Genomic DNA, 56502 nt, shown 5'->3' with positions numbered 1-56502 from the left:
TCCAAAGAGCGGATGCAATTCGGGACCAATTGAAAGAACAAGGCATCTTATTGGAGGATACTCCTCAAGGCGTCCGATGGAGAAGAGGAGAGGTTGAGTGAGCAAGCAAGAAGATTGGAGTCTGTTGAACGGATTGGCGTTGGCGTATGTCGGCGATGCGGCGTATGAACTGGTCATCCGGAAACATTTATTGGAAAGCGGCCAGACCCGCCCCAACGAACTGCACCGCCGGGCCACGCAGTTTGTGTCGGCCAAAGCGCAAAACCGCTTGATCACGGCGATGATGGAAGAAAATGTGTTGACCGAAGAAGAACTCGCGATGTTCAAACGGGGCCGGAACGCCAAAAGCCATACGACGGCCAAAAACGCCGATGTGGCAACGTACCGCGCTTCTACAGGATTTGAAACGTTGATGGGGTATTTGTACATGCAAAACCACCATGACCGCTTCAATGAATTGACCCAATGGTGCATCAAGAAAGTGGAGGAGGACACCCATGTCTGAACGTAAACGAAACAACAAGCCGCCGCGCAACAAAAGACCGCAAAAAAGAAGACCCAAACAGCCAAGAGAAACACCGGAAACTCCTGCAGACGGCGATTTAATCGCAGGCCGCAATCCGGCAATTGAAACATTGAAGTCCGAACGGGACATCAACAAAGTGTTTATCCAAGACGGTTTGTCGGGAACGAAGATTGACGAAGTTGTTCAATTGACCAAAGACCGGCGCATCCAGCTGTCGTTTGTACCGAAAACCAAATTGGATCAATTGGTGGACGGTGCCAACCACCAGGGAGTGGTGGTTGCTGCTTCCGCGATGGATTATGCGACCATCGATGACCTGTTCCAAGCTGCGGAAGAACGCGGAGAAGCGCCGTTCTTCGTACTGTTGGACGGTGTGGAAGACCCGCACAACTTGGGCTCCATCCTCCGTACAGCCGATGCGACAGGCGTACACGGCATCATCATCCCGAAACGCCGGGCAGTCGGATTGACAGCAACAGTCGCCAAAGCATCGACCGGAGCGATTGAACACGTACCGGTCGCACGTGTGACGAACTTGGTGCAGACCATCCAGGAATTGAAAGACCTCGGCATGTGGTTCTTTGGGACGGATATGAAAGGGCAGGATTACCGGGAATGGAAAGCGGAAGGCTCCATTGGATTGGTGATCGGAAACGAAGGAAAAGGGCTGTCCCGATTGGTGAAAGAGCAGATGGACGGCATGGTCACCATCCCGATGACCGGACACGTCCAAAGCTTGAACGCGAGTGTCGCGGCAGCTTTGTTGATGTACGAAGGGTACCGCCAACGGAACCCATTGAACTAACCGAAATGAGAGGAAGTCAGGACAGGAAGGGGGAAGACGGCCTTGATGAAGAAAGAGATATTGTATGTGGACGGCTACAACATGATCGGCGCATGGCCGGAATTGGTGAAGCTGAAAAACCAAGACAAGCTGGCGGATGCCCGCGATCGACTGCTGCACGAATTGAGCAACTACGCCAAGTACGATGGAATCGAAGTCAAGGTTGTCTTTGACGCCCAGCTTGTTCCCGGCATCCAGCAGCAGTACGACCGGTACAATCTAACGGTCGTATTCACCAAAGAAGAGGAAACGGCGGACACGTACATCGAACGGGTGGTGGGCGAAGAAAACTTGCTGATCGCCAACGTGTATGTGGCCACCAGCGACCTGGCGGAACAATGGATGATTTTCCAAAAAGGCGCCAACCGCAAATCCGCCAATGAATTATACAAAGACGTCCAGCGCGCCAAAAAGAACATCGAACTGGATACACGCATGTACAACATGCAGGGATCCCGGCGCCGTTCCGCATTGAAGCCGGAAGACGTTGATCGCTTGAAACAACTGTATCAAGAGATGGTGAATCAGAAGGATTAATTGCCTGCATAAGACAAATGCCAAGAAGAAGGGGTAGGTGCACTATGGAAATCAGAACGTTGGCTTCCTCAGATTTTGAAGCATTTTTGGAATTAGAAGGCTATGCCTTTCATGCTGTAGTGGACGAAAGGCGTCGGGAAAAAGCTCAGAAAGTATGGGCGCACGCTGTGGGGCTGGGCGCATTCTCAGAAGAAGGTGCTCTCCAATCGGCGTTGTTGATCCGCCCGCACAAGGTCTTTTTGTACGGGAAAACCATCGGGATGGGCGGCATCGGCGACGTGGCCAGTTACCCGGAAGCCCGAGGCCAAGGGAATGTCCGGGCGCTGATGAAAGAATCGTTCCGCTACATGAAAGACCAACAGATGCTGGTGTCTTACCTGTCTCCTTTTTCCCAGTCGTTTTACCGGAAATTTGGCTACGAGTTGACATTTGAAGAGCGAACCTACAAAATCAGCCCGTCGGATTTTCAAGCATTGGATACAGGCGACCGCACCGTCCGCCGGGTTCGTTGGGAAGACGAAAAAGAGACGTTGAAGAGGTTGTACACACAGAAGTACCAGCAGCGTATCGGCCCTGTGAACCGGGAAGACTGGGCATGGGAAGAGAAAAAACGCTGGCATGACGACTTGCATGTAGCCTTGTGTGTGGACGAAAAAGGAAAAGCAGAAGGCTACGCCATTTATCGTTTCCAATCCCCCCGTCCGTATGTGTTCGTGATGAATGAACTGGTTGCTCTTTCGGGACAGGCGGAACGGGCTTTGTGGCAGTTTATCGCCTCCCACGGCCCGCAATTCGACCACTTTAAATACAAAACGGGAATCTCCAACCGGTTAACCCACTTGTTCCCGGAGATGGAAGTGGAACAAAAACTGGTGCCCGGCATGATGGCTCGGATTGTCGACATGGAGGCATTCTTGAATGCCTACCCGTTCAAATTTGCCGGAAAGCAGGCGTTCGAGTTGAGTGTGGTGGATGATGAGTCGGCTGAATGGAACAACGGAACGTACCGCTTGGAGATGAGCGAAACCAAGCGGACCATTTCAAAAACCGACAGTCAGACAACTACTCCCCGCCTGGAGGCCGATATCCAAACGTGGACCCAGCTGTTGATGGGGACGCGTACGGCCCAAGAGCTTCAGTTCCAAGGACGTCTGCGGACAGACACACAGACCGCGGAAGATTTCCAAGAGTTGCTGCACGACACCGCACCGGAATTGTATGATTTTTTCTGAATAAGGAAAGCTGCCAATAAAAGGCAGCTTTTTTTGTCTGGAGAGAGAAGCTGGCTGCGCTCGCCTTGCGGCTACACAGGTTTTATTCAAAAAGGGATGCATAATACAAAAGAATTGTGTATGATTAGAGGTGGAGAAATTATATAAAAAATATATAATTTCTATATACGGAAAGGAGTGAGACAAACAGACAACACGAAGAAGTACCCCATCTTTATATTACTGGAGGTGGCATAATTGGCAAAAGAAAGAGATGAATTCATTCAATTCTCGGATGAACAACTGGTGTATCTCATCCAACATCTCAATCAGGACCCATTTGAAGTGCTTCTAGAAAGGTATAGTCCGTTGATTGCAAAAATGGTCCGAGAATTTTCTGTACATGGATTTGACAGTGAAGATCTTTGGCAAGAATCCCGATTCGTATTTCATCGTATCGTACACAGTTACGAGAAGGATAAAGGAGTCACGCTGGGTGTGTTTTTCAAGTTGTCACTGCAAAATCACCTGCTGAGTTTGGTCCGAAAAAACCAGGCTGAGAAAAGAAAAAGCGAAAGACAGGCCGCATCTTTGGACAGTATGATGGAAAATGGGGATGCATATCCTTTTGAGTACCGTGTTGCAGAGAAAGACGCTCCATTAGACTACATAATTCTGGATGACCAGTTGAAAGGTTTTCCAGAGGCTTTGTCCGCTTTTGAAAGGGAAGTATTCCAGGCGCATATGGACAAGCAATCGTTCGAAGAGATTGCCCAGCGTTTGGGTGAAACGGAAGCCCGGGTCAAAAACGCTTGGGAGAGATGCAGACGAAAGATGCGGAAATACATTGATTGAACGCTATTTTTTTGAGTGCTGTTGGAAGCGTTTGTAATAGGAAATGCGATGTGATAGGGGCGGTAAAGCATCGAAAGCTCCTGTTTTTATATACGCATTAGTGAATTTGTGAGCATTTAGACCGCTGCATGATTCACCTGCCGCGCAAGACTCCTTTTTCGAGGAGTCTTTTTTTGTGCCTAAAAAATGAACATTCCCTTCCTGTTTCCAAATAAAATTGACAGAAAAAATTCGGAATGGTACATTTAGCGTGAACGAGACTGGAAAAGAAGTGAGGAAAGACATGGCAACGAAAAAAACAGCTCTTGCGTGCAGCGTATGCGGATCCCGTAACTACACCAAACCCGTCAGCGCACAGCCGCGCACAGAAAGACTAGAAGTCAAAAAGTTTTGTAAGTACTGCAACAAACACACCCTTCATCGTCAAACGAAATAACCGGAACACATGAATGAATGTGTTGTGAGGAGGATCGAAATGGGCAAAATTTCAACTTTTTTCAGTGAAGTAAAACAAGAAATGCAGGCGGTCGACTGGCCGAGCAAAAAGGACTTGCGCAAAAATACCTTTACGGTTGTCACAGTGGTGGCCATTTTTGCGGCATTTTTCCTTGGAGTGGACACAGCCATCACGTCCATCTTGAGTTTGTTGGGATAAGACAATCGACCAGGAATTCATTTTAAAACGATGGGTATCCGTGCTATAATGACGGAGAAATCAAACGACAGACGCTGAAACCTTCTGGATGCAACTAAAGAAGGTTTTTTTGTTAGTTTATAAAGGGTTGCGTTCTGCCTTCATACAGAATGAAAAAGCCAATTTAAGGGGAGACCAAACAACATGGAACAAATCGAAAGTCAAAAACAATGGTACGTATTGCACACGTACTCAGGGTATGAAAACAAAGTCAAACAAAACATCGAGTTGCGTGCAGCCAGCATGGGCATGGAAGAAAACATCTTCCGCGTCATCGTGCCTGAACAAGAAAAAACCGAAGTGAAAGACGGCAAAGAAAAAGTGAAGATGGAAAAAACATTCCCCGGATATGTCTTGGTGGAAATGATCATGTCGGATGAAGCATGGTACATCGTCCGGAACACTCCTGGAGTCACCGGATTTGTCGGCTCTCATGGCGCTGGAAGCAAACCGGCTCCCCTGTTGCCTGAAGAAGTGGATCACTTGCTCCGCAGCGAAGGCATCAACCCACGTCACCGCGACATGGATGTGGAACTCGGCGAACGCGTCACCATCAACGAAGGAGCCTTCAGCGGCATGGAAGGAACCATCACGGAGACGGAACCGGAAAAAGGGAAAGTCAAAGTTCTTGTGGAAATGTTCGGCCGTGAAACGACCGCGGAATTGGAATACGACCAAATCAGCAAGTTGGACTAAATTTAGCCTGCATACAAAAAATCGCCGTTCTTCCAAGAGAACGGCGATTTTTGCGAGCAGAGTCATTTTTCTAAACGGAAGGACTGCTTGGTCAGCTCCAACGGCCCTTCTTTTCCGTAGCGTTGCTCCGTCACGTTAACATGACCTTGTTTGTCCACCAGGATAACGGTGGTGGCAACTGTGCCGAATTCCCCTCCTGCGACAAATATGGAGGAGAACCGCTTGGCTTCTTCCACCGGCACACCTTTTGGAAAAGTGGAAAGGACAGGAGCCGGAGCGGTGTCTTGAAACAGCCGGATCAGCTCTTCTGGTTGGAGCGTGGAGTGATGGTCCAAGTAGTCCTGGACAAGCATTTCTCCCCGTTCTCTCCTATGGTATGAGACATCGTCCTCGGTATTGCTAACGCTGTGAAGCCCGGCCGGAAAATGTTCGCACGTTCCCGGGACGTTTGAATACAAGTACAGGTGATCCAAATCGCCGAAGAGCAGCCGGTATCCGTCGTAGTGCTTCCGTGTATCTTTCAACGTCAAAGCGTAATGCGCCGGGGAATCGGAGCGGGAAAGAAACTCGCGCACCAGCTCTCCTCTTGAGAGACTGTTGAGATCGGTCTGCCAGTCGGTGAAAGGGTGGTTCGTCAGTACAGCGAGCCGCCCTGAGCGGGAAATACCCAACCAGCCGCCCAACCTTTCCAAATCGCGTCCCGCCAGGATGTCAGGGGCGTCTTTCCAAAAATGAATCGGCAAGCTGGGACGGTCGTGGCGCTCATCCCGATTGGCGACCAGGACAAGAGGGTAGTCGGGGTGCGTTTTATATTGAAACACAATCAAGCACATCACAAAACTCCTTTCAGAAGTCGCTGAATGTTGGTTTAAGGCGGCGAAAAAATTCTCTTCATCCATTCTATCTTATGATTATGATAGTTAAAAAGGCTGTGAAACGCCAGTGGAGGAAACCGGAAGGAGTACATAAAAAAGCGAATAAACAAGTCCTTATAAAGAAAGGCGATGAGCGAATGGAACAATTATTATGGGCGGCAGTGGAAAGCATCAACCGCATCCTCGAGGGATTGACGCAGCTGCTGGAAGGCGTCATGCCGGGACGGGAAGTTCATTTTTGGACCATCGGACTGTTGGGAATGGGTTTCTTTTTGGTGGCTTATATTTTTATTAAGTTGTTTCGGAAACTGCCATTTGGAGATACTGTCCTTGCGCTGTTGGGAACGTTGGTGTTCGTCAGCGGCGCAGTGTTGGCCACCGGTCTGGACGATGTGGCAGCGGAGCAAGGGACAAGCATTTTAGCCATGGGAGCGGCTGGAATCACCGGCTTTTTCATCTTGTTCGCCCTCTACAGCATCTTGGCCTTTGTCTTTTACGCGGTGGCCAAAGCGGTCAAACGCTCCCTCCGCCGAAGAAAAGAAGCCAAAGGAATGGTTGAGTAAAAGAGTTGGAAACATAAATTGAAGAAAAAATAAAAAACACTTGCAATTTGTTGGGTAAGGTGTTATATTAACTCGGTACGTTTATAGGCGTATGAAACAAAGTGGGAGGGGAAATACTAGCCCCATTCAACCACTCACGGACTCATCAAGGAGGTATGTCTCGTGGCAAAGAAAGTAGTTAATGTCGTGAAACTGCAAATTCCTGCAGGCAAAGCAACTCCAGCTCCACCAGTTGGACCAGCTTTGGGTCAAGCTCAAATCAACATTATGGGATTCTGTAAAGAATTCAATGCTCGTACAGCTGACCAAGCGGGAATGATCATTCCGGTCGTTATTTCAGTATATGAAGACCGTTCCTTCACATTCATCACTAAAACTCCACCAGCTCCAGTTTTGTTGAAAAAAGCTGCAGGAGTAGAATCTGGTTCAGGCGAACCAAACAAGAACAAAGTAGCGACTGTTACTCGTGACCAAGTAAGAGAAATTGCTGAAACAAAAATGCAAGATCTTAACGCAGCAGACGTTGAAGCTGCAATGAGAATGGTCGAAGGTACAGCACGAAGCATGGGCTTCAACGTAACAGACTAATCGCACATGCTTCTGCACAGCTCCTGAAGTTTGCCGCTTAAGGAGCAGTGGGAGGTATAACCGTTAATACCACATAAGGAGGAAAACTAATATGGCAAAGAGAAGCAAAAAGTATTTGGACGCTTTAGCAAAAGTGGACAGACATAAAGAATATGATGCTGCTGAAGCAATTGCTCTCGTTAAAGAATTGGACTACTCCAACTTTGACGCGACAGTTGAAGTGGCTTACCGTTTGGGCGTTGACCCTAAAAAAGCGGACCAACAAATCCGTGGCGCAATGGTATTGCCGCATGGTACAGGTAAAACACAAACTGTTGTTGTGTTTGCCCGTGGTGAAAAAGCACGCGAAGCTGAAGAAGCTGGCGCAGACTTCGTTGGAGACACTGACTTGATCGAACGCGTTCAAGGCGGATGGTTCGACTTTGACGTTGTTGTTGCTACACCAGACATGATGGCTGAAGTCGGCCGTTTGGGACGCGTTTTGGGACCTAAAGGCTTGATGCCAAACCCTAAAACAGGTACAGTAACGATGGACGTGACAAAAGCTGTCAACGACATCAAAGCTGGACAAGTAACTTACCGTGTGGACAAAGCCGGTAACGTTCATGTTCCGATTGGTAAAGTATCATTTGACGAACAAAAATTGCGTGAAAACTGGGCAGCGTTGCACAACGTGTTGATGACTGCTAAACCAGCAAGCGCAAAAGGTGTTTACATGAAGAACGTTGCTGTTTCCAGCACGTTTGGACCAGGAGTTAAAGTAAGCCCCAGCACCGTTGTTGGATAATTAAAAAGAAAAGCGGAACAAGCCCGCTTCGGCCCCGCGAAAAATAGGAAATCATGCCCTGAATGAGCATACTGCGCAATGGGCTGATTTATCTTTTTTCGTGCGGGGTCGGGGCTTGGGACGCTAGACATCAGTAGTGAACGCTATCGATGTTTAGAAGAAATAAAAATTATTCTTGACCTGGTCGGATATGATTGTTATAATCGACCAGGTTAAGAATATCAATTACATTGATGCCGAAGACAGCAGGGGGCGCATGCCTTAATCAACCTGCCGAGGATGATGTGTGTATGTACACAACGATTCCCTCTATGTCTGCGGTGGCATGGAGGTTTTTCTTTTGCCCATAGATGGGGGAAGAGAGCTCCATTCAATCGATCAGGAGGTGAAACATCAATGAGTCAATCAGTTATCGAAAAGAAACAACAAATTGTTGAAGACCTTACGAAAAAATTCGAAGATGCTGCATCTGTTGTCGTCGTGGATTACCGCGGATTGACAGTGGACGAAGTAACGGATTTGCGTAAACAGTTGCGTGATGCTGGCGTTGAAATGCGCGTGTTGAAAAACACAATGTTGAGACGTGCGGCAGTGGCAGCTGGTTTGGAAGGTATGGACGACATCTTCAAAGGACCTACAGCTGTAGCGTTCAGTAACGAAGACGTTGTTGCTCCGGCTAAAATCATGGCTGACTTTGCTAAAGATGCAGAAGCATTGGAAATCAAAGGTGGCGTGATCGAAGGCAAAGTTGCATCCGCTGATGAAATCAACGCAGTTGCGAAATTGCCAAGCCGCGAAGGATTGCTTTCCATGCTATTGTCTGTATTGCAGGCGCCAGTCCGCAACACAGCATTGGCAGTCAAAGCTGTTGCCGATCAAAAAGACGGCGAAGCTGCTTAATGAACAACCGTTTCAGCTTGTCGGTTAAACAAGCCATATAAAAAACTACAAACATATAATGGAGGAAACAAAAAATGGCATTAGACATCGAAAAAATTGTCGCTGATTTGAAAGAATCTACAGTCATGGAATTGAATGACTTGGTTAAAGCGATCGAAGAAGAATTTGGCGTTACAGCTGCAGCTCCAGTTGCAGCAGCAGGTGCTGCAGGCGGCGCTGCTGAAGAAGAACAAACAGAATTCACAGTTGTCTTGAACGACGCTGGTTCTGCTAAAATCAAAGTTATCAAAGCTGTCCGCGAAGCTACAGGCCTTGGCTTGAAAGACGCAAAAGCTTTGGTTGACGGAGCTCCTTCAAACGTTAAAGAAAACGTATCTAAAGAAGAAGCTGAAGAATTGAAAGCTGCTATCGAAGAAGCTGGCGGTTCTGTAGAAGTTAAATAATTTCTACTTCTTGAAGAAGCCATCCGCTTCCCATTACGGGAAGTCGGGTGGCTTTTTTTGTGGTATGGGTTTATCTCGGAGAGCGGCTTTCGCATGAGGGGGAATTTCCGGTATACTGGTACAAAAGGGTGAACACCATTTGGAGGAGAGACGTATGCAGTATTACATCAAACAGCAATTGTTCTCGTGGAAGGACCGGTTCACGGTAAAAGACGCGAGAGGGAATGACCGCTATTTTGTTGAAGGGGAATTGTTTTCTTTTGCGAAAAAATTGAGAGTCTGGAATGCCGCTGATGAAGAAGTTTTGTACATCGAGCAGAAGTTATGGAATTGGCTTCCTACCTATCATTTGTACATAGACGGTATGGAAGTGGCGCAGGTGAAAAAAGAATTCACCTTCTTGCGTCCTCGGTACGCCATCAACGGGCCGGATTGGGATGTGGAAGGAAACGTATGGGAGCACAATTACACCATCCGGGAAAACGGAAGAGTCATTGCAGATATACGGAAAGAGTGGTTCACGTGGGGAGATTCATATGTTTTGAACATCCAGGATGAAGCGCACGCGGAGTTGGCGCTGGGTATCATCATCGTCATTGACTGTGTACTGGCTGCAAGCCAAAACGCTTCGTCTTAAATGACCTGTGTCTGCTGATTCTTTTTGAACGTTTATTGAAAACTGTTGTCAAAGCAGTCAAATCTTGATACAATATGCGAAGCAAAGTCCTTTAATGCAATCCCGTGAGGTTGCAAAGGGTAGAATCGAACAATTTGATCCCTACCTATAGGTCCTTTTGCGTAAAAAAACGAAAAGGGCATTTTTTATGCCCTGAGAGAGGGAGTATAAGGTATGGCAATCAATCAAAAGCCATTGATTTTGGATGTAGAAGACAAACCGTCTGTTGGGAGAGGGCTCTTGCTGAGTTTTCAGCACATCTTTGCGATGTTTGGAGCGACCATTCTTGTGCCGATAATTTTAGGCATGCCGGTGTCCGTGGCTTTGTTTGCAAGCGGAATGGGGACGCTGATTTATCAAGTGGCGACAAAAGCGAAAGTTCCGGTATACCTTGGCTCATCATTTGCTTATATCACGGCGATGGCTGTGGCGATGCAGCAGATGGGCGGAAACATCAGCGCGGCTCAAACAGGAGTCATGTTGGTCGGATTCGTCTATATCATCGCTGCCGCTTTGGTGAAAATGCTCGGAACCAAGTGGATTGACAAATTGCTTCCGCCGATTGTCATCGGTCCGATGATCATCGTCATTGGATTGGGGTTGGCTGGGTCAGCGGTGACGAATGCAGGGTTCGTTTCTGGAGGAGACACCAGAAACATCTTGGTTGCCTTGACGACTTTCTTGGTTACGGCGTTTGTCAACATCAAAGGAAAAGACTTCTTCAAAATCATCCCGTTCTTGGTCGGATTGACAGTCGGCTACGTTGTGGCGGCTCTCTTGGGATTGGTGGATTTCACACCGGTTTTGGAAGCGAACTGGTTGGAAGTACCGGAATTCTACCTGCCGTTTGAAACAGGCGTATTCAACAGTTATGACTTGTACTTCGGACCGGAAACGTTGGCGATTCTTCCTGTTGCGTTGGTCACCATCTCTGAGCACATCGGCGACCACACGGTTTTAGGAAAAATTGTCAATCGGGAATTTTTGAAAGAACCGGGACTGCACCGCACCTTGTTGGGAGACGGAATTGCATCTGCTGCATCTGCTTTCTTGGGCGGTCCTGCCAATACCACATACGGAGAGAACACTGGGGTCGTCGGCATGACCCGTATCGCGTCTGTATCGGTTATCCGTAACGCGGCGTTTATCGCCCTCGCTCTCAGCTTCTTCGGGAAATTCACTGCCTTGATTTCCACCATTCCTTCCGCAGTGCTTGGAGGGATGTCCATTCTATTGTACGGCGTCATCGCCAGTAACGGATTGAAAGTCTTGATTGAAGAACAGGTGGACTTCAACCGAGCGCGCAACTTGATCATTGCCAGCAGCATGCTGGTCTTGGGCTTGGGCGGCGCTGTCTTGGATTTGGGATTCGTCACTTTCTCTGGAACAGCATTGAGCGCACTGGCCGGCATTTTGTTGAATTTTATCCTTCCGCAAGAAGAGCCTTCCGTACCGCAGGAAGAGAAAGAACCAGTCAAGAAACAAGCCGCCCCAAGAATTTCCGGGCGGTTGAGCGAACAACATTAATCAATCAACCAAAAAACCTCGAACGAAAGAAAACTTTCGTTTGAGGTTTTTCTTCTTTATAAACAAAGATGAAAGGCATTTTTTGAACTAAAACAGTCTAATATTATGTCCTTGTCTACCCTATAAAAACATAATACTATGTATATAAGAAAAGTAAGCGCTTTAATAAAAGGAGATGCTTGGATGCTGTTCTATTCAGAAAGAATATATACTCCGGAAGGTTTCAGAACAGGATATTTGAAGGTGGAAGACGGAAAAATTGCCGGCATAGTCGAAGAGAGGGGATCTCAAGACGTCATCGATTACACAGATAAGATGATTGTACCGGGGTTCATCGATGTCCATATCCATGGGTGGGCAACTGGTTCGTTTATCCATCAAGGAGACAAACGGTCGCTGGAGAATATGTCAGAAGATTTGGTCCATATGGGAGTCACGTCTTATTTGGCCACAACCGGCACAGACAGTTTAGAAAAGTTGAAAAAGCAAGTATCGGAAGCCGACGCGTTCATCGAAGAATGGCAGCCTGAAAAAGGAGCTCAAGTGATAGGGGTTCATTTGGAAGGGCCGTTCATTAATGAAGAATACAAAGGAATGCAAAAAGCAGAATATTGCCTGCCGCCTTCGGTAGAAGTGGTGGACACACTATTGACAGAAGGGAAGGAGGGCATCGTCAAGTTGATGACTCTGGCTCCGGAATTGCCCGGAGCCAGAGAAGTGATTCACTACCTGCACCAAAAAGGCATTCAAGTGTCTGTCGGCCACAGCGCTGCTGAATTCGAAGACATCCAGCAGCTGAAGAAGTATGGACTGGGAGGCTTCACCCACACTTTCAGCGGCATGCGGGGGATGCACCACCGGAGGCTCGCTGTGGCCGGGGCGGCGATGTATTTTGATGATATGTACGCAGAATTCGGGAAGCAGACAGGACTCACCGTCAAACCGGAGGCATTTGCAATTGTTTATAAAATCAAAGGTCCAGATAAAGTGTTTCTGACCACCGACTGCACCGGTTTGGCACAAGCGGAAGAAGCTACTTATCACTATATTCGTCAAGCCACCTTTGAACCGGAAGGCAAAAACGAAGTAAAAGTGACGCATGACGATGGGCGGGTCGAACGGTTTGACAAGTCTGACTACGACAGCGTAAAAGACATTGAATTGGGCTTCCTCAGTTCGGTGCAGAACGTGGTCAAAAACATCGATGCTTCTGTGGGCGAAATCGTCAAAATGGCTTCAGAGAATCCTGCCAAATATATCGGCGTCTACGATCAAAAAGGATCGATCGAGCGTGGGAAAGACGCGGATTTTATTGTGGTGGATGGAGATTGGAAGTTGTATGACACGTATATCCAAGGAGTAAAACAACCGGTCAACCAGGAGAAGAACGTATAAAAGGAGAACATACAGGAGGGAATACATTATGTGGGAAAGATTCAAAGACCAAATACAAGTATTTGGGCGATCGCTGCTGTTGCCTATTGGAATTATGGCACCGGTAGGAATGTTGATGGGGCTCATGGGGGCCTTTACGCAATCATATATGATTGAGCAATTCCCGTTTTTAGGAAATGAAACACTGCAGCTCATTTTGAGAAGCACCCAACAAATCTCAAGCATCATCTTCAGCAACATCCCTGTCTTGTTTGCGATGGGTGTGGCTTACGGGATGGCCAAACACGAAAAAGGAATCGCCGTGTTTGCCTCCATCGTCAGTTATCTGACCTTGCTGATCACGATGAACGTGTACCTCAATGCCACCGGGAACTTAGCCGATTCTGAAATCATGGGAGAATTAGGCCAGGGCATGGTGCTGGGGATACAGACACTGAAAGTCGATGCGGCGGGAGGGATCATCTCGGGGCTTTTGGCTGCCAAGTTGACAGATCGTTTCTATCGTCTGCAGCTTCCGTTGGCCTTCGCGTTTTTCGGCGGGAAAAAATCCGTTTTGATTCTGTCGTTCTTGTGCACCATTCCCATTGGACTGGTGGTTCCGTTTATTTGGGGAGGTTTCACGCGGATGCTGATCGGAATTTCTCCGATAATGATGAACCCGACATTCGGTCCAGGAGTGTACCACTTCTTGAACCGGGCCTTGATTCCGTTTGGTCTTCACCACGTCTTGTCTTCAGTGGTTCGTTTCACTGAAGCGGGAGGGGTCTGGATGATTGACGGAGAATCGTATGTGGGAATCCTCAATGCCATGAACAAAGTGCTGTTCGAACTAGGACCGACTCACGAAGCGTGGGGAAGAGTCATGCCGCAAATCAGTCCTTACTTGGCGCCGGGGCAGATGCTCACCACGTTGTTCCGTATTCCGGCGATTGGGCTGGCGATGTACCACACTGCGTATAAAGACAACAAACAGATCGCAAAAGGAATCATTTTAACTGTTGTATTGACCGCGTTTTTAGGAAATATCACTGAGCCGATGGAATTCTCGTTCATGTTCATTTCTCCTGTTTTATATCTGATTTATATTGTGATGTGTGGACTGACGGTCATTCCGATGAGCTTCTTGGACATCCGTATGGGATACATCCGGGGAACAATCTTTGACTTCGGAATCTTCGGGTTGCTCTATGAAAACACGAACTGGTTCAACCTGGTCTTGCTGGGAATCGCCAACTTCGTCATCTTCTACTTCGCTTTCCGTTTCTTGATTGTGAAACTGGATGCGAAAACACCGGGACGTGAAGATGTGGACCGTGACGTGACGTTGTTGAATGAAAAACGGTATGGGGAAATTGCCGCATTGGTGATTGAATCGTTAGGTGGAAGAGAAAACATTGTGGATGTGGACAACTGTGTTTCTCGCTTACGTATTGATTTGAAAGACCAAAAGCTGGTCGATGGAGAGAAACTGAAAGGATCGGGAGCTTCAGGAATTTTCTTCCCTAAAAAGAACCACATTCATGTAGTGTTCGGGCCGCACGTGGAATTCGTCCGGAACGAAGTGGATGATTACTTGGTTGGAATTGGCAGGGAAAGTACGGTATAAGAAAGGGAAGAGAATATGAGAGCTTTTTATGACTCAAAAAGTAAAACAATTGATGACAGAGGCATACGGGAACTGCTGGAAGAAAAGACCAAATACAAAGCGTGGCTGAAAATTGAGGCTGCGCTGGCCAAGGCGCAGGCGGAACAAGGATTCATCCCTGAAGAAGCGGCGCAGCAAATTGAAGAATCCGCCAAGGTGGAAAACATCGACTTTGAAGAGATGGACCGGATTTACCGGGAGATCGGCCATGGTTTCGTCCCGTTTTTGAAAGTGCTGGTGAAAGCTTGTCCAGAAGACAGCGGGAAGTATGTCCACTACGGGATCACGACACAGAATGTCCAGCAGAGCGGGCAGTTGTATGTCATGAAACAAATCCATGCAAAATTCTTGAAGCTGTGCGGAGAGATTTTGAATAATTTATCTGAACTGGCAAAAGAACATGCACACACGGTGATGCCTGGAAGAACGCATGGCCGACACGCGACCCCGATTACCTATGGTTACAAGGTCTCAGCGTGGATCAGCGAATTTTTGGACAGTGTCGAACGCCTCAAAGAATCTGAAAAACGTGTCTTCCGCATTATGATGGGCGGAGCAGTCGGAACGTTCAGCACGATGCCGGAAGTCGGTCCTGAAGTACAAGAGCGTGTGGCCGAATTACTGGGAATGTACCCGATGGACGTTCCTTCCCGGAATATCAACACACACAAATTGGAGTACATGACGAATTTGTCGCTGCTTGCCAATGTGTGCCACAAGATGGCGGAGGAAGTTTACCAAACGAGTCTGGAAGAAATCGCGGAAGTATCGGAAGGTTTCAAAGAAGGAACCGTCGGAAGCAGCACCATGCCGCACAAAATCAACCCGAAATTGGCCAAAGGGATCATCGCGAACTCACAAAAACTGTACTCGCTGCCGGGAGTCGGTTCGTATTCTTCCGTCCGCCCGTACGAAGGGGACAGCAGTCAGTACATGTTGTTCGATGGGTTGTTGGAAGAATCGCTTCAGCTGATGACGGAAATCCTGTTGCGGTGTGAAGAATTGACGCGTACGCTGCATCCTCACAAAGACCGGATGCTGGAAAATGCGTTGCGGAATAAAGGCTTGGACAACAGTGAATATGTGATGATGGAAATGGCGAAAAAGCTAGGAAAAGATCAAGCGCACTCTTTGGTCTACGATATCGCGATCAAAACGGCTGCGTATGGAGAGGATTTCTATACAAACCTGAAAGCGAATGAGTTGATTGCAGAAAACTTTACGGACAAAGAGTTGAAAGAACTGATCGATCCTAGAAGCTATATCGGCTTGGCACCCGAGCTGGCGGAAAAAATGGCTTTAAAAGCGGCTGAAAAGGCCGAAACACTACTGTGAACATAGAAAAAGCCGCCCGGTGTGGCGGCTTTTTCGGTATTCATTCAAGAAGCTAAACGGTGAGGAGAAGGACAATGACAAAACTAATCATCAATGCCGACGATTTCGGTTATTCCAAAGGCATTAATTATGGAATCATGGAGTCACACCTGAATGGAGCGGTAACCTCTACAACGATGATGGCAAACATGCCCGGGTTGAAACATGCGCTGCGTTTGATGGACGAGCTGCCGGATTTGGGGATCGGCGTCCATCTGTCGCTTACGATGGGCAGGCCGGTGATCGATCGTGTCGACCAGCTGGTAGATGAAAAAGGGGTCTTCAAATCAAGAAAGTACTATCACACGCACACAGCGGATTTGGACCAGCTTTACGAGGAATGGAAAGCGCAGATCGAAAAGCTGCTTCGCTTGGGTGTACGGCTGACGCACATCGACTCCCATCACTATATGCATGCGCTCAAAGAACATTTGGCCGTCACGGAGCGCTTGAGCGAAGAGTACCACTTGCCGGTACGGACTTATCAAGATGCACGGAAGCGAGCGGAGCGACCATCCAACTTTCCGGCGGAAGATTTTTGGAACTTATTTAATTACCCGCCGATGAAAGACATGACTCATCCGTACAAAGCGGTGGAAGAGCAACTGATGTCCATACTGATCCAAGATGCCCAACACTACCGTCAGTACGGATTAGTGGAAGCCAGCTGTCATCCGGGATATATTGATACAGAAGTGTACTACCAATCATCTTTCCATCTGCCGCGGATGCGGGAAGTGAAAATACTGACAAGCGGCTCATTCAAGGAACTCTTGGATAGGTACGGATACGAGCTGTGCCACTATGGTCACATAAGCTGACCCTCCAGTCGGGCGGTTCCTCTGACGACACGTTGACAAACGGACAGAAAAACTCTACCTTATACAATAAGGGGAGTTTGACAGCGCTGTCAAAAAAGGAGAGACTTGTGGAGTGGTAGTGACAGAATTTGATTTGAGATTAGCCAATTATGTGCAGGACAAGGGACGGATCGATTTTGAGACCTGCGAATCCTTGTTTGGAAAAAGCAGGTCTTCAATGAAACGCAGCATTTATACGTTGAATGAATACCTGCCGGAATCTTTGCACTTCAGCATCAGCAATCATGAGATGAAAACGCATATGACTTACGCCGATTTCTCCAATCTGTGTGCACGCTTGACTCTGGAGGACTATTCCACTTCGGTAGACGAACGGTTGATGCTCGTCGTGTGCTATGCGTTTTTTCGGGGAATTGTCAACATGACCCAAGTCTATACGGAATTAAATTTAAGTGTGTCCACCAAAAAGAATGATCGGAAAGAACTGGGCAGTATGCTGGAAGGCAAAGGCGTCCGCATCGTCAACCGTCACCGTCGGGGAATCGAACTGTTGGGAAATGAACGTTTCCAACGGATGTATGTGGCCAGAAAATTGATTTCAGTCATCGAATTGAATGAACACGATGCATTCGTTCCTCGAAAAGCCAACACCCCTGTCCAGAAGCTGCTGTACGAAGTATTCGAAGAGCACCTCGCCGAGTATCATGAAGAAGTGAAGGCGGAGCTGGAGAAATTCTTTAGACAATCTGCCGCGTCGGTTGATTATGCATCAAAAAAGTTTCTCTATATCCATTATGCCATCAGCATAATGCGCATCAATAAAGGCCATCAGATAAAAACAGCCTTGAAAGACATGCCGGAAGTGCCTCGTTACAACCTGCTGCCTGTAAAAAAAGACAGCCAGTACTTAGATTACTTGATTGCTTCATTAAACTACAAAGAACCGATTGAATTTCCCACCAACGAGACTATAAAAGAGATGACCCACTGTTTAATCAAGTGGATTGAAGAAAACATGGATTTTCAGATTTTTACTTTAGAAAACTTCTTCAACGAAATGTATGCCTATTTGTACAAATGCCAGATAAAAAACAAACTGGACTACTTTTTTTACGACGATAAATTGGACAATACAAAGAAAGAATTTCCAGGGCTGTTTCGTGTCATTCAAAAAGGGACCGACCTCCTGGCCGACCGCTACGACTTCCGTTTGACGGAACACCAAGTTTCTGTCATCTGCTTGATGGCAGAAACCTATCTGATGCAGAACCGGCTGGTCAGAAAAAACAATCCGAAAATCCTCATCATCACCAATTCTTCTGTGGAAAAAGTTAAATTTTTCTTGGAAGCCTTAAGCCAGCACGTCGGATACGAAATGGTCTCCTATTTGACAATCAATGAGCTGTATAAGTTGAATCAATTGGACTTCGATGCGATTTTGACCTTCTCGAACAGAATCACCGTTTTATTGAATGAGCTCGGATGGGAAAGCATCAAATTGAACTTTTACCTCACGACGGAAGACATCAAAAAGTTATTGGATAATGGATTCACCAGTAATAGAAACAGAAAAGTGCTGGCGGAAGAAGTGGTGGATGAGCTGCTGGAAAAACACACCAAAGAAGAAATGATCCGGCATTTGAGAGAACGATTCCCTGATTTTGTGCTGTGAAAAAGAGAGGAACACAAGGATGTGTAATGGATGAAGAAACGAATCGAAGAAGATGCATTCGGAAAAGTAGCCGTACCGATGGACCGGATGTGGGGCGCGCAGACTCAAAGGAGCAAAGATAATTTTCCGATCGGGACGGAAAAAATGCCCGAAGAGTTGATCACTACCTATGCGTTAGTGAAAAAAGCGGCTGCAACGACCTATGCGGACTTGGGGGAACTGGATGCGCAAAAAGCAAAAGCCATCTGTGAAGCGTGTGATGAGATAATAGAAGGAGAATGGGAGGACGAATTCCCATTGCCAGTTTGGCAGACAGGCAGTGGAACGCAGACGAACATGAACCTCAATGAAGTGATTGCGCACATCGCCAACGCCAAAAAGGGTGCAGACTGGATTCACCCCAATGACGATGTCAACAAAGGGCAAAGCACAAACGACACCTTCCCGACGGCGATGCATCTTTCGGGTGCGCTCTTGATCCAGCGTCGGTTGTTGCCGATTTTGGAAGACGTACAGAAGACGTTGGAAACATTAGAAGAAGCACACGAATCAACGATCAAAATCGGACGAACGCATCTCCAGGATGCCACACCAATCACATTCGGGCAAGAAATCAGCGGATGGCGGGAAATGATGCGCCAAAACGCACAGATGATTCAAGATTCTTTGCGCTACCTTTTGCAACTGCCGATCGGCGGGACAGCGGTAGGGACGGGGTTGAACACCCATGCAGAGTTTGCTGAAAAAACCGTCAGCAGATTGGCGGGATGGACAAAGCTGGACTTCAAGGAAAGTTCGAATAAATTCCATGGCTTATCCAGCAAAGACGCGTTTGTCCACGTGCATGGCGCGTTGAAAGCTTTGGCGGCAAACGCATTGAAGATGGCCAACGATATCCGCTGGCTGGCGAGCGGTCCTCGAAGCGGGCTAGGAGAAATCAGCATTCCGATAAATGAACCCGGCAGTTCCATTATGCCGGGCAAAGTGAATCCCACTCAAGCGGAGGCGCTGAGCATGGTATGTGTGCAAGTGATGGGAAACGACACTGCCGTTGGAGTGGCCGCCTCCCAAGGGAACTTTGAATTGAATGTGTACATGCCGGTGATCATTCATGCCTTTTTACAGAGCATCCGATTGCTCAGTGACAGTTTGGACAGCTTCAATAAAAGATGTCTGGCGGGAATAGAAGCGGAAGAAGAAGCAATGTCCCGTTTGGTAGAGCAGTCTGTGATGCTGGTGACGGCCTTGTCTCCCCACATTGGATACGACAACGCCAGCCGTATCGCAAAAAAAGCGCATAGAGAACAACTCACCTTAAAAGAAGCAGCTGTTCGTTCGGGCCTGCTGACAGCTGAAGAATTTGACCGCTACACAGACCCCGGTAAGATGGTATAATGGAAGAAGAATCTTAAAGGGAAAGAGGGCATCAGCATGTCTGAACATTACTATACGAAAGATCCGAAAACGAAAAGCAATCCGGTGACGTGGGAAACCACGTTGGATGAGAAGACGTTTCGGTTTACGTCGGACAGCGGGGTCTTTTCAAAAGAACGCGTCGACTTTGGTTCGCGTTTAATGATTGAATCCGTCGATTTGAGCGATTATCCAGAAGGTGACCTGTTGGATGTTGGATGCGGATATGGACCGATCGGGTTGGCCCTTGCGGCAAAAGATAAAAACCGGACTGTGGAGATGGTGGACATCAATCAGCGGGCTCTCGATTTGGCGGCAGGGAATGCGGCATTGAACGGAATCACCAATGTCAAGATTCATCCATCGAACCTTTACGAATCCGTCGAAGGCTGCGAGTTTGCGGGGGTGTTTTCCAATCCGCCCATCCGTGCAGGGAAACAATTGGTGCATCAAATTCTGGAGGAGGCGAGCCGGTACCTGAAACCGGATGGGTATTTGACCATCGTCATCCAAAAGAAACAAGGGGCACCAAGCGCACGCAAGAAGATGGAAGAAGTGTTCGGGAATGTCGAACGCATTGCATTGGAAAAAGGGTACTGGATTCTTCAAAGTCAGAAACAAGCATAAAAGGACAGTGAATCAACTTTTTCTAAAAAAGTTCCAGAACGAGTTGACAAATAAGAATAGATGCTGTAAACTTTATAGACGCTATTAATGTATGAGGGGAACTGTGTCCGAAATATTGTCCGGGCGGAGTTCAAAGGAAAAGCAAAAGAAAAGTGGATGTTGGTCAAGATAAATTCACATTCTTTTGGTTTTTTTTTGGCCAAAAACCATCGGAAAGTTCATTTGTAACGAAACTTTAATGTTTTGTAACGTAATTGTAACAATCCGCCGGTCTCATGCATGAAAAATATTGAGGGGTGAATAGGTTGGCAGGCCACAATGTGAAATACGGCAAGCACCGTACACGTAGAAGTTATTCGCGTATCAATGAAGTATTGGAACTCCCTAATTTGATTGAGATCCAAACGGACTCATATCAATGGTTCCTTGATGAAGGAATGCGCGAGATGTTTAGAGATATTTCGCCGATTGAAGATTTTTCGGGGAATTTATCTCTTGAATTCACCGATTATCAGTTGCAGGAACCTAAGTATTCAGTCGATGAAGCACGCGCTCACGATGCAAACTACTCTGCACCAATGTATGTGAAGCTGCGTTTGATCAATAAAGAAACTGGAGAAGTCAAAGAACAAGATGTGTTCTTCGGTGACTTCCCATTGATGACCGAGCAAGGAACGTTCATCATCAATGGTGCGGAGCGTGTTATCGTCTCCCAGCTTGTTCGTTCACCTGGTGTGTATTTCAGTCCGAAGGTTGAAAAGAACGGCAGAAAAGGTTTCGGCGCAACCGTCATTCCAAACCGTGGAGCATGGTTGGAATATGAAACAGACACGAAAGGCATCTCCAATGTCCGTATCGACCGTACACGGAAGATTCCGTTGACGGTATTGATCCGTGCATTAGGATTCGAAACAGACAGCGACATACTGGAAATTTTCGGTGAAAACGACAGTCTGCGCTTGACGATTGAAAAAGACGTCCACAAAAATGCCAACGACTCCCGTACGGAAGAAGCGTTGAAAGACATTTATGAGCGTCTTCGTCCAGGAGAACCGAAGACAGCTGACAGCTCACGCAGCTTGTTGACGACACGTTTCTTCGATCCAAAACGTTACGACTTGGCTTATGTCGGACGTTACAAAATAAACAAAAAATTGAATTTGAAAACCCGCCTCTTCAATCAACGTTTGGCGGAAACGCTCGTTGACCCGGAAACCGGCGAAATCATCGCTGAAGAAGGAACGGAATTGGACCGCAGCATGATGGATAAAATTGGTCCGTACTTGGACAATGGGTTGAACAGTGTCACATTGTACCCGACTGAAGATGCGGTTGTTCCTGAACCGGTCACTCTTCAAATTGTCAAAGTCTATTCACCAAACGACCCTGAACGCGTTGTCCACGTTATCGGCAACGGCAATATTGCAGAAGACGTGAAGTACATTCGTCCGGCTGACATGTTGGCGGCTACGAGTTACTTCTTGAACTTGATGGAAGGCATCGGCAACGTAGACGATATCGACCACCTAGGAAACCGCCGGATCCGTTCGGTTGGAGAATTGTTGCAAAACCAATACCGTATCGGTCTTTCCCGTATGGAGCGTGTAGTGCGTGAACGGATGTCCATTCAAGACACATCCACAACCACTCCACAGCAATTGGTAAACATTCGCCCAGTTGTGGCAGCAATCAAAGAATTCTTTGGTTCTTCCCAGCTGTCCCAGTTCATGGACCAAACCAACCCGCTCGGTGAGTTGACGCACAAACGTCGTCTATCCGCATTGGGACCTGGTGGGTTGACGCGTGACCGTGCCGGATATGAAGTCCGAGACGTTCACTACTCCCACTATGGACGTATGTGTCCGATTGAAACACCGGAAGGTCCGAACATCGGATTGATCAACAGTTTGTCTTCTTATGCGAAAATCAACCGCTACGGCTTCATTGAAACACCATACGTGAAAGTGGACCGCGAAAACGGCCGCGTCACAGACGAAATCCACTATCTGACAGCAGATGAAGAGGATCAGTTCGTTGTGGCTCAGGCGAACGCCCCATTGGATGACAACGGCGCATTCGTGTCTGACACCGTATTGGCCCGTTTCAAAGACGAAAACTTGGAAGTCGCTGTCGACCGTGTCGACTACATGGACGTTTCACCAAAACAGGTTGTTTCTGCCGCTACGGCAAGCATCCCGTTCTTGGAAAACGATGACTCCAACCGTGCGTTGATGGGAGCGAACATGCAGCGTCAGGCGGTTCCATTGCTTCAGCCGGAAGCACCGCTTGTCGGAACAGGTATGGAATACCGAAACGCGCACGACTCAGGGGCTGCGGTAATTGCCAAACACGCAGGAACGGTTGAGTATGTTGATGCGAAACAAGTCCGTATCCGTCGCGAAGACGGCTCGTTGGACAAATACCAGATGGCGAAATTCAAACGTTCCAACGCTGGTACGTCTTACAACCAACGCCCGATTGTTAAAGTAGGCGACGTGGTCGAAGCAAGCGATGTCCTCGCAGACGGACCTTCCATGGAACAAGGCGAAATGGCTTTGGGACGCAACCCGCTTGTAGCCTTCACCACATTCGACGGTTACAACTTTGAGGATGCGGTCATCATGAGCGAACGCCTTGTCAAAGACGACGTCTACACGTCCATCCACATTGAAGAATACGAATCCGAAGCCCGCGATACAAAATTGGGGCCGGAAGAAATCACCCGTGAAATTCCAAACGTCGGAGACGACGCTTTGAAAGATTTGGACGAGCGCGGCATCATCCGCATCGGTGCGGAAGTACGCGACGGCGATATCTTGGTTGGAAAAGTCACTCCAAAAGGTGTTTCCGAATTGTCCGCAGAAGAGAAATTGCTGCACGCCATCTTTGGTGAAAAAGCACGTGAAGTCCGCGACACATCCTTGCGCGTTCCTCACGGAGGCGGCGGGATCGTCAGCGACGTGAAAATCTTTACCCGTGAAGCAGGCGACGAATTGTCACCTGGTGTCAACATGCTTGTCCGTGTGTTCATTGCACAAAAACGGAAAATCCAAGTCGGAGACAAGATGGCTGGTCGTCACGGAAACAAAGGTGTTGTTTCCTTGATTCTTCCAGAAGAAGACATGCCGTTCTTGCCGGACGGAACACCGGTTGACATCATGTTGAACCCGCTTGGGGTTCCTTCCCGTATGAACATCGGTCAGGTCATGGAGTTGCACATGGGTATGGCTGCTCGTAAACTCGGCATCCACATCGCCACTCCTGTATTTGATGGGGCGAACGAAGAAGACCTTTGGGAAACCATCAAAGAAGCAGGCATGGACGACGATGCGAAAACCGTATTGTACGATGGCCGTACAGGTGAAGCGTTCGACAACCGTGTGTCTGTAGGAGTCATGTACTTCTTGAAACTGGCGCACATGGTCGACGACAAATTGCACGCACGTTCCACTGGTCCGTACTCTCTGGTCACTCAGCAACCTCTTGGAGGGAAAGCGCAGTTCGGTGGTCAGCGGTTCGGAGAGATGGAGGTATGGGCACTTGAGGCATACGGTGCGTCCTATACTCTCCAAGAAATCTTGACGTACAAATCAGACGACGTGGTCGGACGTGTCAACACGTACGAAGCCATCGTCAAAGGCGAACGCATCCCATCACCGGGTGTGCCGGAGTCCTTCCGCGTATTGGTGAAAGAGTTGCAGTCACTCGGGCTTGACTTGAAAGTCTTGGATGCTGAAAACGAACCAATCGATTTGGAAGACAATAATGAAGACGACGATTTTGTCCAAGTCGACTCTTTAAGCAAGATGCAGGAAGAGCAAGACAAGAAACGGGCAGAAGAAGCCGAACGTCAAAAACAAGAACAAGAAGCAAAAGAAACAGCAGAAGCAGAAACTGAGTAACACGAATGAAACAATGAACGAACAAACGAACGGCGAGGCAGTCCAACCTGGATTGTCTCGGCCGTATCGCTTTGAGCAATAGGGCAGCTCAACAATACAAAGGGAGGTCGGCCCCTTGATAGATGTCAATAAATTTGAAAGTATCCAAATCGGATTAGCATCTCCTGATAAAATTCGTAGTTGGTCTTACGGAGAAGTCAAAAAGCCGGAAACGATCAACTACCGGACGTTGAAACCGGAACGCGACGGTTTGTTCTGTGAGCGGATTTTCGGTCCAACAAAAGACTGGGAATGTGCGTGCGGAAAATACAAACGAATCCACTACAAAGGCATCGTTTGTGACCGTTGTGGAGTAGAAGTCACTCGTTCCAAAGTACGCAGAGAGCGCATGGGCCACATCGAATTGGCAGCGCCGGTTACACACATCTGGTACTTCAAAGGAATTCCGAGCCGCATGGGTCTTGTGTTGGACATGAGCCCGCGGGCGTTGGAAGAGATCATTTACTTCGCTTCCTACGTGGTCATCGAACCAGGAAACACTCCTCTTGAGAAAAAACAATTGCTGACTGAACGGGAATACCGTGAACGACGCGCCCAATACGGAAAAGAATTCCGCGCAGAAATCGGAGCGGAAGCTGTACGGGCTTTGTTGGAAGATGTCAAAGTCGATGAAGAGATTGCCGAATTGCGTGAAATTTTGCAGTCCGCTACCGGACAAAAACGTACCCGTGCCATCCGCCGTTTGGACGTTATGGAAGCTTTCCATACATCCCAAAACGATCCGTCTTGGATGGTGATGGATGTCATTCCGGTCATTCCGCCTGAATTGCGTCCGATGGTCCAATTGGAAGGTGGACGTTTCGCGACAAGTGACTTGAACGACTTGTACCGTCGCGTCATCAACCGTAACAACCGATTGAAACGTTTGTTGGACTTGAACGCGCCGAACATCATCGTACAAAACGAAAAACGGATGCTCCAAGAAGCGGTAGACGCTTTGATCGACAACGGCCGTCGCGGTCGTCCGGTCACTGGACCAGGAAACCGTCCGTTGAAGTCTCTTTCCCACATGTTGAAAGGGAAACAAGGACGTTTCCGTCAGAACTTGCTCGGGAAACGTGTCGACTACTCTGGCCGTTCCGTAATCGTTGTTGGACCATCTTTGAAGATGTACCAATGTGGTCTTCCAAAAGATATGGCCATCGAATTGTTCAAACCATTCGTCATGAAAGAATTGGTTGAACGAGGCATCGCCACCAACATCAAAAACGCCAAACGTCAAATCGAACGTCAAGAATCTGAAATCTGGGGCGTGTTGGAAGAAGTCATCAGAGAACACCCAGTTCTCTTGAACCGGGCACCAACATTGCACCGTTTGGGTATCCAAGCGTTTGAACCGGTATTGGTTGAAGGAAAAGCCATCCGCTTGCACCCTCTTGTCTGTGAAGCGTATAACGCGGACTTTGACGGGGACCAAATGGCTGTCCACGTACCGTTGAGTGACGAAGCACAGGCAGAAGCGCGTATCTTGATGCTGGGTGCACAGAACATCTTGAACCCGAAAGACGGGAAACCAGTCGTTACTCCTTCTCAAGACATGGTCTTGGGTAACTACTACCTGACAATGGAAGAAGAAGGAAAAGTCGGAGAAGGATCGATCTTCACCAGTGTGAACGAAGCGTTGATCGCTTACCAAAACGGAAACGTTCATTTGCACACTCGTGTGGCCATCCGTGCAGCTGACTTGCCGGACAAACCATTCACTGAGTGGCAGCAGGACAAATACTTGATCACAACTGTCGGAAAATTGATTTTTAACGAAATCATGCCGAAAGAGTTCCCGTATTTGAACGAACCAACCCAAAGCAATTTGGAAAAACAAACACCGGATAAATATTTTGTCCCTTACGGCACAGACATTCCAGCTCACATCAAAGAGATGGAGTTGGTCAAACCGTTCAAGAAGAAAAACTTGGGGAACATCATCGCAGAAGTCTTCAAACGATTCAAAGTGACGGAAACGTCCAAAATGTTGGACCGCATGAAAGATTTGGGTTACAGATACTCCACTAAATCCGGTATCACCATCGGGATTGCGGATATCTCTGCGTTGGAAGATAAAGAAGAGATTCTTGAAAAAGCCCACAAACAAGTGGACCGCGTCAACAAACAGTTCCGCAGAGGGTTGATTACCGATGAAGAACGCTACGAAGCGGTCATCAACGTCTGGAACGGCGCGAAAGATGAAATCCAATTGCGTTTGATGCACAGCTTGGACGACCGAAACAACATCTTCATGATGAGTGACTCCGGAGCACGTGGTAACATCTCCAACTTTACCCAGCTTGCTGGTATGCGTGGATTGATGGCTGCTCCGAACGGTCAGATCATGGAATTGCCGATCACATCCAACTTCCGTGAAGGGTTGTCGGTATTGGAAATGTTTATCTCTACTCACGGTGCCCGTAAAGGGATGACGGATACAGCCTTGAAGACAGCCGACTCCGGGTACTTGACCCGTCGTTTGGTTGACGTGGCACAAGACGTCATCATCCGTGAAGAAGACTGTGGAACCAAACGTGGTTTGCTCGTTACGGCGATTCGTGAAGGCAACGAAGAAATCGAACCGTTGGAAGACCGGATCATCGGCCGTTACGCTCGTAAGAGAGTCGTGCATCCGGAAACCGGCGAAGTATTGGTTGCAGAAAACGAATTGATCACAGAAGACCTTGCACGCCAAATCATCAGCTTAGGCATTGAAGAAGTAACTATCCGTTCCGTCTTCAACTGCAATACGCGTCACGGTGTCTGCAAGAAATGTTATGGACGCAACTTGGCAACTGGCCGCGAAGTCGAAGTTGGGGAAGCGGTGGGAACCATCGCTGCTCAATCCATCGGTGAGCCAGGAACTCAGTTGACCATGCGTACGTTCCACACAGGTGGGGTTGCCGGAGACGACATCACTCAAGGTTTGCCGCGTGTTCAAGAGATTTTCGAAGCACGTCATCCAAAAGGACAAGCCGTCATTACGGAAGTTACCGGTGAAGTCGTGTCCATCGAAGAAAAACCTGCCGAACGCACCAAAGAAATCACCATCAAAGGAGCAACGGATACCCGTTCTTACACAGTAGGGGCCAACGCTCGTTTGAAAGTGAAAGAAGGAAGCTTCGTTTACCGCGGAGATGCGTTAATGGAAGGTTCTGTGGATCCGAAACACTTGTTGCAAGTCAGCGATGTCTTGAAACTGCAAAACTACTTGCTTCGCGAAGTGCAATACGCATACCGAAGCCAATGGGTTGAAATCGGGGACAAACACGTCGAAGTAATGGTCCGCCAAATGATGCGGAAAGTTCGTGTAATGGACCCAGGTGAAACCAACGTGTTGCCAGGTGCATTGATTGACATTCATGAATTCCATGACACAAACGAAGAAGTACTGAAAAAAGGCGGCTTGCCGGCAACTGCTCGTCCAGTCTTGCTCGGTATCACAAAAGCTGCTCTTGAAACAAGAAGTTTCTTGTCAGCTGCTTCGTTCCAAGAAACGACTCGTGTCTTGACAGATGCAGCATTGCGCGGCAAAAACGACCCGCTTATCGGGTTGAAAGAAAACGTCATTATCGGAAAAGCTATCCCTGCTGGTACTGGAATGAACAGATACCGCAAGATGGAACCGAAAGAAGTTGGCGTTGTCAGCGAAAATGTCTACAGCATCAGCGACGAACTCGAAGGAAACGAAGAGTAAGTCAATCAAAAACAGCGGAGGCGCAAAATGCCTCCGCTGTTTTTCTATTTTAAAAGAACCGACTCTAGAGCCACGGTCAAAAAACTTCCCAGGATAAGAAACGGACCGAAAGGGAGAGGGGTGGTGCGTGCAGCGGTGCGGCGGTGCCGCAAACTGAATGCCAAGCCGGAAAGAGATGCTAGAAAGATCACGAACAGTGTTGCTTGGTATCCGAGCAGCACTCCCAGCACACCGCACAGCTTTACATCTCCTCCGCCCAGCCCTTCCGGATGCAGGAGGTACAGAATATAAAGGAGAACAAAGACGCCGGCTCCGCTTGATAAGGAAGAAAAAAACAACGACCGGTTTGAATGAAACTGAAACAGCAGCACCGACAAGAAAAATCCCCGCATGATGGAGTTGGGAAGCAAAAAACTAGTGACATCTGACGCCGTCAAAACAATGCCGAACCCCCAAATCAAAAACAATGCGAGGCTGGTGTCGGGGTCCGTTGCAAAAGAAACAATTATGAAGCAGAAAGACAAGCCGCCTGAAAGTTCCAGGACAAAATATAAAGAAGGCAGAGAAATGCCGCATTGCCGGCAGCGGCCTTTTTGCCACAAGAATGAAAGAATGGGAAACAGCTCCGTTGCGTTTAACCGATGACCGCAAGCTTCGCAGTGGGAAGGCGGGAAGACGATGGATTCTCCGCGCGGCACTCGCATGCCGACAAGAATCAAAAATGACGCCAGGCAACTCCCGAAATAGAAAACCAAAACAAACAAAATCCAGTCCAATGAACAACACCACCATTCAAAAAAATATTCTCATTCATTAAGATGCGCAAAAAAGACAAAATCCCACGAAACTTGCAGAAGAAAATGGGCTTTAAATTTAAAAAAGATTTCAAAAAACACTTGATATTGACCTGCTATGTGATTTATACTCCATGTGGTCTTCATTTTTGGAGGCAGCCGCTCGTTACATGTGAATCCGTAATCGTTTTTTTTTGCAACAAGAAATGAAATAATTTATACTAAGCCTTGTTGACAGGACGTGGGGTTCATGATATTATGCTAAAGGTGCTTTTGTGTTCAGATTCCTGTGTTAACAGTCATGCTGACTGTAGCGCAAAGGCCATTAAACTCTACCTTTCAGTCGCTTTTATAGCGGCAAATAATTTTTTGCCAAATAAGAATCGCCTGGATGTGTGGACTTAGAAAAACAATGTCAAGGGAGGAGGAAACAACACATGCCAACAATTAACCAATTGGTTCGTAAACCTCGTAAAACTAAAAGTGGAAAATCTGAGTCTCCAGCTTTGAGCAAGATGTACAACACTCAACGCAGCAGAATGACTACTGTGTACTCTCCGCAAAAACGCGGTGTTTGTACTCGTGTAGGTACAATGACTCCTAAAAAACCTAACTCAGCTTTGCGTAAATATGCGCGTGTTCGTTTGTCCAACATGATCGAAGTGACAGCGTACATCCCAGGTGAAGGCCACAACTTGCAAGAACACAGCGTTGTCTTGCTTCGCGGTGGACGTGTAAAAGACTTGCCGGGTGTTCGTTACCACATCGTTCGTGGTGCTTTGGATACTGCTGGAGTTACTGACCGTAAACAAGGTCGTTCTAAATACGGAACTAAAAAACCTAAATAAACCATCTTCCTCAGTGAAGAGAATCCAATACATTATTTGAAAGGGGGACTTTAGATGCCACGTAAAGGTCCTGTCGCAAAACGCGACGTGCTGCCAGATCCAATTTACAACTCTAAATTGGTCACTCGTTTGATCAACCGCATCATGGTTGACGGTAAACGTGGAAAAGCAGCTACGATTTTATACACTGCACTAGATACAGTCAAAGAACAAACAGGAAACGACCCTATGGAAGTTTTCGAGCAAGCTATGAAAAACATCATGCCGGTTTTGGAAGTAAAAGCCCGCCGTGTTGGTGGTTCGAACTACCAAGTACCAGTTGAAGTTCGTCCTGACCGTCGTACAGCTCTTGCTCTTCGTTGGTTGGTAAGCTACGCGCGTCTTCGCGGAGAAGCTACCATGGAACAACGTCTTGCAAACGAAATTATGGATGCTGCCAACAACACAGGCGCAGCCGTAAGAAAACGGGAAGAAGTACACCGTATGGCAGAAGCCAACCGTGCCTTCGCACACTACCGTTGGTAAGATACATCTCCCAGTCAACAAATGCCGGATAGGCGTTTGTTGACTGGGAGATGGACAGAAAAAGAGAGGGGTAAACAGACCAGATGGCCAAAAGAGAATTTCCTCTAGAAAGAACACGTAATATCGGAATCATGGCGCACATCGATGCTGGTAAAACCACAACGACTGAGCGTATCCTTTATTACACAGGCCGTATCCATAAAATTGGCGAAACTCACGAGGGTGGCGCTCAAATGGACTGGATGGAGCAGGAACAAGAACGTGGAATCACGATCACTTCTGCTGCGACAACGGCATCTTGGAACGACCACCGTATAAACATCATCGATACACCTGGACACGTAGACTTCACAGTTGAAGTAGAACGTTCCCTGCGTGTATTGGATGGTGCTATAACTGTATTGGACGCCCAATCAGGGGTTGAGCCACAAACAGAAACAGTATGGCGTCAAGCGACGACTTACGGTGTTCCACGTATCGTATTCGTAAACAAAATGGACAAATTGGGTGCGGACTTCTTGTACTCCAGCGGTACATTGAAAAACCGTCTACAAGCAAACGCTCATCCAGTTCAATTGCCGATTGGTGCAGAAGATGACTTCTCCGGAATCATCGACTTGGTTACCATGAAAGCTTACCATTACGGAGACGACTTGGGCACAGACGTCCAAGAAATCGAAATTCCTGAAGATTACAAAGAGACAGCTGAAGAGTGGCACACCAACTTGGTGGAAGCTGTGGCTGAGCTCGACGAAGACTTGATGATGCAATACCTAGAAGGAGAAGAAATTACTGTAGAGCAGCTGAAAGCAGCTATCCGTAAAGGTACAGTAAACGTAGAATTCTTCCCAGTCTTCTGTGGTTCTGCCTTCAAGAACAAAGGTGTTCAATTGCTGCTTGACGCAGTTATTGATTACTTGCCGTCTCCGTTGGACGTTCCTGCTATCGAAGGACACAGCGTAGACAACCCAGAAGAAATCATCGAGCACCATGCAGATGACAGCGAGCCGTTTGCTGCATTGGCATTTAAAGTTATGACTGACCCTTACGTTGGTCGTTTGACATTCTTCCGCGTATACTCCGGAACACTTCAGTCCGGTTCTTACGTATTGAACGCTTCAAAAGGCAAACGTGAACGTGTCGGACGTCTCTTGCAGATGCACGCGAACTCTCGTAGCGAGATTCCTGAAGTATTCTCTGGAGACATCGCTGCTGCAGTTGGTTTGAAAGACACTGGTACAGGTGACACACTCAGCGATCCAGATAACCCAGTTATTTTGGAATCCATGGAGTTCCCAGAACCTGTTATCCAAGTTGCGATTGAGCCAAAATCCAAAGCAGACCAAGACAAAATGGGTATTGCTTTGCAAAAACTTTCTGAAGAAGACCCGACTTTCCGTGCAGAAACTGACCACGAAACTGGCGAAACAATCATCGCTGGTATGGGTGAGTTGCACTTGGACATCATCGTTGACCGTTTGAAACGTGAGTTCAAAGTGGAAGCGAGCGTAGGTGCTCCTCAAGTATCCTACCGTGAAACCTTCACAAAAGCTGTTCAGGCTGAAGGTAAATTTGTTCGTCAGTCTGGTGGTAAAGGACAATACGGACACGTTTGGGTGGAATTCACTCCAAACGAAGAAGGTGCCGGATTCGAATTTGAAGACGCAATCGTCGGTGGGGTTGTTCCTCGTGAATACATCCCAGCTGTTGCAGCAGGTCTTGAAGCTGCGTTGGAAAACGGAGTATTGGCCGGCTACCCAGTAGTAGACGTTAAAGCGAAACTTTACGATGGTTCTTACCATGATGTCGACTCAAGTGAGACAGCATTTAAAGTGGCTGCATCTCTTGCTGTAAGAGAAGCTGCTAAAAAAGCTAACCCAGTTATCTTGGAGCCGGTTATGGCTGTAGAGGTTACAATTCCAGAAGAATACCTCGGAGATATCATGGGCCACATCTCTGCTCGTCGCGGAAGTATCGAAGGAACAGAAGTCCGTGGAAACACGAACATTGTTAAAGGATTTGTTCCGTTGTCTGAAATGTTCGGTTACGCAACAACATTGCGTTCCGCTACACAAGGACGCGGTACCTTCACAATGACCTTCGACCACTACGAACCAGTACCGAAGAGCATCGGTGAAGAAATCATCAAACGTCGTAGCGGAGAAGCTTAATTACCGAACGAAGCCGGAAGTGAAGGGGCGGCGGATACAGCTACCTCCTTCACGGAAGGATTTTAAGTTAATGGTGAGACTTTGATGTAAACATTGATTTTCTTTTAGAGAATCGGTATAATTTCATCATATGATAGGGATAGAATGTTTATTTCTATTAAAAATTTAACTCAAATATGAGGAGGAAACATTTAAAATGGGTAAAGAAAAATTTGACCGTTCCAAACCACACGTTAACATTGGTACTTTGGGACACGTTGACCATGGTAAAACAACATTGACAGCTGCAATCACTCACGTGTTGTCTAAAAAAGGCTTGGCAGAAGACCGCGGATACGACAGCATCGACGGAGCTCCTGAAGAGCGCGAACGTGGAATCACTATCTCCACTTCTCACGTAGAGTACGAAACAGAAAACCGTCACTACGCACACGTTGACTGCCCAGGACACGCGGACTACATTAAAAACATGATCACTGGTGCTGCTCAAATGGACGGAGCTATCTTGGTAGTTTCTGCTGCTGACGGCCCAATGCCACAAACTCGTGAGCACATCTTGCTTTCTCGTCAGGTTGGAGTTCCAGCTTTCGTAGTCTTCTTGAACAAAGTTGACATGGTTGACGACGAAGAATTGCTTGAATTGGTTGAATTGGAAGTTCGTGACTTGTTGACAGAATACGAATTCCCAGGAGACGACGTTCCTGTAATCGCTGGTTCCGCTTTGAAAGCTTTGGAAGGCGACGCAGAACACGAAGCTAAAATCGAAGAATTGATGGCAGCTGTAGACGAGTACATCCCAACTCCACAACGTGACACTGACAAACCATTCATGATGCCAGTTGAGGACGTATTCTCTATCACTGGTCGTGGTACTGTTGCTACAGGCCGTGTTGAAGCTGGACAAGTTAAAGTCGGTGACGAAGTTGAAGTTATCGGTTTGAAAGACACTGTTAAAACTACTGTTACAGGTGTTGAGATGTTCCGTAAATTGTTGGACTACGCTGAAGCGGGAGACAACATCGGTGCATTGCTACGTGGTATGTCCCGTGACGATGTAGAACGTGGTCAAGTTTTGGCTCAACCAGGTTCAATCACACCTCACACTAAATTCGAAGCAGAAGTTTATATCTTGACTAAAGAAGAGGGTGGGCGTCACACTCCATTCTTCTCTAACTACCGTCCTCAGTTCTACTTCCGTACAACTGACGTAACTGGTGTAATTGACTTGCCAGAAGGAACTGAAATGGTCATGCCTGGTGACAACGTTGCTATGACTGTTGAATTGATCGCTCCAATCGCTATTGACGAAGGAACTAAATTCACTATCCGTGAAGGCGGACGTACAGTCGGCGCTGGTGTTGTATCTAAAGTCGTTCAATAATTCGCTTTTTCAAGTGAGTTAAACTGATAACAAACTGTCCGGAAGTACCCTTTCCGGACAGTTTTCTTTTTGTGTTGGATGCCAGCAGAAAAAAAGATATTCATTTCATTTTTTAAAAAATAACGATAAAACACTTGAAATTCGAAGGCAGTATCTATATACTAGTTAAGGTGTTGAATTCTGAGAGGATTTTCCTACGATGAAAGAACGCAACACAGGCAGGGTCACCTCAATGACCATGGCGATGAAGCGAGAGGTTGCGACACACCCGGACGCTTTGCCACGGACGATGTGTTGGAAATTTTCGTGGAGCAATTGTCTCATTTCTTAAAATAGGCGAAGGAGGGAATAAAATGGCAAAACAGAAAATTCGTATTCGTTTGAAAGCATATGAACATCGTGTGTTGGATCAATCGGCTGAAAAAATCGTGGAAACTGCAAAAAGAACTGGTGCAACTGTATCCGGTCCGATTCCATTGCCGACAGAACGCTCTTTGTTCACTGTTATCCGTTCACCGCACAAACACAAAGACTCGCGTGAACAATTCGAAATGCGTACACACAAACGTTTGGTAGACATTGTCAACCCGACACCAAAAACTGTCGACGCGTTGACTAAGCTTGACTTGCCAAGCGGTGTAGACATCGAAATCAAACTTTAATCAAAACTAACATATAAACATACAAACATAATGGAGGTGTAACCATGACCAAAGGAATCTTAGGAAGAAAAGTGGGAATGACTCAAGTCTTCAGCGAAAACGGCGAATTGATTCCAGTAACTGTTATTGAAGCAGAACCAAACGTTGTGCTTCAGTTGAAAACAATGGAAAACGATGGCTACGAAGCTGTTCAACTTGGTTTCCAAGACAAACGCGACATTTTGTCTAACCAACCCGCTAAAGGTCATGCAAAAAAAGCAGGAACAACTCCTAAGCGCTTCATTCGAGAAATCAACGATGTAGAGCTGGGAGATTACGAAGTAGGACAAGAGATCAAAGTAGACTTGTTCGAAGCTGGAGACATCGTTGATGTCACTGGTACATCTAAAGGACACGGTTTCCAAGGCGTTATCAAACGTCACGGACAAGGCCGCGGACCAGAAACTCACGGTTCTCGTTACCACCGTCGTCCAGGATCCATGGGTGGAGCATCTGATCCATCTCGTGTATTTAAAGGTAAAAAATTGGCTGGACGTATGGGTAACGACCGCGTGACAATTCAAAACCTTGAAGTTGTTCGCGTAGATGTGGAACGCAATGTCATCCTCATCAAAGGAAACGTACCTGGTGCGAAAAAATCCTTTGTTGAAATCAAATCTGCAGTGAAATCTGCTAACAAGTAATCGTAAGAAAGGAGGAGCAATAGAATGCCAAACGTAACTTTGTTTAAACAAGACGGTACTCAAAATGGTGAAGTCACATTGAACGACTCCATTTTCGGTATCGAACCGAATGAAAGTGTTGTGTTTGACGCAATCACAATGCAGCAAGCATCCTTGAGACAAGGAACTCACGCCGTAAAAAACCGCAGCGCTGTACGCGGAGGCGGACGCAAACCATGGCGTCAAAAAGGAACAGGACGTGCGCGTCAAGGATCCATCCGTTCACCACAATGGCGTGGAGGCGGTGTGGTATTTGGCCCAACACCTCGTTCTTACAGCTACAAATTGCCTAAGAAAGTTCGTCGTCTGGCAATTAAATCTGTCCTTTCCGCTAAAGTGGCAAGCGAAGATTTGATCGTAGTAGACGCATTGAACTTTGACCAACCAAAAACAAAAGAATTCAGACAAGTTCTTCAAAATCTGAACGTGGCTAAAAAAGCATTGGTTGTCGTTGAAAACGAAAACCAATTCGCAGCATTGTCCGCACGTAACCTTCCAGGGGTGAAAGTAGTCGCTCCTAATAACGTTAACGTGTTGGATGTAGTTGCTCACGAGAAATTGATTTTGACGCAATCTGCTCTGACCCAGGTAGAGGAGGCTCTTCAATAATGGATGCACGAGACGTTATCAAGCGCCCGATCATCACAGAAGCTTCCATGTATGCCATGGACGATAAGAAATATACTTTCGAAGTGGACGTGCGCGCTAACAAAACGCAAGTAAAACAAGCAGTTGAGTCTATATTCGACGTAAAAGTCGACAAAGTTAACATCATGAATACTCCTCGCAAATTGAAACGCATGGGAAGATACCAAGGCTATACGAAAAAACGTCGTAAAGCTATCGTGAAGTTGACACAAGATTCAAACGAAATTCAACTATTCGAAAACGAATAAGTAACTTCAGATCTCGGATCTGAAATCACTATACAAGGAGGGAACAGACGTGGCGATTAAAACATACAAACCAACCACTAACGGACGCCGTAACATGACTGGTTCTGATTTCTCTGAAATCACTACTACAACTCCTGAAAAGTCTTTGTTGCAGCCAAAACGTAGAGGTTCCGGCCGTAACAACACAGGCCGTATCACTGTCCGTCACCAAGGCGGAGGCCACAAACGTCAGTATCGCGTCATTGACTTCAAACGTAACAAAGACGGCGTACGAGGCGTTATCAAAACGATCGAATACGATCCAAACCGCTCAGCGAACATCAGCTTGGTTCACTATGAAGATGGTGTGAAAAGCTACATTCTTGCTCCTAAAGGAATCCAAGTTGGACAAGAAATCATGTCTGGGGAAGACGCTGACATCAAAGTCGGTAACGCACTTCCACTAGCAAACATTCCAGTGGGTACAGTAGTCCACAACATTGAGATGAAACCTGGTAAAGGCGGACAATTGGTTCGTTCCGCAGGTACATCTGCTCAAGTTCTAGCGAAAGAAGGAAAATACGTTCTTATTCGTCTAGCATCTGGGGAAGACCGTTTGATCTTGGCTACTTGCCGTGCGACAGTCGGTTCTGTTGGTAACGAACAACACGAATTGATCAACGTCGGTAAAGCAGGCCGCAGCCGTTGGAAAGGTAAACGTCCAGCTGTACGTGGTTCCGTAATGAACCCGAACGATCACCCACACGGTGGTGGTGAAGGACGCGCTCCAATCGGTCGTCCAAGCCCAGTTACACCTTGGGGCAAACCGACACTTGGCTTGAAGACACGCAACAAGAAAAAAGCTTCAAACAAGATGATCGTACGCCGCCGCAAGAAAAAATAATCGCCAGCTGGCATAATGAGCCAGCTGAGCTTTCTCTTAAAACATTTTTCGATATAGGCATCGCCTAAATTTTGGAAGGAGGTTTATCCATGGGCCGTAGCTTGAAAAAAGGACCTTTCGTCGATGAACACCTAATGAAAAAAGTACAAGCAATGGAAGAAAGTGACAAAAAGACTGTCATCAAAACATGGTCTCGTCGTTCCACAATCTTCCCTAACTTTGTAGGACACACCATTGCAGTATACGATGGACGTAGACACGTTCCAGTATTCGTGCAAGAAGACATGGTAGGACACAAGCTTGGTGAATTCGTACCAACAAGAACTTACCGAGGACATTCTAAGGACGATAGAAGAACAGCTAAACGCTGATTTGAGGGGAGGATACACTCATGGCAGAACAAATTACAGCAGCAAAAGCAACTGCTAAAATGGTTCGCGTCGCTCCACGCAAAGCTCGCTTGGTCATTGACTTGATCAGAGGAAAAAGCGTAGGCGAAGCTATTTCCATTTTGCGTTTTTCAACACAAGGCGCTTCTGAGCCGATTGAAAAAGTGCTTATGTCAGCTATCGCAAATGCTGAACACAATTACGATATGGACGTAGAAGACTTGGTAGTAAGCGAAGCTTTTGTCGATGAAGGACCTACCTTGAAACGGTTTCGTCCACGCGCAAAAGGCGCAGCTTCACCAATCAACAAACGCACAAGCCACATCACAGTAGTGGTATCTGAGAAGAAGGAGGGGTAATCTGTGGGACAAAAAGTAAATCCTCATGGTATGCGTGTCGGCGTCATCCACGACTGGGACGCTAAATGGTACGCTGAAAAAGATTTTGCTGAAAACTTACACGAAGACTTGGCAGTTCGTAACTATATCGATGAGAAATTGAAAGAAGCTTCTGTTTCTCGCGTGGAAATCGAACGTGCAGCTAACCGCATCAACGTTTCTATCCATACAGCTAAACCAGGTATGGTCATTGGTAAAGGCGGTTCTGAAGTAGACGCATTGCGTCGTCAATTGAACAACTTGACAGGCAAACGTGTTCACGTGAACATCGTTGAAATCAAAAGACCTGACATGGATGCTACTTTGGTAGCTCGCAGCATTGCGGAGCAGTTGGAAAACCGCGTATCTTTCCGTCGTGCACAAAAACAAGCTATCCAACGTGCTATGCGTTCAGGCGCTAAAGGTATCCGTACACAGGTTTCCGGTCGTTTGAACGGAGCAGACATCGCTCGTAGCGAAAGCTTCGCAGAAGGAACTGTTCCATTGCACACATTGCGTGCAGACATCGACTTTGCAAACGAAGAAGCAGACACCACTTACGGAAAAATCGGTGTCAAAGTTTGGATCTACAAAGGCGAAGTATTGCCTGGAAGAAATGATGAGAAAGGAGGGAAATAAACATGTTAGTACCTAAACGTGTAAAATTCCGTCGTGAGTTCCGTGGAAAAATGAGAGGCGAAGCGAAAGGCGGAAAAGAACTAGCTTACGGTCAATATGGTTTGCAAGCTGTTGAATCCCACTGGGTGACCAACCGTCAAATCGAATCAGCCCGTATCGCAATGAACCGTTATATGAAACGTGGCGGGAAAGTATGGATCAAAATTTTCCCTCACAAATCGGTGACAGCCAAAGCAATCGGTGTCCGTATGGGTTCCGGGAAAGGGTCACCTGAAGGATGGGTATCCCCAGTCAAACGTGGTAAAATCATGTTTGAAGTTGGCGGCGTCCCAGAAGAAGTTGCCCGTGAAGCATTGCGTTTGGCTTCCCACAAGCTGCCTATGAAAACGAAGGTAGTAAAACGCGAAGAAAGTGGTGAATCGAATGAAGGCTAAAGAATTACAAGGCTTATCCACTGCTGAGATGATCGAAAAAGAAACTGAATACAAAGAAGAGTTATTCAATCTCCGTTTTCAATTAGCAACTGGACAGTTGGAAAATACAGCACGTATCAAAGAAGTCCGCAAATCGATTGCACGTATTAAAACTGCTCTTCGTCAAGCAGAATTGCAAAACTAATTCTCTGACGACCAGTAAGCAGCTGCAAAAAGGAGGATGGAACCTTAATGAGCGCAGAACGTAACGAACGTAAAGTTTACCAAGGGCGCGTTGTTTCCGACAAAATGGACAAAACCATCGTCGTAGAAATCGCAACTCAAAAACGTCACCCGAAATACGGTAAACGACTAAAATATTCTAAAAAATTCAAAGCACACGATGAAAACAACACTGCTAAAACAGGCGATATCGTAAGAATTATGGAGACTCGTCCATTGTCTAAAGATAAACGTTTTCGTCTGCTTGAAATTGTTGAAGAAGCCATTGTCCTCTAAGGATTACTTCTTCAATTGATTTTGAGTTCGAAAGGAGGACACTAAAGTGATTCAAGTAGAAAGCCGCATGAAAGTTGCAGATAACTCCGGTGCACGTGAAGTGCTCGTAGTGAAAGTGTTAGGCGGATCTGGTCGTAAGTATGCAAGCATTGGTGATGAAGTAATCGTTACTGTCAAGCAAGCAACACCAGGAGGCGTTGTCAAAAAAGGTGACGTTGTCCGTGCCGTAATCGTCCGTACAAAATCTGACACACGCCGTGCAGATGGTTCTTATATCAATTTTGATGAAAATGCATGTGTCATTATTCGTGACGACAAGGCTCCTCGTGGAACACGTATCTTCGGACCGGTTGCCCGTGAATTACGCGACAATGACTTCATGAGAATCATTTCTCTAGCTCCAGAAGTTTTATAATTCCTTACCCGTAACCAAGGAGGTGCGAACAAACGATGTTTATCAAATCAGGCGACAAAGTTAAAGTTATGGCCGGTAAAGATAAGGGCAAAGAAGGTACCGTCTTGAAAGCTATGCCTAAAAAAGACCGTGTCATCGTTGAAGGTGTCAACATCATCAAGAAACACAACAAACCGAGTGCAATGAGCCCACAAGGCGGCATTGAAGAAAAAGAAGCACCGATCCACGTTTCTAATGTAATGTTGATCGATCCTTCTACTGGGGAACCAACCAGAGTCGGTTTCCGTATCGAAGACGGCAAAAAAGTACGTTATTCCAAAAAATCTGGTGAAACCATTTAATCATAGTGTAAGCAGAGAGGAGGCCATTCATTCATGAGTCGCATGAAAGAAAAATATGTAAACGAAGTACGTCCTGCATTAGTAGAAAGATTCGGATACTCATCCGTAATGCAAGCTCCTAAAGTTGAAAAGATTGTTATCAACATGGGAGTGGGCGACGCCGTATCTAACGCAAAAAACCTTGACAAAGCTGTTGAAGAATTGACTTTGATCGCTGGTCAAAAACCTGTTGTGACCAAAGCTAAAAAATCTATCGCTGGATTCCGCCTGCGTGAAGGTATGCCAATCGGCACCAAAGTAACTTTACGTGGTGAGCGTATGTACGATTTCTTGGACAAATTGGTTACTGTTGCTCTTCCACGTGTACGTGACTTCCGAGGCGTAAGCAAAAATGCTTTCGACGGACGCGGCAACTACACGTTGGGTGTAAGAGAACAATTGATTTTCCCAGAAATTGACTACGACATGGTGGATAAAGTCCGCGGAATGGATATCGTTATCGTAACGACTGCTGATTCTGACGAAGAAGCACGTGAATTGCTAGGTCAATTAGGAATGCCATTCCAAAAATAACACAAGGAGGGTACTAAAAAATGGCTAAGAAATCAATGATTGAGAAAAACCATAAACCAGCCAAGTTCTCCACTCAAGAATATACCCGTTGTGAACGTTGCGGACGCCCACGTTCGGTATACAAAAAATTCAAACTTTGCCGCATCTGCATCCGCGAGCTTGCATACAAAGGCCAAATTCCTGGTTTGAGAAAAGCAAGCTGGTAATCGAAAAATCATAGTGCATAAAGGAGGCTACTACGAATGGTCATGACAGATCCTATCGCAGATTTCTTGACTCGTGTACGTAACGCTAACTCAGCGCGTCACACGTCAGTTGAGATCCCTGCTTCTAAAGTAAAAAGAGATATGGCCGAAATCCTTAAAAACGAAGGATTCGTCAAGAATGTTGAGTTTGTCGAAGACGACAAACAAGGGATTATCCGTATTTTCTTGAAATATGGACCAAACAACGAACGCGTCATCACTGGGTTGAAGCGTATCTCCAAACCAGGTCTACGCGTGTATGCGAAAGCAGACGAAATGCCTAGAGTTTTGAACGGTTTGGGAATTGCAATCGTCTCTACATCAGAAGGCGTTGTAACAGATAAAACTGCTAGAGCCAAACGTATCGGTGGAGAAGTCCTCGCTTACGTCTGGTAATGAACGAAACGAGAAATAAGGAGGTGCCTTACTGTGAGCCGTATCGGAAATAAAGTTATCGTGATTCCTGAAGGTGTGACTGTCACACAAAACGGAGAAGAAGTAACAGTTAAAGGGCCAAAAGGCGAATTGACTCGCACAATCAGCCCAGCTATCACAATGAATATCGAAGACAACGTAATTACATTTACTCGTCCAGATGATTCCAAACAAAACAAAACCATCCATGGTACAACACGCGCAAACGTGAACAACATGGTTGAAGGTGTAACTAACGGATTCCAAAAAACTTTGGAATTGAATGGTGTTGGATACCGTGCACAATTGCAAGGCAAAAAGTTGGTATTGAACGTTGGTCTTTCTCACCCAGTTGAATTCGAACCTGGAGAAGACGTAACTGTAGAAGTACCATCTGCAAACCGCGTAATTGTCAAAGGACACAACAAAGAATCAGTCGGCGCATTGGCTGCTCAAATCCGCGCAGTTCGTCCGCCAGAGCCATACAAAGGCAAAGGTATTCGCTACGAAGACGAATATGTACGCCGCAAAGAAGGTAAAACAGGGAAATAATTTTCGCCTGACTGCCTGATATCTTAAAGTAAAGAGGTGACAATTGTGATTACAAAACCAGATAAAAACAAATTGCGTCAAAAAAGACACAAACGTATCCGTAAAAATCTTTCTGGTACTGCAGAGCGCCCACGTTTGAACGTATTCCGTTCCAACAAAAACATCTACGCTCAATTGATTGATGATGTAGCGGGTGTAACGCTTGCAAGTGCCTCAACACTGGACAGCGATGTCTCAGGCGAATCTAAAGTAGAACAAGCGGCTGCAGTTGGTCGTTTGGTCGCTGAAAGAGCAAAAGGAAAAAATATCACAACAGTGGTCTTTGACCGTGGTGGCTACCAGTACCATGGACGAGTAAAAGCTTTGGCAGAAGCAGCTCGTGAAAACGGCCTTGATTTCTAAAAAAAGGAGGATAACCTTACATGACTACATTCGATCCGTCTAAATTAGAATTGGAAGATCGCGTCGTTGAGATCAACCGTGTTTCTAAAGTTGTTAAAGGTGGACGTCGTATCCGCTTTTCAGCTTTAGTCGTAGTCGGTGACAAAAACGGACATGTTGGTTTTGGTACTGGGAAAGCTCAAGAAGTACCAGAAGCAATCCGTAAAGCGATCGAAGCAGCAAGAAAAAATCTTGTAGAAGTTCCATTGGATGGAACTACATTGCCACATGATGCAATCGGCGTTCATGGCGGTGGAAGAGTTATCTTGAAACCGGCTGTAGCTGGTTCTGGAGTTTCCGCTGGTGGACCTGTCCGTGCCGTCATGGAATTGGCAGGCGTACAAGACGTAACAACTAAATCTATCGGATCCAGCTCCCCAATCAACATGGTGCGTGCAACGATCGATGGAATCACAAAAATGAAACGCGCAGAAGACGTAGCAAAACTACGCGGTATTTCTGTTGAAGATCTACTTGGATAAGGAGGACCAATAAATGGCACAGTTAGAAATCACTTTAAAACGCAGCTTGATTGGTCGTACTCAAAATCAGCGTGATACTGTTAAATCTTTGGGATTGACTAAAATCAACTCCAAATCAGTTAAACCTGATAACCAAGCAATCAGAGGCATGATCAACACAGTCGCGCACTTAGTTGAATTCAAAGAAATATAATTTTTAAGAACAGATAGACTATCTGAAGGAGGTGCCTAGTTTTATGAAACTTCATGAATTGAAACCTGCAGAAGGATCTCGTAAACGTCGCAACCGCGTAGGACGCGGAAGTTCTTCCGGTAACGGAAAAACTTCTGGACGTGGACACAAAGGTCAAAAAGCACGTTCTGGTGGTGGCACACGTCTAGGTTTCGAGGGTGGACAAACTCCATTGTTCCAAACTCTTCCAAAACGTGGATTCACTAACATCAACCGCAAAGAGTATGCCATCGTCAACTTGAAGACATTGAACCGTTTTGAAGAAGGTACAGAAGTAACACCTGCTTTGCTCGTTGAAACTGGCGTCATTAAAGACGAAAAAGCCGGCATCAAAGTGTTGGGCAATGGTTCCATTGACCGCAAATTGACTGTCAAAGCGAATAAGTTTTCAAACGCAGCAAAAGAAGCGATTGAGGCTGCTGGTGGAACTATCGAGGTGATCTAATGATCCGTCTGTTGAAGGACGCTTTCAAGGAGAAAGACATCAGAAACAGGATTTTGTACACGCTCGGAATCTTGATCGTTTTCCGCGCCGGGACACACATCACTGTGCCCGGGGTGGATGCCAGCGCCTTGAACGAACTATCTCAAACGGGTCTGTTCAACCTATTGGATACGTTCGGCGGGGGAGCGTTAAGTAGTTATTCGATCTTTGCGCTCGGTGTCTCGCCTTACATTACTTCCTCGATTGTTGTCCAGCTCCTTCAAATGGACATCATTCCCAAATTTAAAGAATGGTCTGAACAAGGAGAAGTCGGACGCCGGAAGCTAAACCAAGCCACTCGTTATTTGACGATTGTCTTGGCTTTTGTCCAAGCGTTAGGTATTTCTTTTGGGTTTAATGCATTGACAGGCCTCGGCCTTGTCGGCAACCCAGGAACATTCACGTACTTGTCCATTGCGTTGATTTTGACTGCCGGTACCATGCTCGTCATGTGGCTGGGAGAACAAATCACGGTGAATGGATTCGGGAATGGTACTTCGTTGATTATCTTTTCGGGAATCATCGCACGTGTGCCCGAAGATTTGTACAATTACTACAATGTGCAAATCCGGAATGCAGGAGATGAACTGACAGAAGCGATTCTGTTCAGCGTCTTCTTGGTCATCGTCATGATTGCGTTGATTGTTTTGGTGGTCTTCATGGAGAGCGCCAGACGCAACATCCCGATTCAATACACCAAACGAGTAGCCGGATCCAAACAAAGTGCGGTATTGCCATTGAAAGTCAACTCTGCGGGCGTGATTCCGGTCATCTTCGCAAGTTCCTTCTTGATGACACCGCAAATCATTTTGGGTTATTTTGCACAAGGCAATGCGAATGCAACTTGGTATCAAATTTTGAATTCCATTTTCAATCTGCAAGAACCGGCTGGTGCCGTCTTATACACGGTACTGATTGTTGTCTTTACCTATTTCTACGCATTTATCCAAGTGAATCCAGAGAAAGCGGCCGAAAACTTGCAAAAGCAAGGCGGCTATATTCCAAGTGTCCGCCCTGGGAAACCAACGGAAGATTACTTGGGACGCATGCTGATTCGTTTGAGTACGGTAGGTGCTATGTATCTTGGTTTGATTGCTCTGCTTCCGATCATTGCTTCTGGATTATGGAACTTGCCATCATCCGTCGCCTTGGGAGGAACAAGTCTTTTGATCGTCGTCGGAGTCGCTTTAGACTCTGTCCGCGAGTTGGAAGGTTTGTTGAGCAAGAGAAGTTACCAAGGCTTTATTCAATAAGAAAGCAGTGTTGGGGATTTTCCTCAGCATCTGCGTTCTTGCCATAATAAAGAGGAGGAACAAACATGAATCTCATTTTATTGGGATTGCCGGGAGCTGGAAAAGGAACCCAAGCGACTCGCATCGTAGACACATATGGCATTCCACATATTTCGACTGGAGATATGTTCCGTGCTGCCATGAAAAACGAAACGCCACTTGGACTTGAAGCCAAGTCTTTCATGGATAAAGGAGAATTGGTTCCAGATGACGTCACCAACGGCATCGTCAAAGAACGTCTCCAAGAATCCGATACAGTTAAAGGCTTTTTGTTGGACGGGTACCCTCGGACATTGAACCAAGCGGAAGCATTGGAAAGCAATTTGCAAAACTTGAACAAATCCTTGGACGCCGTTTTGTACATCGAAGTGCCGAAAGACATTTTGATGGAACGGTTGACAGGTCGATTCATTTGCTCCAACTGCGGAGCCACATACCACAAAACAGCAAATCCACCAAAAGTGGAAGGCGAGTGTGATCGTTGCGGGAGTCATGACTTCTACCAACGTGACGACGACAAACCGGAAACGGTGGAAAATAGAATCCGAGCGAATGACGAACTGACTCAAGCATTGTTGAATTTCTATAAAGAACGTGGACTGGTTCACACCATCAATGGTCAAGAAGAACCAGACGAAGTCTTTGCGAAAATCAAAACCATCCTCGATTCACAAGCCAACAGCTGATCGTTCTCCTTTCTGCATGTTCTTTCCAAAAAGATGATGAGAAAACTTGCAAATGCAAGGGATTTGTGATAAGATATTTCGAGCACTGTCAATGAGAGAAATTATCACTAGAACCCGATCATTAATTAAGAAGACATATGAATTTGATAAGTGAGGGCCATGTGCGCTCACACTTTATCACGTACAAAATAAGCAGCACAAAGGAGGAGACCTAGGTTGGCTAAAGATGATGTAATTGAAATCGAAGGAACGGTTTTGGAGACTTTGCCAAATGCCATGTTCAAAGTCGAACTGGAAAATGGTCACGAAATCCTGGCGCATGTTTCCGGTAAAATCCGTATGAACTATATCCGTATTTTGCCAGGAGATAAAGTGACAGTTGAAATGTCACCATATGACTTGTCTCGTGGTCGCATCACATATCGTTTCAAATAATTCGAAGACACATTAATGACTCCGTATTTTTGATAAGGAGGAGAACTCATGAAAGTAAGACCATCAGTTAAAAAAATGTGTGACAAATGCAAAATCATCCGTCGTAACGGCCGTGTGATGGTCATTTGTCAAAACCCTAAACACAAACAACGTCAAGGGTAAGCAGAACAACCAACCTATAGGAGGTGCCAAATTATGGCTCGTATAGCAGGAGTAGATATTCCACGTGACAAACACATTGTCATTTCATTGACTTATATCTATGGAATCGGCAAAACGACTGCACAACAAGTTCTTAAAGAAGCAGGCGTAGATGAAAACATCCGCGTACGCGACTTGACGAACGACCAGTTGGATGCAGTACGTTCAGCAGTTGACAAACTAAAAGTTGAAGGGGATCTTCGTCGTGAAGTGAACCAAAACATCAAGCGTTTGATGGACATCGGTTCTTACCGTGGAATCCGTCACCGTCGTGGTTTGCCTGTTCGTGGACAAAACACTAAAAACAACGCTCGTACCCGTAAAGGTCGCGCAATCGCAATCGCTGGTAAGAAAAAATAATCGATAATAAAGAGCAAGGAGGTAAACCTTCATGGCAAAAAGAGGTACTCGTACTCGTAAACGTCGTGTGAAAAAGAATATTGAGCATGGTGTTGCACACATTCGTTCCACATTCAACAACACCATCGTAATGATCACAGACCCACAAGGAAATGCAGTTTCTTGGTCTTCTGCTGGATCTTTGGGATTCAAAGGATCTCGTAAAGCGACTCCATTTGCAGCTCAAATGGCAGCTGAAACAGCAGCAAAAGGCGGAATGGAAAACGGCATGAAATCTGTAGATGTTACTGTTAAAGGACCAGGTTCCGGACGTGAAGCAGCAATCCGCGCGCTACAAGCAGCTGGATTGGACGTTACTGCTATTCGTGACGTAACTCCTGTTCCACACAATGGATGCCGTCCTCCAAAACGCCGCCGTGTTTAATGAGAGGCATTCCATTTCTGCAGGCGCACAATGCCGCACTTGGATTGAACGTTTTGAAAGGGGTCAAATGACAGGATGATCGAGATTGAAAAACCGGTAATTGATACAGTTGAGATCAGTGAAGATGCCAAGTATGGCAAGTTTGTTGTCGAACCGCTTGAGCGAGGTTATGGGACCACGTTGGGGAATTCCCTCCGCCGTATCCTTTTGTCATCCCTTCCGGGCGCAGCCGTCACAAGCATTCAAATTGATGGCGTCTTACATGAATTCACTGCAATTGATGGCGTCGTTGAAGACGTAGCAGCAATTATTTTGAACATCAAGAAACTGGCACTGAAAATTTATTCGGACGAAGAAAAAACCATCGAAATCGATGTTGAAGGTCCTGGAGTGGTTACAGCTTCCGACATCATCTTCGATAGCGATGTTGAAATCATGAATCCGGATCTATATATTTGTACCGTTTCTGAAGGCGGTCATTTCCATGCTCGTATGACTGCTGGAAAAGGCAGAGGATATGTCAAAGCTGAGCACAACAAGCATGATGATATGCCTATTGGTGTTTTGCCGGTTGATTCGATTTATACCCCAGTCAGCCGTGTAAACTACAACGTCGAAAACACGCGTGTCGGTGAGCGGAATCTATATGACAAGCTGACTCTTGATATTTGGACAGACGGGTCGATTTCTCCTGAAGAAGCGATCAGTTTATCTGCCAAAATTATGACAGAGTACTTGAGTGTCTTCGTCAACTTAACTGAAGAAGCCCGTGAGGCCGAAATCATGGTTGAAAAAGAAGAAACACAAAAAGAAAAAATGCTTGAGATGACCATCGAAGAATTGGATCTATCTGTACGTTCGTACAACTGCTTGAAACGTGCTGGAATCAACACGGTTCAAGAATTGACGAACAAGACGGAAGCCGAAATGATGAAAGTGCGGAACTTAGGCCGCAAATCTTTAGAAGAAGTAAAACTAAAACTGGCAGAACTCGACTTGGAGTTACGCCAAGAAGACTGATACGAAACAAAGGAGGATTACTACAATGGGTTACCGTAAATTGGGACGCAAAAGCGCTCAGCGTAAAGCTATGTTGCGTGACTTGACGTCTGATTTGATCATCAACGAACGCATTGTAACGACAGAAGCCCGTGCCAAAGAAGTTAGCTCTATCGCTGATAAAATGGTGACACTAGGCAAGCGCGGAGATTTGCATGCGCGTCGTCAAGCCGCTGCTTTTGTTCGTAACGAAATTGCTGACATTCAAGAATCGGATGACGAAGTTGTTGTAAAAAATGTCTTGCAAAAATTGTTCGATGAGATTGCACCACGCTTTGCTAACCGCAACGGTGGTTACACTCGCGTGTTGAAGACTGAACCACGCCGCGGAGACGCTGCTCCAATGGCAATCTTGGAATTCGTTGAAGGACCAACTGCTTCAGAAGAAGCGTAACTCTTTCAACAAATTTCTAAGCTTTATAACAGAATAATCACTACACGATTCACTTATTGGATGTATGACAGAGTGTTACGATGATGGAAGGAACTGATTTTTCCAAGTCTAGCTCTAACTTCTCCTGGAAGCTTCTCGCTTCCGGGGGAGGTCCATTCATCATTAAGTGATTTTTTTTATACACAAAACTGGACGGCGGACGCGTGAATTTGTAGAAATCCGTAGAAGTGTGTTCGAAACTTGGATCGGCTTCTGCAAAGAGTGGGAATATTCGCAGAAGCCGGTCTTTCCATTGAATGGACTTGTACGGATTATCAAGTGCTCTGGACGGGGGCAGTATCCAGGGTCCAGCGGTTTCGCGCTGCGTTCTGATGTTGTTCTTTTCGGGTTTTTTTGGTAGTCTTAAAATGATTGTAATTTTTGAAGGACTAGAGGAATAGTGAATGGATAAAATAATTTCAGTGAATAACGTGACGTTCCGTTACGCGGAAGACAGCGCTCGTCCTGCTTTGGACGGGGTTTCTTTGTCCATCGAACCCGGAGAGTGGGTTGCCATCATCGGACCGAACGGCTCAGGGAAATCGACTTTGGCTAAAACGATCAATGGGTTGATTGAACCGGACAGCGGAGAAGTCACCGTGGGCGGGCTTCTTTTGAATGAAGAGAACGTTTGGGACATCCGTAAAATGGTCGGGATGGTCTTCCAGAACCCGGACAACCAATTTGTCGGCTCCACCGTTCAAGACGACGTCGCGTTCGGTATGGAGAACTTGGGTATCCCAAGAGACGAAATGGTGACGCGCGTTCATGACGCATTGGAAAAAGTGAATATGTTGCCGTTTGCGGATAGGGAACCGGCACGCCTTTCCGGAGGTCAGAAGCAACGGGTGGCGATTGCAGGCATCATTGCGCTCCGTCCAGACATCATCATTTTGGATGAAGCGACGAGCATGCTTGACCCGCAAGGAAGAGCGGAAGTGCTTCAAACAGTGAAAGAAGTCAAGGAACGGGAAAACCTCTCCGTCCTATCCATCACACACGATATCGACGAAGCGGCAGAAGCCAATCGGGTGTTGATGATGAGTGCGGGGAAATTGGTTCAAGAAGGAACCCCGGAAGAAATTTTCTCCTATGGGGACCGCTTAATTGAATTGGGGCTGGATTTGCCGTTTCCGGAACGGTTGAAAGCTTCCTTGAGAAAAGAAGGCATTGATGTACCGGAGACGTATTTGACGGAAGAAGGGCTGGTGGAATGGTTATGGACATTGTCTTCGACAAAGTAGGATACACGTACCAAAAGGGGACGCCATTCCAAAGCCGCGCCTTGTACGACATTGATTTGATGATCAAAGAAGGCAGCTACACGGCCATCGTCGGACACACAGGAAGCGGAAAGTCCACCCTGCTGCAGCACTTGAATGCGCTGCGGAAACCGACGGAAGGCACAGTGACCATCGGCGACCGGGTGATTACGTCCGAAACCGAAAACAAAAACCTCAAAGGATTGCGGAAAAAAGTGGGGATTGTGTTCCAGTTCCCTGAGTCCCAATTGTTTGATGAAACGGTCGCGAAAGACATCGCGTTTGGTCCGAAAAACTTCGGCGCCTCTGAAGAAGAAGGACGGGAAATTGCGGAACGCATGCTGCCGCTGGTCGGTCTGGATGAATCGTTTTTGGAAACCTCTCCGTTTGACCTTTCAGGCGGACAGATGCGGCGTGTCGCCATCGCAGGCGTATTGGCCATGAAACCGGACGTGTTGGTCCTCGATGAACCGACGGCCGGTCTCGATCCAAAAGGCCGCAGAGAGATCATGGACATGTTCTACCGCCTCCACAAAGAACAGGGGCTGACCATTGTCCTGGTGACGCACCAGATGGACGATGTGGCGTATTACGCCGACCATATGATTGTCTTGGAGAAAGGGACCGTCATGAAAGAAGGCGACCCACGCGAGATTTTCCGCGATGCCGACTGGTTGAAAAGCAAGCAGTTGGGTGTTCCTTCTGCAGTGGAGTTTGCCAACCAGATTCAAAAGCAGTTCGGCTGGTCGTTTTCGACTTTGCCGTTGACCACAGATGAACTGGCACGCGAAATGAAGCCATTCCTTTTGCAAAAGGAGGCTGAGCGTCAATGATGGACAAATTGATTTTCGGACGGTACATACCGGGAGATTCCTTTGTGCACCGTCTCGATCCACGTGCCAAACTGTTGGGCGCCATCTTTTACATTGTCATCATCTTTTTAGCCAATAACTGGGCGACCTATGCGGTATTGGCGCTGTTCGCTTTCACGGCCATCTATCTTTCAGGCATCAACCGGCGTTTCTTTTTCAACGGAATCAGGCCGTTAATTTGGCTGATCTTGTTTACGGTTGTCCTGCAAGTGCTCTTCACGAGCGGAGAGACAGTTTACCTCTCCTTGGGGCCGATTGTGATTTCGCAGGAAGGCATCATCAACGGAATCTTTATCTTTGTCCGGTTTGTGTTGATTATCTTCATGTCGACGCTGCTGACGCTGACGACGATGCCGTTGTCGCTGACGGATGCGATTGAGTACCTGCTGCGGCCGTTCAAACTGGTGAAGCTGCCGGTACATGAAATTGCTTTGATGTTGTCGATTGCGTTGCGGTTTGTTCCGACGTTGATGGACGAAACGGAAAAAATCATGAATGCGCAGCGGGCAAGGGGAGTGGATTTCGGGGAAGGCAGTGTCTTCCAACAGATGAAAGCCATCGTTCCATTGCTGATTCCATTGTTTGTGAGTTCGTTCAACCGTGCTGAAGAGCTGGCGACGGCGATGGAAGCACGCGGATACCAAGGCGGCGAAGGTCGGAGCAAATACCGTGTGCTGCACTGGGGACGGAACGACACCCTCGTCATGGTGGCATTCGCCGTATTGGCGGCTGCGCTGTTCTTCCTGCGCACGTAACAACAAATCAATAAGAAAAGAGAAGAGCTGAACGTCATGTTCGGCTTTTCTTTCTGCTTTTAAGGATGGAAAATATGGAAACCACACGTTACAAATTCAGAATCAGTTACGACGGCACTCACTTTGCCGGCTTCCAAGTCCAACCCAACCAGCGGACGGTTCAAGGAGACATCGAAAAAGCGTTGAAGATGATCTCCAAAGGGCAGTCCATCCGGATTCACGGGGCGGGGCGGACCGATGCCGGGGTGCACGCATTGGGACAGGTGATTCATTTCGATTATCCGCAGCGTTTGCCGGCGGATGCGATGCAGCGGGCACTGAACACCCTCACAACGGACGAGATTGCGTTCTGGGAGCCTGAAATCGTCACGGAGGCCTTTCACTCGCAGTACTCGGCAAAGGCCAAGACGTATCAATATCGCGTGAATAACAGCAAGATTGAAAATCCCTTCACCCGCTTGTATGCCTTGCATCACCCGTACACCATGAAAATGGACCGCATCCAGAAGGCATTGAGCTATTTTGTGGGGGAGCATGACTTCACTAGCTTCTCGTCTACCCACTCCAATGCGGAAAGCAAAGTCCGGACCATCTATGAAGCGAGCTGCCGTTATGAAGAAGCGACAGAGGAGTTCATCTTCACATTCCGGGGAAATGGTTTTTTGTACAATCAAATCCGGGTGATGATGGGGACGCTTTTGCAGGTGGCGGACGGCCGGAGACCGGCAGAAGATATCCCCGACATTTTAGAGGCTAGATACCGCAAAAAGGCCGGTCCCACTGCGGCTTCCAGAGGGCTGTGTATGATGGAAGTTTTCTATGAAAATAATGAAGAACAAAATGTGAAAAATACTTAATTTTGTTTGACAAATCAAGCTTTTGGGGGTATTATGTTAGATGGTATTGTTTGCCACCACGATAAGCCCCGGAAACTTGTTGTGTAACAAACAAACAGATAAGATTAAATGGAGGAAAAAATCGTGCGTACAACTTATATGGCTAAACCAAGCGAAGTCGAACGCAAATGGTACGTTGTAGACGCAACTGACATCCCATTGGGACGTTTGTCTACTGTAGTGGCATCCATCTTGCGCGGAAAAAATAAACCAACTTACACACCACACATTGACACTGGTGATAACGTGATCGTTATCAACGCTGGACAAATCAAATTGACAGGAAACAAAGCAAGCGACAAACTTTACTCCCGTCACTCTGGTTACATCGGCGGATTGAAACAAACATCTGCTGGTACAATGCGTGCTCAAAAACCTGAACGATTGATTGAATTGTCAGTCAAAGGTATGCTTCCAAAAGGTCCTCTAGGCCGTGCTCAAGCGAAAAAATTGCACGTCTACGCTGGTCCTGAACACAAGCATCAAGCACAACAACCAGAAGTCCTAGACATTACTAACTTGATTTAAGGAGGGAAATCCATTGGCACAAGTACAATACTTCGGCACAGGACGCCGTAAAAACTCAACAGCCCGCGTAATTTTGACACCAGGTACTGGTAAAATTACTGTGAACGGCAAAGACATCACTGAATACATCCCATTTGAACACTTGCACGTTGTTATGAAGCAACCATTGGCAGCAACTGACACAGTTGACAGCTATGACGTTCGCGTAAACGTAAACGGCGGCGGATTCTCCGGACAAGCTGGAGCAGCTCGTCACGGAATCGCTCGCGCGTTGTTGCAAGTTGACCCAGCTTTCCGTGGACCTTTGAAAGCAGCTGGCCTCTTGACACGTGACCCACGTATGAAAGAGCGTAAGAAACCAGGTCTTAAAAAAGCGCGTAAAGCACCACAATTCTCAAAACGTTAATAGAAACATTGGTATATCAGTGTTTACAGAGCTTTTTTGGTTCAAGTTGGTTCAAATCAACTTGAACCTTATAAAGCACTTAACAGATTTAAAGCATCGGCATCTTGCTGATGCTTTTTTTCTGGCATTAATTCCAGATAATAATTCTGTGTGGTTTGAATATTAATGTGACCTAATCGCTTTGATACATAAGCAATATCTATGTCTTGAGAAAATAAAAATGATGCGTGAGTGTCTCTTAAACCGTGAAACGTTGTTTTCTTAATATCTAATTTCTTCAGTAACTCTGCTAATTGTTCCGACTGTTTAAAACCGCCAAAGCTGAAAATATAACCATTCTCTTTAACAGGAATTTTACGAATGAGTTCATATACCTCTTTGTTAATAGAAACATCACGTTTTGCATTTTGTGTTTTTAATGAAGTATCATCAGAAGTAGGACTAATCGAATGTCTAACCCTTATTCCGTATTCATAAATACTCTCTGGGCGTATTGCCAACAGTTCTCCACGTCGCATCCCCGTTTCTAATGCCAGTAATACAAGTAAATTAAACTCGTCTTCTGGATGCTGTAAAACGTAATTACGAAGCTTTCTAAAATCGGTGATAGATAATGCTTTATTACGTTTAGGTGGATTCTCTCCACGTGTTTTTACTAAACGAGCAAAATCATTTGCAATATAGCCACGAGCATATGCATCACGTAAAGATGTTTTAATTTTAAGAAGAACCTCATGTGTTGTTTTTCGTGAATGTGTCTTGGCATACTCATCAATCTTTTTCTGAACAACAATATCATTTAAATCTTTTAATTGGATATCTTGAAATAAATTTCTAATAACTCCTAAAGTACGAACATAATTTTGAAATGTCGTTTCTTTAACGTCATTAACCTTTACAAGATATATCCAATTTTCGAAGAAGTCCGCAAATGTTGTTGTTCTGTGAGCAAGTTCTTTTCCTTCTCCTTTCGCTAATTCCATTTCTAAAGCCCAAAGTTTTGCTTCCTTCTTAGTCGGAAATGTTTTAGTTAGTTTTTTATGTTCTCCATATTTGTACAAAGAAATTTGTGCTCGATATGACTTTCCTCTTTTTACAATACTAGCCATGCTATCAATCCCCTTCAAAAATAAAGTTGATAGATGCTAGTTGAATACATCTGTATTGTATTCTGAAACTAACATCTTATCAACTGTCGACATTTTAAACGGAGTGTTTTTCGATAAAGTGTATTAAAGACTTCATTGTGTAGCGTTCGCGCTTACCAATCATGAAACGATCTAGCTCTTCATGTGGCCGAATATATTTATCAAAAGACTTTGGGTCTATACCTAAAAAATCTGATGCTTGTTCCCTTGTTAAAAGATATGGATAATCCTTTGTAGCCATGTTTGTGCTCATGTGGCATCATCTCCTTTATGCTGAGATTTATTTTTAAAATTTATTTAGTTCTTTTAGTGCTTGTTCAGCATCATATTTGATTTGTCCTAAAATATCTTCTGGTGTATAGTTGCTATTTTGGTAATCAGAATGATTATCCGTTTTATTAATCGTTCCTTTACCGTCCCGGAAAAAATCTACTATTTCTACAATGTGTTGTATATGTTCTTTTAATTTCGGAAAACTCATTTAAATATCATCCTTCCCACGGTTTACCTTCTAATTGGTAAAGTGTCTTATATTTATTTAACCAAGATATATGGTCATCATTGGGTTCGAATTCTTCAGTCAAGTCCATAATTTTGTGTAAAAGAGTAGTCAATGTTTCTAACGCTTCTACTTACTGAATGGTAAGTAGTGAGGCTTGACAATGAGCTTCGGCATGCTAGTCTTGTGACAGGCTGGCCTCATCGGCCTGCACAGACTAAAAGGCATGCCGAAGGAGGCTCATTGTCAAGCCTTCACGGGTTTAGCGATCCATGGCGAGATATTTCCGATTACTGCCCACCCACTCATCATGCTGATCCATCAAGATAGCACCAATTAAGCGGTTAGCCGAAGCCTGATTGGGAAAAATGCCTATGACTTTTTCTCGCCGACGGATTTCGCTATTCAATCGTTCCAGAAGATTCGTGCTCTTCAGTCGATTGTAGCCTTGACCGGCTTCCGTATACTGAAAAGCATCTTCAAAGCCTGCGTCAAGTGTTTCGCAAGCTTCGGTATATTTCGTTTGATCGATGTATTCATCTACCAAAGCATTTTTCATTGTGCGGGCAAAATCAATATCTGTCAGTTTGAAGATGGCTTTCACTGCCTCCCGAAATTTTTTGGCATTTTTCTTGGGGGCTTTACTTAAAATGTTTCTTAGAAAGTGAACTTGACATCTTTGCCAGGAAACATAGGTAAAACTCTGGCGAACAGCCGCTACTAGCCCTTTATGGGCATCTGAAACAACTAGTTTTACACCTGTAAGGCCACGTTCCTTTAATGACTCGAAAAATGTTGACCAAGTGTCTTCGCTTTCCTCGCCTTGGATCATAAAGCCGATGATTTCTCGATAGCCGTCTTCGGTAATGCCAATAGCTATGTGGCAGCTTTTAGAAATGACACGGCGATTTTCACGAACTTTAATGTATAAGACATCTGTCAGAACGTAAGGGTACTCGGTCGTTGTAAGGGATCGATTCTGCCATTCTTGGACCATAGGGTCTAACTGTTCGGTAAGGCTGGACACGAAGGATTTAGAGACGGATTTTCCGCATAATTCTTCGACAATTTTGGAAACTTTACGAGTGGAAACACCGGAAACATACATCTCCAACATGGAAGCCAGCAGCGCCTTCTCATTCCGTTGGTAACGCTCGAACACCGAAGGTGAAAATCCGCCATCCCGTGTACGAGGAACTCGCAATTCCAGGGTGCCAACGCGTGTCGTATAGTCACGCTCGTAGTAGCCGTTTCGCTGACTGATCCGGCTGTCCGTTCGTTCGTATTCTTGAGCTTGTATGTATTCAGAACGCTGTTCTTCCATCAGCTGGTTGAAAATCGTCGTTAAAATATTTTTCGATACATCATCTTTCACCGAATGTTCAATTATACTTTGAACCTCTTCGACATTCAGTGTAAAATGTACTTGGGTCATATGAAGTCCTCCTAGGTATGTTTTTGTCGTTAAAAACATTGTACCGTAAAAGGACGATCATATGGCCTTTTATCTTTTACACAATTATATGGACTTTATC

70 protein-coding genes and 1 other annotated feature (1 of these 71 only partly in view) are annotated in these 56502 nt (G+C 46.3%); of the genes, 64 read left to right on the top strand and 6 right to left on the bottom strand.

Translation table 11 applies throughout. The annotated features are described in order from the left end of the window. The 9 genes from cysS to nusG all read left to right on the top strand — a co-directional run. A protein-coding gene (gene cysS, locus G470_RS0101840) for a cysteine--tRNA ligase (protein WP_028273347.1) crosses the window boundary here: on the top strand, positions 1-101 show its 3' portion. Its footprint begins 1318 nt before the window's first position; 101 of the gene's 1419 nt are visible here — the last part of the coding sequence; the start codon falls outside the window, past its left edge; it ends in the stop codon at positions 99-101. Then, positions 98-505, top strand: coding sequence for a Mini-ribonuclease 3 (locus G470_RS0101835; RefSeq protein ID WP_028273346.1), 408 nt, complete (start codon positions 98-100; stop codon positions 503-505). The genes cysS and G470_RS0101835 overlap by 4 nt, the downstream gene beginning before the upstream one ends. Further along, the gene (rlmB, locus tag G470_RS0101830) at positions 498-1331 is read left to right on the top strand and encodes a 23S rRNA (guanosine(2251)-2'-O)-methyltransferase RlmB (RefSeq protein ID WP_084172033.1); all 834 of its coding nucleotides are present in this window, start codon (positions 498-500) and stop codon (positions 1329-1331) included. Before G470_RS0101835 ends, rlmB begins: the two co-directional genes overlap by 8 nt. Positions 1332-1376: 45 nt before the next feature. Further along, positions 1377-1907, top strand: coding sequence for an NYN domain-containing protein (locus G470_RS0101825; protein ID WP_028273344.1), 531 nt, complete (start codon positions 1377-1379; stop codon positions 1905-1907). Positions 1908-1951: 44 nt separating this feature from the next. Then, complete coding sequence (locus tag G470_RS0101820; RefSeq protein ID WP_028273343.1) at positions 1952-3139, top strand: GNAT family N-acetyltransferase; 1188 nt, start codon at positions 1952-1954, stop codon at positions 3137-3139. A 237-nt stretch (positions 3140-3376) separates the two neighbouring features. Continuing rightward, positions 3377-3973 (top strand): sigma-70 family RNA polymerase sigma factor, encoded by a 597-nt coding sequence (locus G470_RS0101815; RefSeq protein ID WP_028273342.1) that lies wholly within the window; start codon positions 3377-3379, stop codon positions 3971-3973. Positions 3974-4256: 283 nt separating this feature from the next. Beyond that, a complete protein-coding gene (gene rpmG, locus G470_RS13990; protein ID WP_084172031.1) occupies positions 4257-4409 on the top strand; it encodes a 50S ribosomal protein L33 in 153 nt (50 codons plus the stop codon). A 39-nt stretch (positions 4410-4448) separates the two neighbouring features. Next, on the top strand, positions 4449-4628 hold the full coding sequence (gene secE, locus G470_RS0101810) for a preprotein translocase subunit SecE (protein ID WP_028273341.1): 180 nt from the start codon (positions 4449-4451) through the stop codon (positions 4626-4628). A 183-nt stretch (positions 4629-4811) separates the two neighbouring features. After that, entirely contained in the window at positions 4812-5363 is a 552-nt protein-coding gene (nusG, locus tag G470_RS0101805; RefSeq protein WP_028273340.1) for a transcription termination/antitermination protein NusG, read from the top strand. Positions 5364-5425: 62 nt separating this feature from the next. On the opposite strand, the gene G470_RS0101800 is transcribed toward nusG, so the two are convergent. Continuing rightward, on the bottom strand, positions 5426-6196 hold the full coding sequence (locus tag G470_RS0101800; RefSeq protein WP_028273339.1) for an NRDE family protein: 771 nt from the start codon (positions 6194-6196) through the stop codon (positions 5426-5428). A 179-nt stretch (positions 6197-6375) separates the two neighbouring features. Here G470_RS0101800 and G470_RS0101795 point away from each other — a divergent pair, with 179 nt between their 5' ends. The 16 genes from G470_RS0101795 (at position 6376) to rpoC (ending at position 28313) form a co-directional block, all read left to right on the top strand. After that, complete coding sequence (locus tag G470_RS0101795) at positions 6376-6801, top strand: hypothetical protein (RefSeq protein WP_028273338.1); 426 nt, start codon at positions 6376-6378, stop codon at positions 6799-6801. 162 nt (positions 6802-6963) lie between these two features. Continuing rightward, positions 6964-7389 carry a 50S ribosomal protein L11 gene (gene rplK / locus G470_RS0101790; RefSeq protein ID WP_028273337.1) on the top strand — a complete coding sequence of 142 codons (426 nt, stop codon included), beginning with the start codon at positions 6964-6966 and terminating at the stop codon, positions 7387-7389. A gap of 91 nt (positions 7390-7480) precedes the next feature. Beyond that, positions 7481-8176, top strand: a complete 696-nt coding sequence (rplA, locus tag G470_RS0101785) for a 50S ribosomal protein L1 (RefSeq protein WP_028273336.1) — start codon at positions 7481-7483, stop codon at positions 8174-8176. A 218-nt stretch (positions 8177-8394) separates the two neighbouring features. Beyond that, positions 8395-8523: a sequence feature (ribosomal protein L10 leader region), on the top strand. 49 nt (positions 8524-8572) lie between these two features. After that, positions 8573-9076 (top strand): 50S ribosomal protein L10, encoded by a 504-nt coding sequence (gene rplJ, locus G470_RS0101780; protein WP_028273335.1) that lies wholly within the window; start codon positions 8573-8575, stop codon positions 9074-9076. Between the two features lie 74 nt (positions 9077-9150). Then, on the top strand, positions 9151-9519 hold the full coding sequence (rplL, locus tag G470_RS0101775; RefSeq protein WP_028273334.1) for a 50S ribosomal protein L7/L12: 369 nt from the start codon (positions 9151-9153) through the stop codon (positions 9517-9519). 154 nt (positions 9520-9673) lie between these two features. Continuing rightward, the gene (locus G470_RS0101770; protein WP_035444860.1) at positions 9674-10156 is read left to right on the top strand and encodes an LURP-one-related/scramblase family protein; all 483 of its coding nucleotides are present in this window, start codon (positions 9674-9676) and stop codon (positions 10154-10156) included. 213 nt (positions 10157-10369) lie between these two features. Further along, positions 10370-11722 (top strand): uracil-xanthine permease family protein, encoded by a 1353-nt coding sequence (locus tag G470_RS12370; RefSeq protein ID WP_051258365.1) that lies wholly within the window; start codon positions 10370-10372, stop codon positions 11720-11722. A 138-nt stretch (positions 11723-11860) separates the two neighbouring features. Beyond that, positions 11861-13117, top strand: coding sequence for an N-acetylglucosamine-6-phosphate deacetylase (gene nagA, locus G470_RS0101760; RefSeq protein WP_084172028.1), 1257 nt, complete (start codon positions 11861-11863; stop codon positions 13115-13117). A 28-nt stretch (positions 13118-13145) separates the two neighbouring features. Next, on the top strand, positions 13146-14723 hold the full coding sequence (locus G470_RS0101755; protein WP_028273331.1) for a PTS transporter subunit EIIC: 1578 nt from the start codon (positions 13146-13148) through the stop codon (positions 14721-14723). A 15-nt stretch (positions 14724-14738) separates the two neighbouring features. Beyond that, the gene (locus tag G470_RS0101750) at positions 14739-16097 is read left to right on the top strand and encodes a class-II fumarase/aspartase family protein (RefSeq protein ID WP_028273330.1); all 1359 of its coding nucleotides are present in this window, start codon (positions 14739-14741) and stop codon (positions 16095-16097) included. Positions 16098-16171: 74 nt separating this feature from the next. Then, positions 16172-16957 carry a carbohydrate deacetylase gene (locus G470_RS0101745; RefSeq protein ID WP_028273329.1) on the top strand — a complete coding sequence of 262 codons (786 nt, stop codon included), beginning with the start codon at positions 16172-16174 and terminating at the stop codon, positions 16955-16957. A 112-nt stretch (positions 16958-17069) separates the two neighbouring features. Beyond that, positions 17070-18629 (top strand): BglG family transcription antiterminator, encoded by a 1560-nt coding sequence (locus G470_RS0101740; RefSeq protein ID WP_028273328.1) that lies wholly within the window; start codon positions 17070-17072, stop codon positions 18627-18629. 30 nt (positions 18630-18659) lie between these two features. Continuing rightward, the gene (gene fumC, locus G470_RS0101735; RefSeq protein WP_028273327.1) at positions 18660-20024 is read left to right on the top strand and encodes a class II fumarate hydratase; all 1365 of its coding nucleotides are present in this window, start codon (positions 18660-18662) and stop codon (positions 20022-20024) included. 36 nt (positions 20025-20060) lie between these two features. Continuing rightward, positions 20061-20669: a class I SAM-dependent methyltransferase gene (locus tag G470_RS14350; RefSeq protein ID WP_028273326.1), complete on the top strand. Its 609-nt coding sequence runs from the start codon at positions 20061-20063 to the stop codon at positions 20667-20669. A 305-nt stretch (positions 20670-20974) separates the two neighbouring features. Further along, positions 20975-24571, top strand: a complete 3597-nt coding sequence (rpoB, locus tag G470_RS0101720) for a DNA-directed RNA polymerase subunit beta (RefSeq protein ID WP_028273325.1) — start codon at positions 20975-20977, stop codon at positions 24569-24571. Positions 24572-24686: 115 nt separating this feature from the next. Continuing rightward, positions 24687-28313 carry a DNA-directed RNA polymerase subunit beta' gene (gene rpoC, locus G470_RS0101715; RefSeq protein WP_028273324.1) on the top strand — a complete coding sequence of 1209 codons (3627 nt, stop codon included), beginning with the start codon at positions 24687-24689 and terminating at the stop codon, positions 28311-28313. A 44-nt stretch (positions 28314-28357) separates the two neighbouring features. Here rpoC and G470_RS12365 read toward each other — a convergent pair whose 3' ends face one another. Next, on the bottom strand, positions 28358-29089 hold the full coding sequence (locus tag G470_RS12365) for a prepilin peptidase (protein WP_035444859.1): 732 nt from the start codon (positions 29087-29089) through the stop codon (positions 28358-28360). Between the two features lie 455 nt (positions 29090-29544). Between G470_RS12365 and rpsL the strand changes: the two genes are divergently transcribed. From rpsL to rpsI, 39 genes are all read left to right on the top strand, one after another. After that, positions 29545-29955 (top strand): 30S ribosomal protein S12, encoded by a 411-nt coding sequence (rpsL, locus tag G470_RS0101705; RefSeq protein WP_028273323.1) that lies wholly within the window; start codon positions 29545-29547, stop codon positions 29953-29955. 54 nt (positions 29956-30009) lie between these two features. Continuing rightward, on the top strand, positions 30010-30480 hold the full coding sequence (rpsG, locus tag G470_RS0101700; RefSeq protein ID WP_028273322.1) for a 30S ribosomal protein S7: 471 nt from the start codon (positions 30010-30012) through the stop codon (positions 30478-30480). Positions 30481-30563: 83 nt separating this feature from the next. Continuing rightward, entirely contained in the window at positions 30564-32651 is a 2088-nt protein-coding gene (fusA, locus tag G470_RS0101695; RefSeq protein ID WP_028273321.1) for an elongation factor G, read from the top strand. Between the two features lie 196 nt (positions 32652-32847). Then, complete coding sequence (gene tuf, locus G470_RS0101690; protein WP_028273320.1) at positions 32848-34032, top strand: elongation factor Tu; 1185 nt, start codon at positions 32848-32850, stop codon at positions 34030-34032. Positions 34033-34385: 353 nt separating this feature from the next. Continuing rightward, on the top strand, positions 34386-34694 hold the full coding sequence (rpsJ, locus tag G470_RS0101685) for a 30S ribosomal protein S10 (RefSeq protein ID WP_028273319.1): 309 nt from the start codon (positions 34386-34388) through the stop codon (positions 34692-34694). A gap of 44 nt (positions 34695-34738) precedes the next feature. Next, positions 34739-35377 carry a 50S ribosomal protein L3 gene (gene rplC / locus G470_RS0101680; RefSeq protein ID WP_028273318.1) on the top strand — a complete coding sequence of 213 codons (639 nt, stop codon included), beginning with the start codon at positions 34739-34741 and terminating at the stop codon, positions 35375-35377. A gap of 24 nt (positions 35378-35401) precedes the next feature. Beyond that, entirely contained in the window at positions 35402-36025 is a 624-nt protein-coding gene (gene rplD, locus G470_RS0101675) for a 50S ribosomal protein L4 (RefSeq protein WP_028273317.1), read from the top strand. Further along, a complete protein-coding gene (rplW, locus tag G470_RS0101670; RefSeq protein WP_028273316.1) occupies positions 36025-36312 on the top strand; it encodes a 50S ribosomal protein L23 in 288 nt (95 codons plus the stop codon). Before rplD ends, rplW begins: the two co-directional genes overlap by 1 nt. A gap of 49 nt (positions 36313-36361) precedes the next feature. Further along, entirely contained in the window at positions 36362-37195 is an 834-nt protein-coding gene (gene rplB / locus G470_RS0101665) for a 50S ribosomal protein L2 (RefSeq protein WP_028273315.1), read from the top strand. An 89-nt stretch (positions 37196-37284) separates the two neighbouring features. Then, positions 37285-37566 (top strand): 30S ribosomal protein S19, encoded by a 282-nt coding sequence (rpsS, locus tag G470_RS0101660; RefSeq protein ID WP_028273314.1) that lies wholly within the window; start codon positions 37285-37287, stop codon positions 37564-37566. A 20-nt stretch (positions 37567-37586) separates the two neighbouring features. After that, on the top strand, positions 37587-37943 hold the full coding sequence (gene rplV / locus G470_RS0101655) for a 50S ribosomal protein L22 (protein WP_028273313.1): 357 nt from the start codon (positions 37587-37589) through the stop codon (positions 37941-37943). Between the two features lie 3 nt (positions 37944-37946). Then, on the top strand, positions 37947-38600 hold the full coding sequence (gene rpsC, locus G470_RS0101650) for a 30S ribosomal protein S3 (RefSeq protein WP_028273312.1): 654 nt from the start codon (positions 37947-37949) through the stop codon (positions 38598-38600). A 2-nt stretch (positions 38601-38602) separates the two neighbouring features. Continuing rightward, a complete protein-coding gene (gene rplP, locus G470_RS0101645) occupies positions 38603-39034 on the top strand; it encodes a 50S ribosomal protein L16 (RefSeq protein ID WP_028273311.1) in 432 nt (143 codons plus the stop codon). Continuing rightward, on the top strand, positions 39024-39218 hold the full coding sequence (gene rpmC / locus G470_RS0101640; protein WP_028273310.1) for a 50S ribosomal protein L29: 195 nt from the start codon (positions 39024-39026) through the stop codon (positions 39216-39218). Before rplP ends, rpmC begins: the two co-directional genes overlap by 11 nt. A gap of 47 nt (positions 39219-39265) precedes the next feature. After that, positions 39266-39532 (top strand): 30S ribosomal protein S17, encoded by a 267-nt coding sequence (gene rpsQ, locus G470_RS0101635; protein ID WP_028273309.1) that lies wholly within the window; start codon positions 39266-39268, stop codon positions 39530-39532. 46 nt (positions 39533-39578) lie between these two features. Beyond that, complete coding sequence (rplN, locus tag G470_RS0101630) at positions 39579-39947, top strand: 50S ribosomal protein L14 (RefSeq protein ID WP_028273308.1); 369 nt, start codon at positions 39579-39581, stop codon at positions 39945-39947. 35 nt (positions 39948-39982) lie between these two features. Next, a complete protein-coding gene (gene rplX / locus G470_RS0101625) occupies positions 39983-40288 on the top strand; it encodes a 50S ribosomal protein L24 (protein WP_028273307.1) in 306 nt (101 codons plus the stop codon). Between the two features lie 33 nt (positions 40289-40321). Continuing rightward, positions 40322-40861: a 50S ribosomal protein L5 gene (gene rplE, locus G470_RS0101620; RefSeq protein ID WP_028273306.1), complete on the top strand. Its 540-nt coding sequence runs from the start codon at positions 40322-40324 to the stop codon at positions 40859-40861. A 20-nt stretch (positions 40862-40881) separates the two neighbouring features. Then, positions 40882-41067, top strand: a complete 186-nt coding sequence (locus G470_RS0101615) for a type Z 30S ribosomal protein S14 (RefSeq protein WP_028273305.1) — start codon at positions 40882-40884, stop codon at positions 41065-41067. A 36-nt stretch (positions 41068-41103) separates the two neighbouring features. Next, positions 41104-41502, top strand: a complete 399-nt coding sequence (rpsH, locus tag G470_RS0101610) for a 30S ribosomal protein S8 (protein ID WP_028273304.1) — start codon at positions 41104-41106, stop codon at positions 41500-41502. A gap of 33 nt (positions 41503-41535) precedes the next feature. Beyond that, positions 41536-42072 (top strand): 50S ribosomal protein L6, encoded by a 537-nt coding sequence (gene rplF / locus G470_RS0101605; protein ID WP_028273303.1) that lies wholly within the window; start codon positions 41536-41538, stop codon positions 42070-42072. A gap of 36 nt (positions 42073-42108) precedes the next feature. Then, entirely contained in the window at positions 42109-42474 is a 366-nt protein-coding gene (rplR, locus tag G470_RS0101600) for a 50S ribosomal protein L18 (protein WP_035444858.1), read from the top strand. 20 nt (positions 42475-42494) lie between these two features. Further along, positions 42495-42995 (top strand): 30S ribosomal protein S5, encoded by a 501-nt coding sequence (rpsE, locus tag G470_RS0101595; protein WP_028273301.1) that lies wholly within the window; start codon positions 42495-42497, stop codon positions 42993-42995. Positions 42996-43008: 13 nt separating this feature from the next. Next, complete coding sequence (gene rpmD / locus G470_RS0101590; RefSeq protein ID WP_028273300.1) at positions 43009-43188, top strand: 50S ribosomal protein L30; 180 nt, start codon at positions 43009-43011, stop codon at positions 43186-43188. A gap of 43 nt (positions 43189-43231) precedes the next feature. Continuing rightward, positions 43232-43672: a 50S ribosomal protein L15 gene (gene rplO / locus G470_RS0101585; RefSeq protein WP_028273299.1), complete on the top strand. Its 441-nt coding sequence runs from the start codon at positions 43232-43234 to the stop codon at positions 43670-43672. Further along, positions 43672-44964: a preprotein translocase subunit SecY gene (gene secY / locus G470_RS0101580; RefSeq protein WP_028273298.1), complete on the top strand. Its 1293-nt coding sequence runs from the start codon at positions 43672-43674 to the stop codon at positions 44962-44964. Before rplO ends, secY begins: the two co-directional genes overlap by 1 nt. Positions 44965-45029: 65 nt before the next feature. Beyond that, a complete protein-coding gene (locus G470_RS0101575) occupies positions 45030-45689 on the top strand; it encodes an adenylate kinase (RefSeq protein WP_028273297.1) in 660 nt (219 codons plus the stop codon). 216 nt (positions 45690-45905) lie between these two features. Next, on the top strand, positions 45906-46124 hold the full coding sequence (gene infA, locus G470_RS0101570; protein WP_028273296.1) for a translation initiation factor IF-1: 219 nt from the start codon (positions 45906-45908) through the stop codon (positions 46122-46124). Between the two features lie 48 nt (positions 46125-46172). Continuing rightward, positions 46173-46286, top strand: a complete 114-nt coding sequence (rpmJ, locus tag G470_RS0101565) for a 50S ribosomal protein L36 (protein ID WP_028273295.1) — start codon at positions 46173-46175, stop codon at positions 46284-46286. 33 nt (positions 46287-46319) lie between these two features. After that, on the top strand, positions 46320-46685 hold the full coding sequence (rpsM, locus tag G470_RS0101560; protein WP_028273294.1) for a 30S ribosomal protein S13: 366 nt from the start codon (positions 46320-46322) through the stop codon (positions 46683-46685). A 31-nt stretch (positions 46686-46716) separates the two neighbouring features. Then, entirely contained in the window at positions 46717-47109 is a 393-nt protein-coding gene (rpsK, locus tag G470_RS0101555) for a 30S ribosomal protein S11 (protein WP_028273293.1), read from the top strand. A 75-nt stretch (positions 47110-47184) separates the two neighbouring features. Further along, positions 47185-48129: a DNA-directed RNA polymerase subunit alpha gene (locus tag G470_RS0101550; protein WP_028273292.1), complete on the top strand. Its 945-nt coding sequence runs from the start codon at positions 47185-47187 to the stop codon at positions 48127-48129. A gap of 25 nt (positions 48130-48154) precedes the next feature. Beyond that, positions 48155-48562: a 50S ribosomal protein L17 gene (gene rplQ, locus G470_RS0101545; protein ID WP_028273291.1), complete on the top strand. Its 408-nt coding sequence runs from the start codon at positions 48155-48157 to the stop codon at positions 48560-48562. Between the two features lie 443 nt (positions 48563-49005). After that, on the top strand, positions 49006-49845 hold the full coding sequence (locus G470_RS0101540) for an energy-coupling factor ABC transporter ATP-binding protein (protein WP_028273290.1): 840 nt from the start codon (positions 49006-49008) through the stop codon (positions 49843-49845). Continuing rightward, the gene (locus tag G470_RS0101535) at positions 49821-50696 is read left to right on the top strand and encodes an energy-coupling factor ABC transporter ATP-binding protein (protein ID WP_028273289.1); all 876 of its coding nucleotides are present in this window, start codon (positions 49821-49823) and stop codon (positions 50694-50696) included. The genes G470_RS0101540 and G470_RS0101535 overlap by 25 nt, the downstream gene beginning before the upstream one ends. Continuing rightward, positions 50693-51490, top strand: coding sequence for an energy-coupling factor transporter transmembrane component T family protein (locus tag G470_RS0101530; RefSeq protein WP_028273288.1), 798 nt, complete (start codon positions 50693-50695; stop codon positions 51488-51490). The genes G470_RS0101535 and G470_RS0101530 overlap by 4 nt, the downstream gene beginning before the upstream one ends. A gap of 74 nt (positions 51491-51564) precedes the next feature. Beyond that, positions 51565-52347 carry a tRNA pseudouridine(38-40) synthase TruA gene (gene truA / locus G470_RS0101525; protein WP_028273287.1) on the top strand — a complete coding sequence of 261 codons (783 nt, stop codon included), beginning with the start codon at positions 51565-51567 and terminating at the stop codon, positions 52345-52347. A gap of 123 nt (positions 52348-52470) precedes the next feature. Next, the gene (rplM, locus tag G470_RS0101520) at positions 52471-52914 is read left to right on the top strand and encodes a 50S ribosomal protein L13 (protein WP_028273286.1); all 444 of its coding nucleotides are present in this window, start codon (positions 52471-52473) and stop codon (positions 52912-52914) included. Positions 52915-52927: 13 nt separating this feature from the next. Then, a complete protein-coding gene (gene rpsI / locus G470_RS0101515; protein WP_028273285.1) occupies positions 52928-53320 on the top strand; it encodes a 30S ribosomal protein S9 in 393 nt (130 codons plus the stop codon). A 68-nt stretch (positions 53321-53388) separates the two neighbouring features. Here rpsI and G470_RS0101510 read toward each other — a convergent pair whose 3' ends face one another. The 4 genes from G470_RS0101510 to G470_RS0101495 form a co-directional block, all read right to left on the bottom strand. Continuing rightward, positions 53389-54429 carry a tyrosine-type recombinase/integrase gene (locus G470_RS0101510; RefSeq protein WP_028273284.1) on the bottom strand — a complete coding sequence of 347 codons (1041 nt, stop codon included), beginning with the start codon at positions 54427-54429 and terminating at the stop codon, positions 53389-53391. A 94-nt stretch (positions 54430-54523) separates the two neighbouring features. Then, on the bottom strand, positions 54524-54721 hold the full coding sequence (locus G470_RS0101505) for a MerR family transcriptional regulator (RefSeq protein ID WP_028273283.1): 198 nt from the start codon (positions 54719-54721) through the stop codon (positions 54524-54526). A gap of 33 nt (positions 54722-54754) precedes the next feature. Beyond that, a complete protein-coding gene (locus G470_RS0101500) occupies positions 54755-54949 on the bottom strand; it encodes a hypothetical protein (protein WP_028273282.1) in 195 nt (64 codons plus the stop codon). A gap of 280 nt (positions 54950-55229) precedes the next feature. Continuing rightward, the gene (locus G470_RS0101495; RefSeq protein ID WP_028273281.1) at positions 55230-56402 is read right to left on the bottom strand and encodes an IS256 family transposase; all 1173 of its coding nucleotides are present in this window, start codon (positions 56400-56402) and stop codon (positions 55230-55232) included. Positions 56403-56502 lie beyond the last annotated feature (100 nt).

Source organism: Atopococcus tabaci DSM 17538 (genome assembly GCF_000429585.1).
Classification (GTDB): Bacteria; Bacillota; Bacilli; order Lactobacillales; family Carnobacteriaceae_A; genus Atopococcus; species Atopococcus tabaci.
Note: the sequence above shows the minus strand (reverse complement) of the source record. Positions and strands in the feature narration are given on the sequence as shown.

What these genes read in the sequence shown, in the direction of transcription:
- rlmB (WP_084172033.1), top strand. Translation starts at nt 498, where the DNA reads ATGTCTGAACGTAAACGAAACAACAAGCCGCCGCGCAACAAAAGACCG.
- G470_RS0101825 (WP_028273344.1), top strand. Translation starts at nt 1,377, where the DNA reads ATGAAGAAAGAGATATTGTATGTGGACGGCTACAACATGATCGGCGCA.
- G470_RS0101820 (WP_028273343.1), top strand. Translation starts at nt 1,952, where the DNA reads ATGGAAATCAGAACGTTGGCTTCCTCAGATTTTGAAGCATTTTTGGAA.
- rpmG (WP_084172031.1), top strand. Translation starts at nt 4,257, where the DNA reads ATGGCAACGAAAAAAACAGCTCTTGCGTGCAGCGTATGCGGATCCCGT.
- secE (WP_028273341.1), top strand. Translation starts at nt 4,449, where the DNA reads ATGGGCAAAATTTCAACTTTTTTCAGTGAAGTAAAACAAGAAATGCAG.
- nusG (WP_028273340.1), top strand. Translation starts at nt 4,812, where the DNA reads ATGGAACAAATCGAAAGTCAAAAACAATGGTACGTATTGCACACGTAC.
- G470_RS0101800 (WP_028273339.1), bottom strand. Translation starts at nt 6,196, where the DNA reads ATGTGCTTGATTGTGTTTCAATATAAAACGCACCCCGACTACCCTCTT.
- G470_RS0101795 (WP_028273338.1), top strand. Translation starts at nt 6,376, where the DNA reads ATGGAACAATTATTATGGGCGGCAGTGGAAAGCATCAACCGCATCCTC.
- rplA (WP_028273336.1), top strand. Translation starts at nt 7,481, where the DNA reads ATGGCAAAGAGAAGCAAAAAGTATTTGGACGCTTTAGCAAAAGTGGAC.
- rplJ (WP_028273335.1), top strand. Translation starts at nt 8,573, where the DNA reads ATGAGTCAATCAGTTATCGAAAAGAAACAACAAATTGTTGAAGACCTT.
- rplL (WP_028273334.1), top strand. Translation starts at nt 9,151, where the DNA reads ATGGCATTAGACATCGAAAAAATTGTCGCTGATTTGAAAGAATCTACA.
- G470_RS0101770 (WP_035444860.1), top strand. Translation starts at nt 9,674, where the DNA reads ATGCAGTATTACATCAAACAGCAATTGTTCTCGTGGAAGGACCGGTTC.
- G470_RS12370 (WP_051258365.1), top strand. Translation starts at nt 10,370, where the DNA reads ATGGCAATCAATCAAAAGCCATTGATTTTGGATGTAGAAGACAAACCG.
- nagA (WP_084172028.1), top strand. Translation starts at nt 11,861, where the DNA reads ATGTATATAAGAAAAGTAAGCGCTTTAATAAAAGGAGATGCTTGGATG.
- G470_RS0101755 (WP_028273331.1), top strand. Translation starts at nt 13,146, where the DNA reads ATGTGGGAAAGATTCAAAGACCAAATACAAGTATTTGGGCGATCGCTG.
- G470_RS0101750 (WP_028273330.1), top strand. Translation starts at nt 14,739, where the DNA reads ATGAGAGCTTTTTATGACTCAAAAAGTAAAACAATTGATGACAGAGGC.
- G470_RS0101745 (WP_028273329.1), top strand. Translation starts at nt 16,172, where the DNA reads ATGACAAAACTAATCATCAATGCCGACGATTTCGGTTATTCCAAAGGC.
- fumC (WP_028273327.1), top strand. Translation starts at nt 18,660, where the DNA reads ATGAAGAAACGAATCGAAGAAGATGCATTCGGAAAAGTAGCCGTACCG.
- G470_RS14350 (WP_028273326.1), top strand. Translation starts at nt 20,061, where the DNA reads ATGTCTGAACATTACTATACGAAAGATCCGAAAACGAAAAGCAATCCG.
- rpsL (WP_028273323.1), top strand. Translation starts at nt 29,545, where the DNA reads ATGCCAACAATTAACCAATTGGTTCGTAAACCTCGTAAAACTAAAAGT.
- rpsG (WP_028273322.1), top strand. Translation starts at nt 30,010, where the DNA reads ATGCCACGTAAAGGTCCTGTCGCAAAACGCGACGTGCTGCCAGATCCA.
- fusA (WP_028273321.1), top strand. Translation starts at nt 30,564, where the DNA reads ATGGCCAAAAGAGAATTTCCTCTAGAAAGAACACGTAATATCGGAATC.
- tuf (WP_028273320.1), top strand. Translation starts at nt 32,848, where the DNA reads ATGGGTAAAGAAAAATTTGACCGTTCCAAACCACACGTTAACATTGGT.
- rpsJ (WP_028273319.1), top strand. Translation starts at nt 34,386, where the DNA reads ATGGCAAAACAGAAAATTCGTATTCGTTTGAAAGCATATGAACATCGT.
- rplC (WP_028273318.1), top strand. Translation starts at nt 34,739, where the DNA reads ATGACCAAAGGAATCTTAGGAAGAAAAGTGGGAATGACTCAAGTCTTC.
- rplD (WP_028273317.1), top strand. Translation starts at nt 35,402, where the DNA reads ATGCCAAACGTAACTTTGTTTAAACAAGACGGTACTCAAAATGGTGAA.
- rplW (WP_028273316.1), top strand. Translation starts at nt 36,025, where the DNA reads ATGGATGCACGAGACGTTATCAAGCGCCCGATCATCACAGAAGCTTCC.
- rpsS (WP_028273314.1), top strand. Translation starts at nt 37,285, where the DNA reads ATGGGCCGTAGCTTGAAAAAAGGACCTTTCGTCGATGAACACCTAATG.
- rplV (WP_028273313.1), top strand. Translation starts at nt 37,587, where the DNA reads ATGGCAGAACAAATTACAGCAGCAAAAGCAACTGCTAAAATGGTTCGC.
- rplP (WP_028273311.1), top strand. Translation starts at nt 38,603, where the DNA reads ATGTTAGTACCTAAACGTGTAAAATTCCGTCGTGAGTTCCGTGGAAAA.
- rpmC (WP_028273310.1), top strand. Translation starts at nt 39,024, where the DNA reads ATGAAGGCTAAAGAATTACAAGGCTTATCCACTGCTGAGATGATCGAA.
- rpsQ (WP_028273309.1), top strand. Translation starts at nt 39,266, where the DNA reads ATGAGCGCAGAACGTAACGAACGTAAAGTTTACCAAGGGCGCGTTGTT.
- rplX (WP_028273307.1), top strand. Translation starts at nt 39,983, where the DNA reads ATGTTTATCAAATCAGGCGACAAAGTTAAAGTTATGGCCGGTAAAGAT.
- rplE (WP_028273306.1), top strand. Translation starts at nt 40,322, where the DNA reads ATGAGTCGCATGAAAGAAAAATATGTAAACGAAGTACGTCCTGCATTA.
- G470_RS0101615 (WP_028273305.1), top strand. Translation starts at nt 40,882, where the DNA reads ATGGCTAAGAAATCAATGATTGAGAAAAACCATAAACCAGCCAAGTTC.
- rpsH (WP_028273304.1), top strand. Translation starts at nt 41,104, where the DNA reads ATGGTCATGACAGATCCTATCGCAGATTTCTTGACTCGTGTACGTAAC.
- rpsE (WP_028273301.1), top strand. Translation starts at nt 42,495, where the DNA reads ATGACTACATTCGATCCGTCTAAATTAGAATTGGAAGATCGCGTCGTT.
- rpmD (WP_028273300.1), top strand. Translation starts at nt 43,009, where the DNA reads ATGGCACAGTTAGAAATCACTTTAAAACGCAGCTTGATTGGTCGTACT.
- rplO (WP_028273299.1), top strand. Translation starts at nt 43,232, where the DNA reads ATGAAACTTCATGAATTGAAACCTGCAGAAGGATCTCGTAAACGTCGC.
- secY (WP_028273298.1), top strand. Translation starts at nt 43,672, where the DNA reads ATGATCCGTCTGTTGAAGGACGCTTTCAAGGAGAAAGACATCAGAAAC.
- G470_RS0101575 (WP_028273297.1), top strand. Translation starts at nt 45,030, where the DNA reads ATGAATCTCATTTTATTGGGATTGCCGGGAGCTGGAAAAGGAACCCAA.
- rpmJ (WP_028273295.1), top strand. Translation starts at nt 46,173, where the DNA reads ATGAAAGTAAGACCATCAGTTAAAAAAATGTGTGACAAATGCAAAATC.
- rpsM (WP_028273294.1), top strand. Translation starts at nt 46,320, where the DNA reads ATGGCTCGTATAGCAGGAGTAGATATTCCACGTGACAAACACATTGTC.
- rpsK (WP_028273293.1), top strand. Translation starts at nt 46,717, where the DNA reads ATGGCAAAAAGAGGTACTCGTACTCGTAAACGTCGTGTGAAAAAGAAT.
- G470_RS0101550 (WP_028273292.1), top strand. Translation starts at nt 47,185, where the DNA reads ATGATCGAGATTGAAAAACCGGTAATTGATACAGTTGAGATCAGTGAA.
- rplQ (WP_028273291.1), top strand. Translation starts at nt 48,155, where the DNA reads ATGGGTTACCGTAAATTGGGACGCAAAAGCGCTCAGCGTAAAGCTATG.
- G470_RS0101540 (WP_028273290.1), top strand. Translation starts at nt 49,006, where the DNA reads ATGGATAAAATAATTTCAGTGAATAACGTGACGTTCCGTTACGCGGAA.
- G470_RS0101535 (WP_028273289.1), top strand. Translation starts at nt 49,821, where the DNA reads ATGGACATTGTCTTCGACAAAGTAGGATACACGTACCAAAAGGGGACG.
- G470_RS0101530 (WP_028273288.1), top strand. Translation starts at nt 50,693, where the DNA reads ATGATGGACAAATTGATTTTCGGACGGTACATACCGGGAGATTCCTTT.
- truA (WP_028273287.1), top strand. Translation starts at nt 51,565, where the DNA reads ATGGAAACCACACGTTACAAATTCAGAATCAGTTACGACGGCACTCAC.
- G470_RS0101510 (WP_028273284.1), bottom strand. Translation starts at nt 54,429, where the DNA reads ATGGCTAGTATTGTAAAAAGAGGAAAGTCATATCGAGCACAAATTTCT.
- G470_RS0101505 (WP_028273283.1), bottom strand. Translation starts at nt 54,721, where the DNA reads ATGAGCACAAACATGGCTACAAAGGATTATCCATATCTTTTAACAAGG.
- G470_RS0101500 (WP_028273282.1), bottom strand. Translation starts at nt 54,949, where the DNA reads ATGAGTTTTCCGAAATTAAAAGAACATATACAACACATTGTAGAAATA.
- G470_RS0101495 (WP_028273281.1), bottom strand. Translation starts at nt 56,402, where the DNA reads ATGACCCAAGTACATTTTACACTGAATGTCGAAGAGGTTCAAAGTATA.